We start from the raw sequence: 56,459 nt of genomic DNA on the forward strand, positions 1-56,459 counted from the left end.
GCTGTAGAGGACGTCGTCGGCGGTCACGGGCCTGCCGTCGTGGAACTCGGCCTTGCGCAGGGAGACCTTCCAGCGGTCCAGGCCCGCGTTCGGCTCCCACGCCGAGGCCAGCCGCGGCTGGGCGGACAGGTCGGGTCCGTAGTCGGCGAGCTTGTCGAACAGGGCCTTGGCACGTGCGGCATCGGCGAAGAGGTTGCTCAGGTGCGGGTCGAGCGTCTCGCTCGCACCGCCCCCGGCGAAGGCGGCGCGCAGCCGTCCGCCACGCTTGGGCTTGGCATCGGCCTGGGCGGTGTCTGCGCTGGTTCCGGAGGAGTCGGCGCAGCCGGTGAGGGCGAGCGCACCGGTTCCGGCGGCGCCTCCGGCTGCGGCGAGGAAGCCACGGCGGCGCAGGCCGGGGAAACGGGAGTCGTGGGATCGGGAGCCGTCGACGGGTGCGTCGTGCATGGCGGTGTCCTTGAGTGGTGTGCGGGCGGTTGTCGGCGTGGGGGGGTGGCGATGTGTGGGGTCCAGCGGGTGCCCGCGAGGCGGGCGTGGGGAGGTGTCGGCCTACGGGTCAGGCGCACGTCCGACGGCCGAGTGTGATGCGCGAGTTCACGAGCGTGAGGCGGGTGCTCGCGAGGCGCGCGACGAGATGCAGCCGGTCGCCGTCCGCCGTGGCGCGTGGCAGGTCGCCCTCGCGCCACGGGGCTTCCGTACGAGGACCGGGCCCGTCGTACAGCGCGAGCACCTCGAAGCCGTGAACCGCGAGGAAGTGGCGCAGTTCCTGCGGGGGGAGCAGCCGCCACGCGGAGCGCTGCTCGACCGGCGGCGATCCGTCGGCGGCGGTCCACACCCGGGTGCGGCGCAGCAGTTGCGCGGCCCGGTCGACGTACAGGGCGGTGGTGGAGGTGTAAGCGGTCTCCTGCCACGTGAAACCGTCGACCGACGGCTTGTCGAGCAGTTCCGTACGGCCCAGGAAGAAGGCCCCGTTGCGCATCTCCGCGACGAGCAGGCCGCCGGGTGGCAGGGAGCGTCGGCAGGAGCTCAGGAAGCCGTCGAATTCCTCGTTGGTGTGGCAGTACAGCAGGGCGCTGTCCAGGCAGACCACGGCGTCGAAGGACTGCTCCCCGAGGTCGAAACCGCGCAGATCGGCCCGGGTGTATTCGGGGCCCGGGTGGTGGGCGCGCGCGTACTCCAGCATCGTGCCGGAGAGATCGGCAGCAATCACCGTACGGCCGGCTGCGTGCAGATGGGCAGCGTCCCTGCCGGTGCCGCAACCGATGTCCAGGACGCGCGGACCGGCTCCGTACCGGCGCAGGCAGTCCTCCGCCCAGCGTCCGGCGAGGCGTTCGGGATCGGGGAAGCGGGTCTCGTACAGCGCCGGGTTGTCGGTGAGCAGTTTTCCGCTGGTCACGGCCGCTGGCCTGCATGTTCTCTCAGGTGTTCCCATACGTGCCTCCTCACGCCCTCGCCGGTACGGCCGCCGTGGGGGCGGGCAGGACGCGGAGCCGGTGCAGCCAGGCCACACCGGCGGCGGAGGCGAGCCCGAAGGTCAGGCAGCACGCCCAGGGCAGCCAGTGCGCGCCCGTCTGTTCCCCGGTGTCCATGGCCCAGCCGACGACCGTGTTGCCCACGGCCGCGGCGATGCCCGAGACCACGTAGAACAGCCCGAAGTACGTGCCGGTGAGCTCCGGCCGGCCGAAGCCCGGGATCAGTTCCATCACGAACGGCTGGGCGATCATGACGCCCAGGTAGAGCAGCAGCGCCCCGGCCAGGACGGGAAGCGCCCCCAGCAGCGCGTCGCCGACGCCGCCGTCCGCGGCCCCGGCCCCCGCCACCGTCATCGGCGGTACGAAGGCCAGCCCCATCAGCGCGAGCCCGGAGCTGATCCATCGCGCCCGGCTGCCCCGCTTCTTCAGCTCGCGCGTGATGCGCAGTTGCAGCCAGAGGTTGCTGAGCGTGCCGACCAGGAAGACCATGCCGGCCGCACCGTCCCAGCCGGTGGCCCGGCGCGCGCCCTCCGGCAGCAGCAGATACAGCTGGCTCTCCATGGCGACCATGCCGACCATGGCGACCGCGGACGCCAGGAAGCCGCGGTTGCCAATCACCTCGCGCCAGTCCCCGAGCACGCTGTTCGCGGCCGGCGGTACCTCGCGTGCCGGAAGCACCATGGCCTGGGCGACCGTGAGCAGCGCGAAGATCCCGGCCGCGGTGAGCGCGGAGGCGCGGAAGTCGACCAGCAGCAAGGCGCTGCCGAGCAGCGGCCCGATCAACGCCCCGGTGGTCGCGAAGACGTTGAACAGGGCAAAGGCCTCGGCCTTTCGCTCCCCCGCCTCCTGGGCGAGATACGCGCGCACGGCCGGGTTGAAGAGCGCCCCCGCCAGCCCGCTGAGCACGGACGCCGCGAGCAGCACCGCCAGCCCGTCTCCGAGTGCGAAGAGCCCGAAGCCGACGGTGCGCAGCGCGCAGCCGGCGATGATGACACCGCGTGCCCCCAGCCGGTCCGACGCGGATCCACCGATGAGGAACAGGCCCTGCTGGCTGAGGTTCCGTACGCCGAGCACGATGCCGACGACCGCGGCGGAGAGCCCCAGGTCCTCGCTCAGGTGCAGGGCGAGATAGGGGATCAGCAGGTAGAAGCCGGTGTTGACGCCGAGTTGGTTGACCATGAGCAACCGGATGGCGAACGGGAAGCCACGCATGTCACGCAACGTCTTCACGAGCGGTCACTGTCCACTGAGAGGCTCGAGTGCCCGCCCGCTTCTGCGCGCGCATACGCGACGTCCGCCTCGGTGCGCGGCCGCAACCTCGTCGCCACCCTCGATCCGAGCAACGGTCGGCAGGTAGTAGCCGCAGGAGGTGATCACCCGTCGAAGCCAAGGGGCCCGTGGCAGCAGCCTGCTCATCGATCCGACCGAGCTCTCCACCATCAGCAGGTGAGCCACTGCTTCTCCTCTTCACGGCGCGGGGATTGAGGACTCCGGCACGTCGGCGTCGGCGCCCTCCGGGCACGCGTCGCCGTGACGCAGGCACACTATCGACAATCGTTTTCATTGTCATCTGATATGTGGCGTCGCCTCTCGGCCACGACCCCGCAGCTCGTGCCGATCATGGTCGACGGCGTCGCCTATCTGGTACCGCAGCGGCTGACCAAGGCGTACGAGCGGGGTCTGCTGCGCCCCGAAGACTGTGGGGCATGATCGGACGAAGATCCCCGCGGCCGATTCGCGGCCGCTGCCGGCATGGTGTTCGGACAACCCGCAGCGGCACCGGAACAACGTCGGAAGGCGGCTGATGCTCCGCCGCCATCCGATGATGCGGAATTGCAGGCTCCAAGTAGGTTTGGCACGGTCGCGTCAGGCAAGAAGCGGGCCGTGAACAACACCCAAGAACCCATGCCTGTGAACGACCCCTACGACAGAGGTCGCACCTATCGCCCTGACAGGGACGGCACCGGAGCAAACCGAGCAGCCCTGATCATCCATACCATCGCGGACATTGCCGCGGCCTTCCTGGCCCTGTGGATTGTGCTGTACCTGCTCGACGCCAACCGTGCGAACGTGTTCGTCGGCTTCGTTCACGATGTGGCGGATTTCCTGGCCGGATGGTCCCAGGACATCTTCACGATGGAGACCGAAGGCCTGCGTGTACTGCTCAACTACGGTCTGCCCGCTGTCATTTACCTGCTGATCGGGCACGGCCTGGCTGCGCGCCTGCGTCGCGTGTGAGCCATGAGGGGCCGCTCAAGTCGGCCTATGGTTCCTCCGCCGCGTTCGGTACGGAGAGGCCCTTCTTACAGAGCCTCCAGCGCCCCGATGACGGCATCCACTGCGTGCGTCATGCATGTCCATGAGGTCCCCGATGAGATCGCCCAGTACATGCATGGCGCAGCAGCGGTCGCACCGTCAACGTTCATGAGGCGACGGGTCTCACGTAGGGTGCCTTCGTCTCAGACCTCGAGTTCAGCCTCGATCTTCTTGAGCTGGTGCCGGGCCATCGCCAGATTGGCTCGGCCGGCGTCCAGCACCAGGTAGAGGAAGAGGCCGTTGCCGCCGCGCCCCTTGAGCAGCCGGATCAGGTGGTACTGGCTGCCCAGGGTGATCAGGATGTCCTCGATCTCGTCCTGCAGGCCGAGGTGCTCCATGGTGCGCAGCTTGGCCCGTACGACGTCGGTGTTGCCGGCTGCCGCGACGTTGAGGTCGAAGGTCTTGCTGCCTCCGATCGTGCCCAGCGCCATCCCGCTCGTGTAGTCGACGAGTGCGGCTCCGGTCGCGCCCTCGATCGACGTCAGGGCGTCCTTCAGGGCGGTTTCGGTGTTGGCCATGAGACGGATTCCTTTCAGCGGTTCTTACTGGTTGGCTCGGTGGTGCGGCCGGAGGTGGACCGGTAGGCGGTCGTCCGGCTGGAGGTCCTTCGGTCGCCGGTCCCTTGGTCGTTGATCCTTTGGTCGTCGGTCTTTCGGTCGTCGGCGTCCTGTGGTGTGGTGGCCTGCTCCGTGGTGGCCTGCTCCGTGGTGGCCTGCTCCGTGGTGGCTGGTGCGGGCCTGGTGCGCGGGGATCCGGTGCGCTGTCTGGTGACCCGGGCGGAGGTGGCCCGCCCTGAGGCGGCCCGGGCGGAGGCCGTCGGTTCCGCGTCGGCAGCGGCCGCAGTGGTGCGTTGGGGTTCGGCCCGGTCCATCGCCGCGTCGATCAGCTCCCCGATCCGGGTGCCGGCCCTGCGTCCCTCCAGATGCAGTCGGCCGACGTTCACGCGGTCGTCGGCCAGCAGCGTCAGTACGGCGGAGGAGCCCGCCGCGTAGGTCGCCACGTAGCCGTTCATGCCGCGGATGAGGAGTTCTCGGAAGTCGCCCTGTCCGGTGGTGTCCGTCATCCGCACGGCCACACCCAGTGCGGCCGCGGTGAGTGCGGCCACGCCCCCGGGCTCGGCTCCCGGGGTGTCCTGTGCGAGTACGAGGCCGTCGACGCTGGCCGCGAGCGCGCCGGTCAGCTGGGGCACGCGGGACCTCAACCGGTGCAGTTCGTCGAGGACTTCGGCCTCGGCCGCCATGAGCTGTCTCCTCTCGGCACGCTGTCTGAGCGCGCGGATCACAGGGCCTCCAGTGCGTCTCTGAGCCGGCGCAGCAGGGCGATGTCGGGGTCCCCCGGTGCCTCCCGGGGCCAGGCGGCCGCGGTGGCGGCTCCCGGCTCCGGCTCCGGCTCCGGCTCCGGCTCCGGCTCCTGGCGAGCGCTCGTCGTCACGATTCCCGCAGCGGCGAGACGGCGGAGGTCGACAAGGGTGTGGAACGCGGGCCGGCCGATGACGGCGGAGATGTCCGACGCCGTGCGTGCCCCGTCCACGTGGTCCAGGACGGTGCGCCGGCGCCGTGGGACGTCCACGTCGACGGGACGGCCGGTCCGTATGAGCGGCTGGGTGTCCGTCGCCGGTTCCGGCCAGATGCGGTGCAGCAGCTCCCGGCGCCGGAGGGTCTCGCGCTCCACCGCGTCGACGGGCACCGGGTGGATGGGGCCGAGCCAGTGCGCGACTCCGTACCGGAAGCGGCCCGGAGCGCTGGTGGGCCCGAGCGTGAAGAACGCCGCGTCGTACAGCGCGCCGAGGTGGCAGAGTTCCAGCGCGCCCCGGGGCACGCGGCCACTGTCGATCAGAAACCGTCCCACGCGCTGCCCAGGCCCTGCCTGGGTGACGGCCTCCCACCAGCCCTCGGGGCGCAGGGCGCCGCCGGCGGTGAGCAGGACGTCGAGCCCGGGTGAGGCGGGGCTCTCGGCGTGCACCACCTGTCCGTCGGAGAGGAAGAGTGTGCCGCGTTCGCGCATCAGGACGCCGGTCGCGCGCTCGGCGGCAAGGCGGCTGAGCATGGGTGAGACCGCGGCCTGCGCGCCGCTGCGGCCCGTCGCACCGGCTGCTGGTTTCCGTGCGGGCAAGCGGTTCGGAGGAGGAGTCCGCACCGCCGTCATCCCAGCACCAGTCGTTCCGCGATCTCGCCCAGCCGTATGCGGGCGAGCGCGAGGTTGCCGTCCGTACGGCCCAGCCACAGGTGCAGGAAGACGCTGCTGTCGAAGGTCGTACGGACGAAACGCAGGACGTGGTAGCTGTCGCGGTTGCTGACGATCAGGTCCTCGACCGGTGTTTCGCCGCCGGACCAGTCGGAGCCCTCGGCCGGGGCGAAGGCAAGGTTCTCCGCCGCTGTCCTGGCGAGCTCCGCCGCCTCCGCGGCGGTGGCTTCGTGATCGCCGTTCGGCGAGTCCCCGACCGTGCCCAGAGCCAGCCCACTGGTCCAGTCGACCACCGTGGCACCTCGCGCGCCGGGCAGTCTCATGGCCTCCAGCAGGCACTCGTCAATTCCGGGCACCCCCGCCCCCTCCCGGCACATTGGTTCGGATGAGTGATGTAGAAACTACGTAACGTGTGTGCCCTGCGGGGGGATTCTGGCAAATTCCCCTGGAACATGCGGCAGTTGGCTAAGGTTGGCCGATTGCCCTGAGGACTCCCGGCGCACTCCGGCGCGCTCCGGCGAGCTCCAGCCGTCCGCCGGCGGCAGAGGCGATGCGATCGCGGTCGAGCGCCCGCGCCGCGAGCGAGCGGGACCAGCGCATCGGCCGACGCGCCGACGGCGCGCCGACATGCGCATGCCACTCCATTGGATACGTCACTGGCATTGCCCTGTAACACTCCTGACGGAGGCTCGTGGGGCACCTCCGGTCCCACAAGCAACTCACCCCCCACGTGGCCGGGTTGACAGGACGAATCGCCCCGGCCGCCCTGATCCGCGGGCACCGGGTGAGGAGGAACTGATGGCTCAACACACATCTCGCCGCGACCTTCTGAGATCCATCGGGGTCGCGGGCGGCGCGGGAATGCTCTACTCGGCGATGGGAGCACTGGGTGTGGCGCCGGTCCCCGACGTACGGGCGGAGGAGTACCGGGCACCCCAGAACAGCGACTTCACGCTGACCGGGCGAAGTGGCAAGAAGGTCCTCATACTGGGCGGCGGCATAGCCGGCCTGGCGACGGCGTACGAGCTGGGCAAGGCGGGCTACGACTGCCGGATCCTGGAGGCGAAGGGCCGCCCCGGCGGCCGCAACTGGACGGTCCGCGGCGGCACCAAGCTGACCGACCTGGACGGGCGCACCCAGACGGCGTCGTTCTCCAAGGGCCAGTACATGAACGCGGGCCCGGCCCGGCTGCCGCAGTCCCATGTCACGCTCGAGTACTGCCGTGAACTCGGCGTAGCTCTCGAGGTGTTCACCAATCAGAACGCCAACGCGTACATCTACCACGAGAACAGCGCCGCGCTCGCGGGCGAGGCCATGCGGTGGCGCACCGCGAAGGCCGACGTCTACGGCTATGTGTCCGAGCTGCTCGCCAAGGCCACCGACCGGGGAGCCCTGGACAAGGAGCTCACCGCGGACGACAAGGACCGGCTGATCGCGTTCCTGCGGAACTTCGGCGCCATCAAGGGCAAGGCCGACGATTACGCCTACGCCGGCACCGACCGGCGCGGCTACTCGGTCGAGCCGGGTGCGGCCTTCGAGGAGGGCACGGTGCTCGGCCCGGTGCCGTCGCTGTCGGACGTCATCGCGAGCGGCGTCGGGCAGCGCTTCTCGTTCGAGTTCGGCTACGACCAGGCCATGCTGATGTTCCAGCCGGTGGGCGGGATGGACGCGATCCCCTACGCGCTGGCGAAGGCCATCGGCCAGGACCGGATCACGTACGGCGCGAAGGCGCTGGAGGTGAGCGACCTCCAGGACGGCGCCGAGGTCACGTACGAGGACGCGCAGGGCCGCACGCGCACGCAGCGCGCCGACTTCGTCGTGGCGGCAGTCCCGCCCATGATCATGGCCCGGATCAAGCACAACCTGGGCTCTGACATCACCGCGGCACTGAAGTACGCCGTCCCAATACCCGTCGGCAAGGTCGGGCTCGAGTACCGCAGCCGCTGGTGGGAGACGGACGAGCACATCTACGGCGGCATCACGCCGACCGACACGGACCTGGCCACCATCTGGTACCCCTCGTACGGCTACCAGGGTCAGCGCGGCACGCTCATCGGCTACTACAACTTCGGCGCCAACGCCGTCGCGTACAGCGATCTGCCGCACGCCGAGCGGGTGGCGCGGGCGGTGAGCCGGGGCGTGAAGATCCACGGCGAGAAGTACCGCACCGAGCTCGACCAGTCCTTCAGCGTGGCTTGGCACCGCACGCCCCACATCGAGGCCGGCTGGGTGGGCTGGCCCTCGCAGAGCGGCCCGGAGTACGCGCTTCTCAACAAGCCCGCGGGCCATGTCTACTTCGCCGGCGACTGGCTCAGCCATGTCATCGCCTGGCAGCACGGCGCGTTCACCTCGGCCCGCAAGGTCGTGACGGACATCCACGAGAGGGTGATGGCTGCATGAAGCGGTCTGCGAAGGTGTTGATCGGTGCGGCCCTGACCGGTTCGCTCCTCACGGGCGGCACCGCGCTGGCGGGAGCCCAGGGCTGGTGGCCCGGCCCGAAGGAGGTGCGCGTCATGCTGCCCGACGGCCAGTCCAACCCGGCGATCGCCAATGGCGTGGCAACGGGCGGGGAGGTGGCCGTCTATCAGAGCAGCGGACTGGGGCCGTCCGCGCTCAACCCGTCCGCGCCGGAGGGTACGCCCGAGCGCTTCACCGACCCCTCCCTCACGGAGGGCGCCGAGGGCGTCACGGTCACCGAGGCGCAGGCGCTCGTCGTGCTCCGCAACATCAAGACGAACCTCGAGGCCGCGGGCCTGACCCCGGCCGACGTCATCACGATGAAGTGCTACCTGATGAAGCCGCCGGGCGCCGAGCTCGCCGACTACGCGGGCTGGAACCGCGCGTACCGGCAGTTCTTCGCCAACATCGACCTGAAGTCGGACGAGGTGGTCCCGGTGCCCATGGGCACCTCGCCCGCGAAGCCGCCCCTGCTCGCCAACAAGGCCCGCCCGGCGCGGGCCACGATGGAGGTCGCCTCGCTGGCGGTGAAGGGCTGGCTGGTCGAGGTCGAGGTGACGGCGACGTACAAAAAGCGCTGATCAGCGCGGAAAACTGCCCTGCGGGGCGGAGCCCGTGATCGGGTTCCGCCCCGCAGGGGCGCGTTTGCGCCTGTGCGGGGTTCCAATAGGGTGCTGGTGGGAACTCGTGTCGACGTCACCGCGAGGGCGAAGGTGGTGGGCACGATGGAGTTGCCGCTGGTCGTGGGTGTCGACGGATCGGACTCCAGCCTCCGCGCCACGGACTGGGCCGTCGAACACGCACTGCGCCATGGACTGCCGCTGCACCTGGTCAACGCCTCCCTCTGGGAGCGCTACGAGATCGTGGCCGCGCAGGACCGCGGAAAACGTCCGTCCGGGCAGGTGCTCGCCGAGAACATCGTCGCAGCCGCTGCCGAACGCGCCCGGTACCGCAATCGTGACCTGAAGATCACGACCGAAGTGGTGCGTGAGGACCCCGCGCGGGCCCTGCTGCAGGAAGGTGAGGAAGCCTCCGCACTGGTCCTGGGCTCGCACGGCCGCGGCGAGGTCGCCGATCTGCTGCTCGGCTCGGTCGGCCTGGCGGTGGCGGCGCGCGCCCACTGCCCGGTGATCATCGTGCGCGGCGACGACTTCAGCGTACGGTCCGGACACGGGCACATCCTGCTCGGTGTCGGAGACCGCTCCGCACCGGCGGCGGTGCAGTTCGCCTTTCGCGAGGCCGAGGCGCGCCGCTGCACCCTCGACGCCGTACGCGCCTGGCGCACCCCGGCCCTCGAGGCGCTGGAACACCCTCTCGAGGCAGCCGCCGGGCGCCCCCGCTCCCCCGCAGAGCACGCGCGCCAGCACGAGAGCGAGGCGTCGGCCCGGCTCGACCAGGCGCTGCGGGAGGCCGCCCGGGAGCACCCGGGGGTGCGCGTGCGCCGCGCCACCGTCGAAGGCCCGGCCCGCAAGGTACTGGTGCGCCGCTCGGCCGCGGCGGACCTCCTCATCGTCGGAGCCCAGCGCCGCCCCGGGCATCTCGGTCTTCAGCTGGGTGTGGTCGGCCATGCCGTGCTGCACCACGCCGAATGCCCGGTCGCCGTCGTACCCCAGCCGGCGTGACGCCTCCGAGAAAGGATTGCGGTCATGCGACAGAGCGGGACGGTCGGATTCTGGCGGTGGCGGCACAATCTGCTCAAACGCCGCTCCGACGTCGTCGAGGCATGGGTCGTGCTCGTCGTCGCCGTGCTGCTGGTGATCGGCCTGCCCCTGGCAGGCGTACTGGCCGGGCTGCGCGTCGACAACGAGCTGCAGCGCCAGCGTGAGGAGCGGCAGCGCACCACCGCGGTGCTGGCCGAGGACGCGAGCGCGTGGCAGGCGGGCAGGTACGTGCGCTTCCAGGCGACCGTGCGGTGGACGGGGCCCGACGGCAAGGAGCACACGGCGAAGGCGGACGTCGGGCCGGACAGCCGGGCCGGTTCCACCACCCGGATATGGACCGACGGGAAGGGTGAACTCACCGGAGAGCCGGCCACCGAGACCGAGGCCGCGAGCGCTTCCGCCCTGGCCGGACTGCTGACCATGGGCGGCACCGGGGCGGCGGTGCTGGGTGCGCGCTGGGTCGTGCAGCTGGGCATCGACCGGCACCGCGCCGTGGCGTGGGAGCAGGAGTGGGCCCGTGTCGGGCCCCAGTGGGGCAAGCGGCTCACCTGAGGCGGGACGTACCGATACGAGAGTCGACTCACACGAGACACGAGACACGAGACACGCAACGCGAGACCAGCTGAGACGAGACCGGTCGAGTGACGACCGGTCTCGCGCTCAGAAGCGGCCGCTTTCGCGCTCAGAAGCGGCCGCCCCCGCGGTAGAGATCGAGTTCGCCGTCGAGTTCCACGGCGAGCACCGTCGCGTAGTCGTCCAGGTCGGCGGCTGCCGGCGCATCGATCCACAGCACACCGGGCGCCTCATGCAGGCCGCCGATGACCTTGTGTCCGAGCTCCGTGCCGGTGCCGAGCACGCTCACGCGGCGTACTGGCGTACGCAGGCCGCGTACGCCGATGGAGCCCCGCGGGATGTCGAAGACCGTCAGGTAGAGGGTGCGGCGGTCGGCCGACAGGGTGCTGGGGCCGTAGTGGTGCCCGGCGGGCAGGCCGCGGACCGTGCCGTACACCGCGTCCGCGTGCCTGGCGATCCAGGCCCCGAGGCCTTCGAGGCGCTCGACCTGCTCGGAGGGGATGGTGCCGTCCTCCTTGGGGCCCACGTCGAGGAGCAGATTGCCGCCCGCCCCGATGGTCTCGGTGAAGTAGCGGATCAGCTGGCCGGTGGACTTGTGGTTGTGGTCGTGGTGCCGGTAGCCCCAGGAGTCGTTGATCGTCAGGCACAGCTCCCAGGGCCCTTCCGGGGGAACGATCGGCACACCCTGCTCCGGTGTGGCGTAGTCGCCCTCGCTGAGCATCCGTGCGTTCAGCACGCAGTCGGGTACCTCGGAGCGGATGAGCTCGGCCAGCTCACCTATGCGCCACTGCTCCTCGGTGCGCTCCCACTCACCGTCGAACCAGAGGAGGTCGGGGCGGTAGCGGGTGCAGAGCTCTCGGACCTGTGCGTCGCGGTAGTCGAGGTAGCGCGCCCAGGCTTCGAGGTCCTCCCGTTCCTTGGGGACCTCGGCATACGGGTTGTCCTCCTGCTCGGGCGGCCGGCCCTCGTAGCGAGTGGAGGCGTAGTCGGGGTGGTTCCAGTCGTTGTGGGCGTAGTAGAAGCCGACCTTCAGGCCCTGCTCGCGCAGGGCCTCGACATAGGGGCCGAGCAGGTCGCGGCCCGCCGGTGTGTGGCGGACGACGTTCAGGTCTCCCTGAGCGGTGTCCCACAGGGCGACGCCGTCGTGGTGACGGCTCGTCAGCACCCCGTAGCGGGCGCCCGCACGGGCGAACAGCTCGGCCCACTCCCGGGGGTCGTACTTGGCGGCCGTGAAGCGGTCCAGCTGCGCCATGTACTGGTCGTGCGGGACGTCGCCCTCGAAGAACGACCACGACTCCTGTACGCCGTCGACGGCGTAGATGCCCCAGTGGATGAAGATCCCCAGCTTCGCGTCGGGAAACCATGGCTGCATCGCCATGCCTCAGGCCCTCCTGAAGCGCAGGGTGAGCACCTGGAAGGGACGGAGGTCCACCGTGACCGTGCCGTCCTCGGCGATGGTCAGCGGCTGGGCGTCGGCGAGCGGGCGTTCCAGCAGGTCGGTGACCGTGGCGCCGGTGTGCGGGAAACCGGGGCGCACCGTGGTGCGGGTGCGGCCGCCGAGCGACTCGTAGAGGCGGACGATCACGTCGCCCGAGCGGTCGTCGGCAAGCTTGACCGCTTCCACCACGGCGGCCGGGCCGTCGGTGGTGACAAGCGGGTCCACGGCCGTACCGCTCTCCGCTACGCGCAGCGGCAGGTTGAGGGCGTAGCCCTCGGCGATCGCGTCCTCGACGGTCGCGCCGGGCAGCAGGGCGTACGTGAAGCGGTGCTTGCCCTGGTCGGCCTCGGGGTCGGGCACGCGTGGGGCACGGACCAGGCTGAGGCGGACCGTGGTGGTCGTGCCTCCGTCCTCGCGGGTGGTGCGGCTGACGTCGTGCCCGTACGTGGAGTCGTTGATGACCGCGACGCCGTAGCCGGGCTCTTCGACGTGCACCCAGCGGTGGCCGTAGACCTCGAACCGGGCCGACTCCCAGCTCGTGTTGGTGTGGGTCGGGCGGTGGACGTGGCCGAACTGGATCTCGGCCGTGGAGCGGTCGGCGTGGATGTCGATCGGGAAGGCCGCCTTGAGGATCTTCTCGGCCTCGTGCCAGTCGATCTCGGTCTCGACGTCGATACGGCGGCTGCCCGCCCGGACCGTCACCGTCTGCACGATGCGGGAGCCCTTGCCGAAGGCGCGCTCGACGCGTACGGCGCCGAGCAGGGGGCCCTTCTCGGTGACGGTGACCGACTCGGCGTCGAGGAGGTCGGTGAAGCGGTGTTTGTAGTGCTTGTCGATGTCCCAGGCGTCCCAGTAATTGGGGAGGTCGGTGTGGAGGCGGAGGAGGTTGCCGGCGGAGTCGGGGGCGAGGACCTCGCGGTCGGCTACGAGGTCTCGTACGGATGCGAGGGTGCCGTCCTCTGCGAACTCCACGCGTACCAGGCCGTTGTCGAGCACGCGGTCCGTGACGGTGACGGGCGTCGGCCTCGGAACCGACGCCGTGATCGGCGCACTGCCGGAAGCCGGGACCTGGACGAAGATCGCCGACGAGCCGTCCGTCAGGCGCGGCAGGCCTGGGTCGAGGGCCTCGGCCACCTCGGCCGGGACGGTGACGACCTCGGCGCGGGCGCGCGGGCTCGCGTTGAAGGCGTACGGAGCACCGGTGCCGAGCGCTGCTCGCGCCTCGCTCGTGATCACTTCCAACTCGCGGGCCACGCGCGCGTACTCCGCCTCCGCCTCCCGATGCACCCACGCGATCGACGACCCCGGCAGGATGTCGTGGAACTGGTGGAGGAGGACCGTCTTCCAGAGGTGGTCCAGCTTTTCGTACGGATAGGCGTAGCCCGGCGCGTGCAGGGCCGCCGCCGTCGCCCACAGCTCGGCCTCCCGCAGGAGGTGTTCGCTGCGGCGGTTGCCCTGCTTGGTGCGGGCCTGCGAGGTGTACGTGGCGCGGTGGAGCTCCAGGTAGAGCTCGCCCGACCAGACCGGTGCGTCCGGGTACTCGGCGCGGGCGGCGGCGAAGAAGTCGTCGGGGTGCTCGACGACGACCTTCGCGGAGCCCTCCAGGTCGGCGAGGCGGCGGGCGCGCTCCATCATCTCGCGGGTGGGACCGCCACCGCCGTCGCCGTGGCCGAACGGCGCCAGGGAGCGCGTGCCGCGGCCCTTGTCCTGGTAGTTGCGGACGGCGTGGGCCATCTCCTTGCCGGAGAACTCGGCGTTGTAGGTGTCCACGGGCGGGAAGTGGGTGAAGATCCGCGTGCCGTCGATGCCCTCCCACCAGAAGGTGTGGTGGGGCAGCTTGTTGGTCTGGTTCCAGGAGAGCTTCTGGGTCAGGAACCACTCGTTTCCGGCGAGCTTGGCGAGCTGCGGGTAGCAGGCGTTGTAGCCGAAGGAGTCCGGCAGCCACACGCCCTTGGTCTCGATGCCGAACTCGTCCATGAAGAACCGCTTGCCGTGGACGAGTTGGCGGGCGAGGGCCTCACCGCCGGGCAGGTTGCCGTCCGCCTCCACCCACATGCCGCCGACGGGCGCCCACTGGCCGTTCTTCACGGCCTCCTGGATGCGCTCCCAGACCTTGGGGTAGTTGTCGCGGACCCACTCGTACTGCTGCGCCTGCGAGCAGGCGAAGATGAACTCCGGGTACTCCTCGGCCAGCGCGGTCACGTTGGAGAAGGTCCGGGACGTCTTGCGCTTGGTCTCGCGGATGGGCCAGAGCCAGGCGCTGTCGATGTGCGCGTGGCCGACGGCCGACAGGGTGTGGGCGCTGGCGTGCGCGGGGCGCTCCAGGACGCCCTTCAGCAACTCCCGTACGTCCGTGGCGGTGCCCGAGACGTCGTCCAGGTCCAGCGCGTCGAGGGCGCGGTCGATGGCGTGCATGATCTCGTGGCGCCGCGGGTCGTGCTCCCCGAGCTCCAGCATCAGTTCGCGCAGCACCTGGAGGTCCAGGGAGAGGTGCCAGACGTTCTCGTCAAGGACCGCCAGGTCGGCGCGGGCGAAGGTGTAGAGCGGCGCCCGGCCGGCGGTGGTCTTGTCGCCGAGCGGGGTGGGGCGGAACCCGTTGGCGAGGATGTCCGGGTTGGAGGCGGCCTCGATGAGGAAGTCGACCTGCTCGCCGCCGGCCGCAGGGTGCGCGATCGGTACGTACTGGTTCTGCGGGTTGACCGCCTTGAGCGGGGCCCCGTCCGGGGTGTGGACGAGTGCCTCGGCCTGGTTGCCCGGCCAGTCGCCCACGAAGCCGAGGTCGAAGACCGCCTCGACCCGCTTGCCCGCCCACTCGGCGGGCACCTCGCCACGGACCTTGAACCAGGTGGTGCCCCACGGCGGGCCCCACGGAGTCCCCATCGCGAAGGGCTCGTACGTCGCGGACTGGGCCTCGGCGAAGGGCACCGGCTCGTCCGGGACCTCCCAGGCCTCGACCTCGAAGGGGACGGAAGCGGCGTGGACGGCGGGCTGGATGCGCTGGTCGAGGATGCGCTCCACGCGCTCCTCGATGCGTCGGCGTTCGTCGTGCATGAAGGGGCTCCTACTTCCGGTTCAGGTAGGCGAGGCCGGGGTGCTCGCGCGTGTAGCGGTCGACGAGGCGGCGGGCGACGGTGACGGAGTCGACGAGCGGGTGCAGGGCGAAGGCCTTGACCGCGGTGGCGCGGGAAGCGCTCTCGGCCGCGGCCATGACCTCGCGCTCGACGGCCTTGACGCTGCACACGAGGCCGGTGGCGTGGTCGGGCAGGGGCGCCACGGAGACAGGGTGGGCACCGCCCGCGTCGACGAGGCACGGCACCTCGATGACAGCGTCCGAGTCGAGAGCGGACAGAGTGGTGCGATTACGGACGTTGAGGATGAGCGTGGTGCGTTCGTTCCTGGCGATGGCGCGCATCAGGGAGAGGGCGACCTGCTCGTAGCCGCCGGACTCCAGGTCGCAGGCGTCCCGCTCGCCGACGCCCGCGACCTCGCGGTTCTCCGCCATGTACGTGGCTTCGCGCTCGGCGCGGGTCCGGTCCCAGGTGGCGAGGGCAGGCGCCGCGGGGTCCTTCATCTCCTCATAGAAGCGCGACTGCTGGTCGTGGAGGAAGGCGCCGCGGGTCTGAACAACGCCCTGATATGCGCTGACGGCTTCCCGGTTGAAGTAATAGTAGTGCAGATACTCGTTCGGGATCATGCCCAGGGACTGCAGCCACTCGGCGCCGAAGAGCTTGCCCTCCTCGAAGGACTCGAGCAGCGCCGCGTCGCCGAGGAGGCGGGGCAGCTCGTCGCGGCCGTCGATGGACAGGCCGCGCACCCAGCCGAGGTGGTTGAGGCCGACGTAGTCGATCCACGCCTTGTCCGGGTCGCCGCCCAGCACGCGCGCGATGCGGCGCCCGAGGCCCACCGGCGAGTCGCAGATGCCGATGACACGGTCGCCGAGGTGCCGGGACATGGCCTCGGTGACCAGTCCGGCCGGGTTGGTGAAGTTGATGACCCAGGCGTCGGGCGCGAGCCGGGCCACGCGCTGGGCGATGTCGACGGCGACTGGTACCGTGCGCAGGCCGTACGCGATGCCGCCGGCGCCGACCGTCTCCTGGCCGAGGACGCCCTCGGCCAGGGCCTCGCGCTCGTCGGCCGCCCGGCCCGCCAGGCCGCCGACGCGGATCGCCGAGAAGACGAAGTCGGCGCCGGTGAGCGCCTCATCCAGGTCGGTGGTGACGGTGACCTGGGGGGCGTCCGGGATGCCTTCGGCTTGTTCGGCCAGCACGCGGGCGACGGCCGCGAGGCGTCCCGCGTCCAGGTCGTGGAGGGTGACACGGGTGACGCGGCCCTCGGCGTGATCGCCGAGCAGCGCCCCGTAGACCAGCGGAACCCGGAATCCTCCGCCGCCCAGAATCGTCAGCCTCATACCTGAACCACCTTTGCACCGGCCTCCTCGAACGCGGCACAGGTCGCCGCATCCGAGGAGGCGTTGGTCACTACTACATCCAGGTCCTCCGGGCCGCAGACCTTGGCCATGCCCGTGCCGGGGAACTTGCCCGCGTCGGCGAGGAGCACCACCTTCTCGCCCGCCTTGATCATGGCCCGTTTGACAGGGACCTCGACCACCGTGGTGTCCATGACGTGGCCTCCGGGGCGAACCCCGCTGGTGCCCATGAAGAGCCAGTCCGCGTGGAGCTGGCGGAGGTTGTCCTCGGTGAGGAAGCCGACGAGCGAGCGGTACTCGCGGCGCACCATGCCGCCGAGGAGCACCAGCTCGATGCCGGCGTCGTCGGCCAGTTCCTCGTACACGACGAGGTTGGACGTGATCACGGTCAGCCTGCGGCCGTGCAGCCGGCGGGCGAGACGGTAGGCGGTGGTGCCGATGTCCAGGAGCACCGACTGGCCGTCCTCGATCATGTCCGCCGCGCACGCGGCTATCGCGTCCTTCTCGGACACGCGGATCTCGGCGACCTCGGCGAAGGGCTGGTCGCCCTCCTCGACGACCGCACCGCCGTGGACACGGGTGAGGAGCCCCATCTCCTCCAGCTTCACCAGGTCGCGCCGCACGGTGGCGGGGCTTACCCCCAGTCGCTCGGATAGATCCGCGACGGCCGCGGGGCCGCCGGATCGCAGGGCACGCAGGATCAGTTGGTGACGTCGCTCAGCCAGCACGCGATGAACACTACTCGTCAATCCCAATCATTTCTATGCTCATGTTCGCTCAACTCTTGCCAAGCGCGCGAGCAGGGCGCACGATCCTGTGCACGTACTTGCAGATAGTTGACGAGAGGATGCGGTCGTGCATGAGCCGCCCCTGGTTTCGGACCGGGCCGAGGATGCCCGGCCGGACGTGCTTCTCACCGGGCTGCTCTTCTACGACGTCGTCATGACGGGGTTGCCCAAGCCGCCGACCCCGGGCGAGGAGATCTGGACGGACGGCATGGGCTCCGGCCCCGGCGGCATCGCCAACCTCGCGGTGGCCGCCGCCCGTTACGGACTGGCCACCTCACTGGCCACGGTCTTCGGCGACGACTTCTACGGAACGTACTGCCGGAAGATCCTCGCCGACCAGGAGGGCGTCGACCTGTCGCTGTCCCGTACGGCACCGGGCTGGAACACACCCGTCACCTTCTCCCTGGCACAGGGCCACGACCGGTCCCTGGTCACCCACGGCCAGGAACCGCCGTACAGCCAGGACGACTTGATGCAGGGCATGCCCCCCGCCAGGTCCGCGATCGTGCACATCGGCTCCGAACCGCAGGAGTGGATCGCGAAGGCCGCGGCCGCCGGGACCCGGATCTTCGCGGACGTCGGCTGGGACCCCACGCAGCAGTGGTCCACCGACCTCCTGGGCCAGCTCTCGCTCTGCCACGCCTTCATGCCCAACGACGGGGAGGCGATGGCCTACACGCGTACGGACACGCCGGGCGCGGCACTCCGGCGGCTCGCCGAGCTCGTACCGGTGGCCGTCGTCACCTGCGGCCGCGACGGCGCCCTCGCCATCGACCAGACCACGGGTGAGTTCGCGCAGGTCCGGGCCCTCGACGTCGAGGCCCTGGACGCCACGGGCGCCGGCGACGTCTTCGGGGCGAGTTTCGTCTCCGCGACCCTCGGCGGCTGGCCGCTCGCCGACCGGCTGCGCTTCGCGGGCCTCGCGGCGGGCCTGTCCGTACGGCACCACGGTGGAGCGCTCGCCGCGCCCGGCTGGTACGGCATCGACCAGTGGTGGCGGACCACCGGCAGCAACGACCCCGAACTGAGCCGCGCGTACGGATTCCTGTCCGACCGCATCCCGGCGGATCCCGGCGCACCCGTGCAGCGCGCACCCGTCACCCCGCACTCCCACCGCTCTCCCCACTCCCCCAGCGATTCCATCTCATAGAGATGCATCGCACGCACCCGAAAGGCGGTGGAAGGAGTGCACCTCTCGCGTAGAGGGCTGCTTCGAACGGGCCTGGCCACCACGGCTGCCGCGGCGCTCGGCGGTACCACGGCGAGCTGCTCGGTACCCAGCGGCTCCACCGGCCGCAACACGACTCTCTGGTGCTGGACCGGCGTATGAACGGACAGCCGCTTATGGGCCCTTGGGCAGCACGTCCCTGGGAATCACCGGAGACCACCGGGTGGCGGCGGCTGCCCATGCACGCGGTGGACCGCCGGCCCGGCAGCCTCTCACTGGACGGCAGGTGGCGCTTCCAACTGCTGCCCACACCGGACGCACCGCTCACCGAGGAGTGGTCCGAGCTGGTGGTGCCGGGCTGCTGGACCATGCAGGACCCGCGCGATCTGCCGCAGTACACCAATGTGCAGATGCCCTGGCGCGAGTACCCGCCACTGTCGCCGGCCACCAACCCGACGGGCGTGCATGAGAGGGATTTCGACGTCCCGGCCGACTGGGCCGGCCGCCGTATCGTCCTCCAGGCCGGTGCCGCTGAGAGCGTTCTCATCGCCGAGGTGAACGGTCATGCCGTGGGCATCGGTAAGGACTCGCATCTGGCGAGCGAGTTCGACGTCACCGACGCGGTACGTTCGGGCGAGCGCAACACCGTGCGGCTGACCGTGGTCAAGTGGTCCGACGCCTCGCACATCGAGGACCAGGACCACTGGTGGCACGGCGGCATCACACGCTCCGTCCTGCTGTACGCCACGGATCCGCTCCACCTCGCGGATGTGAAGGTCCAAGCGGACCAGGGCGGTTCGCTGCGGGTGGACTGCCAGGTGCGCGACGCGCGGGGGCCGCTCCCCCGGGGCTGGTACCTCTCCGGTGATCTGGACGGCATCGCGCTGGCCCAGAACGCGGAGTTCGACCGCGTCAACGAAGAGACCGAGCGGGTCTCGGAGTTCCTCGGCGAGGCCCAGCTGTGCACGCGCGTGAGGGACGTCAGGCCCTGGTCGGCCGAGACACCCGCCCTGTACGGCCTCACGGTGCGGCTGCACCGCGCCGACGGCGGCATCGCCGACACCGCGTACCACCGCATCGGCTTCCGCACGGTCGAGATCCGCGGGCGTGATCTGCTCGTCAACGGCGAGCGGGTGTTCATCCGGGGCGTCAACCGGCACGACTTCCACCCGCTCACCGGCCGTACGGTCACCCCCGCCGAGATGCGGGCGGACCTGGAGACGATGAAGCGCTTCGGCTTCAACGCCGTACGCACCTCGCACTATCCCAACGATCCCACTCTCCTCGACCTCGCCGGCGAGCTCGGCCTGTACGTCGTGGACGAGGCGGACATCGAGAGCCACGACCACGCCCATGAGATCGCCGACGACCCGCGCTACCTGCCCGCGTTCGTCGACCGCGTCTCGCGCATGGTGCTGCGCGACAAGAACCATCCGAGCGTCGTGATCTGGTCGCTGGGCAATGAGAGCGATTACGGCGCCAACCACGACGCGGCCGCGGGCTGGGCGCGCCGCCACGATCCGACGCGCCCGCTCCAGTACGAAGGAGCCGCGAAGACCGACTGGTCGTCGCGCGAGGTCGCGAGCGACATCGTCTGCCCGATGTACGCCTCGATCGACGAGATCGTCTCCCATGCCGTCTCCGGCGAGCAGACCAAGCCGCTGATCCTGTGCGAGTACTCGCATGCCATGGGCAACAGCAACGGCAGCCTCGCCGACTACTGGGCGGCCATCGAGTCCACCCCGGGTCTGCAGGGCGGTTTCGTCTGGGAGTTCTGGGACCACGGCATCCTGCAGGACCTGTCCGACGGACGCCCCGCCGGCCCTGGCGCCCCGAACACCTTCGCGGACGGCGTCACCGCCCCCGGCTACCGCTGGGCGTACGGCGGCGACTTCGGCGACACGCCCAACGACGGCGCCTTCTGCGCGGACGGACTGGTCTTCCCCGACCGCACCCCGAAGCCCGCCATGTACGAGCACCGCGAACTCGCAGCTCCCGTGAGGCTGTCGTACGAGGGCGGGCAGCTGAGGATCCACAACCGCCAGCACTTCCGCGATCTGTCGTGGCTGGCCGGCGAGTGGGTGCTAGCCGCCGAGGAGGCGGGCACACGGACCGCGCCGGCCGAGCTGCCGCGTGTACCGCCGGGTGGGTCGGCCGTCGTCGAGCCGCCCGCGGAGCTGAGCGCGAACCACGGAGTCGGCGAGGCCTGGCTGACGCTGCGCTTGACGACGGCTGGCGATGAGCCGTGGGCGGAGTGCGGTACGGAGGTGTGCACTCCGCAGGTCCGGTTGCGGGAGCGGCCTTCGGTGTGGCTTCCGGCATGGGCTCCGGCTGCGGTTCCGCCCGCCCCGGGCGCGGTTCCGTCGGCTTCGGGTGTGGCTGGGTCTCCGGCAGTCACCGGTCCTGCGGTCCAGGTCGAGGTCGAGGTCGAGGTCGAGGTCGAGGTCGAGGTCGATGCGAACGGTCTCCTCGTCCATCCGTTGCTGACCTCCTCGCCCGTACTGAGCCTGTGGCGCGCGCCCACCGACAACGACCTGCTGGGCGGCGCCGCGCAGCGCTGGCAGGAGCTGGATCTCGACAGCCTCGTACGCAAGCCGGTCTCCGTCGAGCGCCGGGCCGAGCGCGTGACGGTGCGCAGCGCGTACCCGACCGGCGCCGGCATGGTCGAGCACGAGCAGGTCTTCAGTCCGCTCCCCGACGGCGGACTCCTCATCGAGGAGACCGCCGTCCTCCCCGAGGGACTGACCAATGTCGCGCGGGTCGGCACGGTCCTCGAGACGGTGGAGGGGCTCGACCGGATGGAGTGGTACGGGCAGGGCCCCTGGGAGACGTACCCGGACCGCAGCGCGGGCGGGCCCGTCGGCCACCACAGTGCCCGTGTGGACGCTCTGTTCACGCCCTACCTGCGGCCGCAGGAGAGCGGAGGACGGTGCGTACGCAGGTTCTCCCTGCTGTCGGCCACGGGTGGCGGGCTTTCCGTACGGCTGGACGCCCCCAGGCAGATCTCGGTCACGCGCTACCGTGCCGCCGACCTCGCAGCCGCCGCGCACCACGACGAGCTCGTGCCGCTGCCGCACTGCGTAGTTCACCTCGACGCGGCACACCGCGGCCTCGGCACCGCGTCGTGCGGACCGGACACCCTGCCCAGCTACCGGGTGGGGCCCGGCGTCCACCGCTGGGCCTGGGTGCTTCGCTCCCTGTGAAGATCGGCGCCTCGAACAGGCGGCCCCGGACAGGAATGAAATGCGCATACTGGGCCATAGGGAAATATCCCGCGTTCGTCTTCGACAAGAGTGAGGCGGCGATCATGAACAACGGCCAGGTGGCTCTGGCCTTCACCAGCGGCTATCTCTTCGGGCGCAACCACAGGACACGATGGGCACTCGCCCTTGCCGGCGCAGCGGCAGGCAGGCGTCTCATGTCGGGCCATAGCCCGTTGGGCACCGAGAAGCTGATGTCCTCCGAGGTCGGCAAGCTGACCGAGGACTTCCGCAGCCAACTGGTGTCCGCGGGCAGGTCGGCGGCCATGGCTGCGGTCAGCCAGCGCATGGACGCGCTGAGCGACCGGCTGGAAGAGCGGACCGCGGCGCTGCGCTCCCCCGAAGCCGGAGAGAAGACCAAGAAATCAAAGGCCCGGGACACCGAGCAGGCGAAGGCAGCGGAGAAGGCCGCGCAAGCGGAGCCGGCGAAGAAGACCAGGGCGGAGGAAGTGGCCAGGCCGGAAGAAGCGGCCAAGAGGGTGAAGCGCGTCGTCGGCAGCAGGCCGAAGACACCAGCCGACCGTCCCTCCAAGCCCAGGAAGAGCGCCGACACTGGAGGAGCGGCGCAGCGGCGAAGCCACGGGTGACATGCCAGGGGTGAGGAACCATGGCTGAGCAATTGGACGAGCGGCGCACAGTCGGCGGTGTCGGCACCCTTGCGAAGGAACTGCCCACCGAGCGCCTGATTCAGGAGACACAGAATCTGCTTGCAGCGCTGGGCTCGCGAGCGCTGAGCAAAGTGACCGAGGCTGCCGGGGGCCGTGTATCCCTTGGCAAGGCGGTACTGAAGCCCATTCTCAAAGCCGGCCTGCACCAGGCCACGGAGAAGGTCAAGCACGCCATACCGGGTGGCAAACCGGATGGCGGCGAGAAGTCGAAGCTCAAGGCCGTCAACATCGTCGAGGAGGTCGATGTCGGCGTACCGGTCTCTGTCGCCTACAACCAATGGACCCAGTTCGAGGAATTCCCCTCTTTCATGAAGAAGGTCGAGGTGGTCGAGCAGACCTCCGACACGGAACTCGACTGGAAAGCCAAGATCTTCCTCTCCACCCGTGAATGGCATTCCGAGATCCTCGAGCAGGTGCCCGACAAGCGGATCGTGTGGCGCTCGGACGCGGTGAAGGGATATGTGGACGGTGCGGTCACCTTCCACGAGCTGGCCCCCGATCTCACCAAGGTCCTGCTGGTTCTCCAGTACCACCCCAAGGGGCTGTTCGAGCTGAGCGGAAACCTCTGGCGAGCCCAGGGACGCCGGGCGCGTCTCGAGCTGAAGCACTACCGCCGTCACCTCATGACCGAGGCCCTGCTGCACCCCGAGAAGGTAGAGGGCTGGCGGGGCGAGGTGCACGGGGGGAAGGTCGTGCGCCGGGGCGAGGAGCAACCGGAAGAGGAAGCGGAGCTGGAGGAAAAGGGACCGGAAGAAGAAGAGCTCGAAGAAGAAGAACCTGAGGAAGAGGCCGAGGAAGAAGAAGCCGAGGAAGAAGAGGCTGAGGAAGAAGAACCTGAGGACGAATACGAGGAAGAGCCGGAGGACGAGGACGAGGAAGTGTACGAACGAGAACGGAGGACCGAGCCCGAGGACGAGTACGAGGACGAATTCGAAGACGAAGACGAAGACGAAGAGGACTACGTCGAGAAGGAGCGTCGGTAACCGGGCAGGCGGCGCGGCGCCGCCTGCCCAGGACTGTGCCGGTCGGCAGGGTCAACGTCGTGGTCCCGCGTCCGTCGTGGTCCCGCATCCGCCGTATCAGTCGGACGACGCGAACGCGTCCACTCCGGTGAGTTCGGCCGAGAGCGCCCACAACCGCGCGGCCTGCTCGGGGTCGGTCGCGGAGTCCCGTACGCCGATTCGCTCGCCGTCGCTCGGGGCGGGCTCGGCGATGTCGCAGTCCTCGCAGTAGACGCCGCCCAGGCCCTGCAACTGCGGTGACGTCGCCGCCCATACCTGTGTCGCGGCACCCTGCTGGGGCGTCTTGAACGCCGTCGGGTCCACCAGTTCGCCGGCCTCGTCGATCCAGCCCCGGTCGATCATTTCCTGCTTGTCCAGGTGGCGCTGCAGTGGTGTGAGGATGCCACCGGGATGCAGCGAGGACGCGCGCACTCCGGCATCCCGGCCGAGTGTGTCGAGATGCACGGCGAACAGCACGTTGGCCGTCTTCGCCTGTCCGTAGGCCTGCCACTTGTCGTAGCCGTGCTCGAAGTGGATGTCGTCCCAGCGGATGCCCGCGAAGTGGTGGCCCGCCGAGGAGACGGCGACGACGCGGGCCCCGCCTGGCGTGATGGCGGGCCAGAGCCGGTTGACGAGCGCGTAGTGGCCGAGATGGTTGGTCGCGAACTGTGCCTCCCAGCCGGGGCCGACCCGAGTCTCGGGACAGGCCATGATCCCGGCGTTGTTGATGACGATGTCGATCGTGCGGCCGGAGGCGAGGAAGCGGTCCGCGAAGGCACGCACGCTGTCCAGGTCGGCGAGGTCCAGTTCGTCCACCTCTGCCCCCTCGATGTCGGCGACCGCCTCATGGGCGGTCGCCGGCCGGCGGGCGGGTACGACGACATGGGCACCGGCGCGGGTGAGCGCACGTGTGGTCTCCAGCCCCAGGCCCGAGTAACCGCCGGTGACGACCGCGAGCTTCCCGCAGAGGTCGATTCCCTGCAGGACGTCGTCGGCGGTGCTCCGGGCGCCGAATCCCGATCCGATCTTGTGCTGAGGAGTTGCCATGCCCCGGATGCTACGAATGTGAGTGCACTCCAGGGCAAGCCGATACCTCGGCACCGGCGCACTACGCGGCGCCGAGCCCGGAATCAGCCGGGCGTGATACGCAGGGGGCGCCGCGCCTCACGTGCCAGGGCGCCTCAGTCGCCAGCGGCAACTGCTCAGGACACCTCACGCATCAGGCACCGCATACACCCGGCAGCCGTCGACGAAGGTCTGCAGGACCCGGGCCGCGGCGATCTCCTCGGGCGGCCCGGCGAAGGGGTCGCGATCCAGGACGACGAGGTCGGCGAGCTTGCCGACGGCGATGCTGCCGGTCGTGTCGTCGAGGTGGTTCGCATAGGCGCTGCCCGCCGTGTACGCGGCGATGGCGGCCCCCAGGTCGATGCGCTGCTCGGGCAGGAACACCCCGGTGCCGTCCGGCGCGGCGGGCGCGATCCGGTTGACGGCGACGTGGATGGCTGCCAGCGGATCGGGGCTGCTGACCGGCCAGTCGCTGCCCGCCGCGAGGGTGGCGCCGGCGCGCAGCAGATCGCCGAACGGATACTGCCACCTACCGCGTTCGGCACCGAGGAAGGGCAGCGTGAGCTCGTCCATCTGCGGTTCGTGCGCGGCCCAGAGCGCCTGGATGTTGGCGGTGGCGCCCAGGGCGCGGAAGCGCGGGACGTCGTCGGGGTGGACGACCTGGAGATGCGCCAGGTGGTGCCGCGTGTCGCGCCATCCGTTGACGGCGCGGGCGGCTTCGACGGCGTCGAGTGCCTCGCGCACCGCGCGGTCGCCGAGAGCGTGGAAGTGCACCTGGAAGCCGAGGGCGTCGAGTTCGGTGACGTACTTCTTCAGGTCACCCGGTTCGACGAAGCTGATGCCGCTGTTGTCGGAGGCGCAGCCGCAGCCGGTGAGATACGGGTCCAGCATGGCGGCGGTGTGGTTCTCGGCGATGCCGTCCTGCATGATCTTGACGGTCGTGGCCCGGAACCGACCATGGCTCAACTCTTCCCGACGGGTGACGAGTTCGGGGATCTGTTCGGCGCCCCGGGCGCGGTCCCACCACAGGGCGCCGACCACCCGGGCGGTGAGCAGCCCGTCCGTCAGGGCCGCGTGATAGGCGGGGGCCGGGTCGGTCATGTTGGTGTAGGTACCGATGATGGCGTCCTGCCACGCGGTGACCCCGTACGAGTGGAGGACGGCCTGGGCGCGCAGCAGGGCGGCGGTCTGTTCCTCGAGGGTGGGGTCGGGCACCAGCCGGGCCACGAGGTGGGTCGCGCCCTCCTGGAGCATGCCGGTGGGATTGCCTTCGGTGTCGCGTTCGATACGGCCGTCGGCGGGGTCGGGGGTGCGGGCGTCGATGCCGGCCCGTTCGAGGGCTCGGCTGTTGACCCAGGCGCCGTGGTGGTCGCGGTTCGGCAGGAAGACGGGCCGGTCGGGAACGATCGCGTCGAGCAGGGCGGCGGTGGGGGTGCCGCCCGGGAACGCCTCCATGGACCAGCCGCCACCGGTGATCCACTCGACGTCCGGGTGCTCGTCGGCGTACGCCTTGATGCGCCGCAGATACTCCGCCGGGTCGACGGTGTCGCCCAGGTGGCACAGTCCCAGTTCGAGGCCCGCGCCCTGGGGGTGCACGTGGGCGTCCTGGAAGCCGGGCAGCAGCAGACGTCCGGCGAGGTCGACGACTTCGGTGCGGGCGCCGATCAGCTCGTGCACCTCGTCGTGGCCGACGGCCGCGATCCGCCCGTCGCGCACGGCCACGGCGGTGGCGCGGCTACGGGCGGGATCGACGGTGTGGACGGGTCCGCCGGTGAAGACGAGATCTGCGGCCTGGGGGTGGGACATGAAGGTGAACTCCAAGGTGGGTGCGGGTCGGACGGCCGACGGCCGTACGGTCCCTGGGCAGGGGCGGCGTCGGACGGCCGTACGGCATGGGCAGGGTCAGGGTCGGACGCCCGCATGGTGCCATGCGCAGGGTGGGCGCCGGACGGCCGTACGGTCCAAGGGCGGGACGGGAGTTGGACAGCCGTACGGTCCAAGGGCAGGACGGGAGTTGGCCGGCCGTACGGTCCCTGGGCAGGACGGGAGTTGGCCGGCCGTACGGTCCCTGGGCAGGGGCGGGAGTTGGCCGGCCGTACGGTCCCTGGGCAGGGGCGGCGTCAGACGGCCGTACGGTCCATGGGCAGCGCGAGGGCGTCGGCGTCGGTGCCGCGTCCGGTGGTGAAGTACGGCGAGCTGCGGGCGTACTTGGCGACGGCGGCCATGACGAGCCCGCTGACGACGATGGTGGCGGGCAGCGAGAACATGAACCAGCCGTTGTCGGGGCTGAGTTCGAAGTGGTCGCTCATGGTGAGGTACGAGTATCCGAGGTAGGCGCCGAGGCCGAGCAGGACCATGCCGGATGCTGCGGGAACGCCGACCGCGAGCAGCGCCTCGCGGAGTCCGTCGCGGCGGGCGTCGCGGAAGCGGACGGCGCAGGCGAGGGCGGTGAGGCCGTAGTAGAGGGCGACGACCAGTCCGATGGCGTTGACGGCGGCCAGCAGCATGTCGCTGAGCTTGGGGATGGCCACGGCCAGCAGGGCGATGCCGACAGCGATCGACATGACGAGCACGGTTCCGGCGGCGGGAGTGCCGTACTTGGGGTGAACACGGGTCCACACGGGCCCCAGGGTGCGATCGCGGCCCATCGCCAGCAGCCCGCGGGCGGTGGGGATGACGGCGGCCTGAACGGAGGCGACGGCCGAGAACATCAGCGCGAGCAGAGGCAGGCTCGCCCACGGTTCGGCGGCCAGCTTGGCGCCCAGGTACGGGAGTGCCTGGGGGCCGTTCTTGACGAGTTCGGGCAGGCTCATCTCCCGCTGGAAGGCGACGGAGGCGAAGATGAACAGGCCGAGCATGGCGAACAGGGCGATGAAACCGCCGCGGGCGGAGTCGCCCGGACTCTTGGTCTCCTCGGTGACGCTGAACGCCGCGTCCCAGCCCCAGAAGAAGAACACCGCCAGGACCAGCCCCTGGGCGAACGCCGTGCCGCTGGACATCTCGAAGGGGTTGAACCACGACAGTGAGAACTCCTGCGAGCCCGTGACGAGCGCCCACGTACAGAACACCAGCAGCACGGCGTACTCGAAGACCAGAAGGCCGAACTGCAGCCGGGTGGCACTGCGGACCCCGGTGACGGCCAGGACCGTGACGGCCGTCAGAGTCATCAGTCCGACGACGGTGCTGACTCCGGTGGACGCCGGGTCGAGGGCGATCCCGGCGAGGCTGTCCAGGCCTGCCTTGTTGGCGAAGATCAGCACGACCGAGCCGGTGACCGCGCTGGTGTAGGCGAGGAAGATGATCGAACCGACCAGGGTGACCCAGCCGGTCAGGAAGCCGGGCCAGGGGCCGAGGGACTTGCCGACCCACACGTAGCCGTTGCCGCAGTTGGGTTCCGAGCGGTTGAGTCGCGCGTAGGCGGTGGCGATGCCCAGCACGGGGAGGAACGCCAGCAGCAGGAGGGCCGGGGCCTGGAGGCCCACGGTCGCGGCGATGGTGCCCATGCCGATGGCGATGCTGGTGGTGGCCGCCGTGCTGGAGGCGGCGATGGCTACACCGTCTACGACGCCGAGGGAGCGGCGCAGTGGGGCGGGAGAAGCCGACTGTTCTGACCTGGCTGGTCTGGGTGCGGTGTGGGACATCGGGGGGCTCCTCGCGGGGACGGGGACGGGCGGGGGAAGAGCCGTGCGGAGATGCGATGGAACAACGACAGTGCACTTTGCGTCAACGGTGTTGACATAAGCGGTGCCGGGCCGTTCACTGCGACTGCCGTCACAGTGAGAGGAGCCGCAATGCCCACCCGTGTCCCCCAGGAGAACAGGCGCCGTCGCCCCACCCGCTCAGGGGTGCTCCTGTCCCAGGGCCTGATCGTGGAGACCGCGCTGCGGCTCATCGGCGAGCACGGTCCCGAGGCCCTGAGCGTACGTCGTCTCGGCAGCGCCCTGGGATGCGACCCGAGCGCGCTCTACCGCTACTTCCGCAACACCGACGACCTGGTGCTGGCCGTCGCGGACCGGATCATCGGGGACGCCATGGAGGGATTCAACCCCGGCCCCGACTGGGTGGCCTCGCTCCGCGAGATGGCTCTGCGGGTGCGCGCCGGTTACCTCGCCCATCCGCGTGCGGCCGCCATGGCCTCGTACCGTGTGACCCGCCGCGAGAACGAGTTCCGTGCCGTGGAGACCGGGGTGGGCCTGCTGCTGTCGGCGGGCTTCGCCCCTGATCGCGCAGTCCGCCTCTACCTGGCGTTCATCGACACCGTCCTCAGCCACGCGGCCATGGAGGCCGCCTGCCTGGCACTCCCCCGGCAACAACGAGAGGCGGACCAGCAGGCGTGGACTGAGGTCTACCAGACCGCGGACTCCGAGGCCTACCCGGCCCTGAGCACGGTTCGTGGCGAGCTGCACGCCATGGCGGAGAGTTCCTTCGAGGAAGCGGTGGACCTGCTGCTGGCCGCCCTCGCCGCGCATGCGCCGGCCGGGCAGCGCTGAGAGGGTTGAGAGGTCGCTGGCGGCTTCGTACGCACGGCCCCACAGCGGTCGGTTGCGCGGCCTGGCACCGTAGTCGTTGCACGCCTTGCCGCCCTCCGCTTGGATGCCGCCCATGACACCTGCGGAGCCTGCCGGACCCCAGCCCGAGCCCACCCACCGCTTCGCCGACCAGCAGGCCTGGACGGCGTGGCTGGAGGAGCACCACGACCGGAGCACCGGCGCCTGGCTGCGTATAGCCAAGAAGGGCAAGGGCGAGACGACAATCACCGCGCCCGAGGCTCTCGATGTGGCCCTTTGCTTCGGCTGGATCGACGGGCAGCGCAAACGGGAGGATGACACGTACTTTCTGCAGCGATACTGCCCGCGCCGTCCGCGCAGCATGTGGTCGCAGATCAACCGGGAGAAGGTGAGGGTCCTCACCGAGCAGGGCCTGATGCGGCCGACGGGGCTGCGTGAGGTGGAGCGGGCGAAGGCGGACGGCCGGTGGGATGCCGCCTACGCCGGGCAGGCCGCGGCGACCGTCCCCGAGGACCTGCAGGCCGCCCTGGACGCCGACCCCGTGGCGGCCGCGTTCTACGCCGGTCTCGACAGCCGCAACCGTTACGCCCTGTACCACCGCCTCCAGACCGCGAAGCGTCCCGAGACTCGGGCCCGGCGTCTGGCGCAGTTCGTGGAGATGCTGCGGGAGGGGCGGAAGTTCTACGCGTAGTGACTCCCGTTCGGGAGCACGGCCGTCAGCCACTCGGAACGTGAGTCGCTACGCCATTCAGGGCGCGAACCGAAACGCCGTTCAGAGAGCGAGCCGTTACGCCGTTCAGAGCGCCGCGCGGACCCTGCCGACCGCATCCGGGAGCCTGCTCACCACCGCCGGAAACCTGCTGACCACCGCCGGAAGGACCAACGAGCTCGCGGTCGCGCCCGCCGCGGCGGTCAGGGCGATGGCCCAGCCGACGGGCCCGAGCGGGGTGCAGCCGAAGAAGTGGCTGAGGCCGGGGGTCTGGACGACGGCTCCCAGTGCGGCCATGGAGCCGAGGGACGCGCCGACGATCGTCCGGCTACGGCCCCCGGCCAGGAGCGTCTGCCCGAGCTGCGTACCCACGAGGGCGACGAGGGCGACGGTGCGAGCGCGCGCCGCGCGCCCCGTGAGGCGGGCGGCCAGCCAGCCGGCGGTGGCGCCCAGAGTGGTGGCAGCAGCGCGTACGACGGTCTCCTCGGTGAGGGCCGAGCCGAGGGAGGCCTCTGGCCCTTCGTGGAGCATGCGTTCGGCGGCCTCGGGATGCGGCGGGCGGAGGGCGACGGCCATGGCGGGGGCGAGGTCGGTGAAGAGGTTGACCAGCAGAAGCTGACGAGCCGTCAGCGGCGAGGTACCGGTGGCGGCTGCTCCGAGCAGGGTGAAGGCGATCTCGCCGAGATTGCCGCCGACGAGGATGGCCAGGGCCTGGCGTACGGAGGCCCACATGGCGCGGCCCTCCACGAGTGCGGCGAGGACCGTCTCCAGTTGGTTGTCGGTCACGACGAGGTCGGCTGCCGCGCGTGCGGCCGGGGTGGCCCGGGTTCCGAACGCGATGCCGACGTCGGCGAGCCGGATGGCGGGTGCGTCGTTGGCGCCGTCGCCGGTCATGGCGACGGTCCGGCCGAGGCGCTGGAACGCCTGGACCACCCGGACCTTGTGGACGGGTGTGCCGCGGGCGACGACGCCGACCTCGGGCAGCAGCTCGTCCAGGTCGCGGTCGTCCAGCTCGTCGAGTTCGGCGCCCGTCACCATCCGGCGGCCATCCAGGACGCCGAGGTCGACGGCCATGGCCTCGGCGGTGCCCGGATGGTCGCCGGTGATCATCACGATGTGCACGCCCGCGTCCACGAGTTGGCGTACCGCGTCTGCGGCGGTGCCGCGCACGCGGTCGGCCAAGGCGAGGAAGCCGAGGAAGTCCAGTCCGGTGACCGCTTCGTCGGTGAGTTCGCCGTCGGTCGTGTCCCTCAACTCCGCGACGGCGAGGATCCGATGGCCCTCGGCGGCCAGTTTCTCGCCGGCCGCCAGGATGCCGTCCCTGCCGGACTCGTCGAGCTTCCGGCCGCCGCGCGTGGCACATCGCTCCACGACCTCTTCCGGAGCTCCCTTCACCGACAGCACCCAACTCCCGCCGTAGCGGCCCCGGGTGGCGTGGAAGCCACGGCTCGGCTCGAACGGCAGGCTGGAGGACCGCCGCCAGCCCGGCGCGGCGGTCGTGCGGCTCACGCCCGCGTCCTCGGCTCCCGCGACGACCGCGCCGTCGGTGGCGTGTTCGAGGCCGCGGTCGCCGTGCGGGCGTGGCGTGGCCCGCAACGCGGCGGCGAGTACGGCGCGTTGCGCTTCGGGCAGATCCTCGAGCGGGCGGCTGTCGCCGTCCGAGGAGACGGCGACCAGGGAGATCCGGCCGTGGGTGAGGGTGCCTGTCTTGTCGAAGCACAGCACGTCGGTGCGGCCCGCCGCCTCGATGGTCCGGGGATCCCGCACCAGGGCGCCTCGTGCCGACAGCCTGCGGGCGGAGGCGAGTTGGGCCGCCGAGACGAGGAAGGGCAGCCCTTCCGGGACGCTCGCCACGGCGAGCCCGACACCCGCGCCGATGGTGTCGCGCGGCGGCCGGCCGCGCAGCAGACCGGCGGCCATCACGGCCGCGGCCGAACCGAGGGCCACAGGCATCGTGGTGCGGGTGATGCCGGCCAGACGGCGTTCGACGCCGACGGTGGGTGCGGTGCGCCGCTCGCCCACCGCGGCACGGCCCGCCTCGGTGGCGGTACCGGTCGCGACGGCCACGGCGCGGCCCCGTCCGGCGGCCACGGTGGTGCCCTCGTAGACCATGGACGTACGGTCGGCCAGGTCGGAGGCCAGAACGGGCGCGGGCTCCTTGGCCACCGGCAGGGATTCGCCGGTGAGCGCCGACTCGTCCGCCTCGAAGTGATGGGCCTCGAGCAGGCGGCAGTCGGCGGGTACGACATCGCCGGCGTTCAGGTTCACCACGTCTCCCACGGCCAGTTCGTCGGCCGGGACGATGATCTCGTGCCCGTCGCGTACCACCTTGGCGGTGATCGCCGACTCGCGGCGCAGCCGGGCGACCGCCCGGTCGGTCGAGTGGCGCTGGATCCCTCCGATCAGACCGGACACGGCGGTGACGGCGATGATCAGGCCGGCGTCGAGGACCGCGCCGACGGCCGCCGAGAGTGCCGCTCCGGCGCCGAGGACCGGGCTGAGCGGGTTGGCCATCTCCGTGAGGTAGGCCCTGAACAGTGAGGAGGCGGGGGCCTGTTCGCCCGCCGGGGCGGCGCGCGCCCGGGCTTCCTCGGCCGTCAGTCCGCTGTCGCTGCTGCCGGTTCTGGCGAGCACGGTGGACGAATCCATCGCGTGCCAGGGGTGCCGGCTGGTGACCGGGAGGGCGGGGCGCCTCAGCAACCGCACCGCCGACCAGGCCCCGGTCGCGGTTCCGAGGGCGGCGGCTCCGTTGAAGGCCGTCATGCTGCGGGCGGCCGTACGCCGTGACCGTCCGGCCATGGCCGTGGCCGCGCCGACGGCGGCCGCCGCCTGCGCGAGCCGGACCCCGCGGTGTGCCGCCTCGCGTGCGGCACGGCATGCTTCCACAACCAATACGGCAGCCGCGGGCTGGGTATCGGCATACAGGTCCGCGCCCCATGGTGGCGCTCCGTCGGGGCCGGTCATTCCCACGCCGACGTCGGCGGTCTGGAGCGCGGCCCGGTTCTGTGAGATGACGAGCACTCCGGTGCCGTCCCGCTGCAGGGCCCGTACGGAGTCGGGCAGCCGGTCCCCGCCGTCCATCACACCGTCGGCCTCCCGTACGGCCGCATCGGCGGTGTGCTCGCCCGCGGCCAGGACAGTGAGCCCGGCTGCGTGGGCGGCCGGGATGAGAGCGCTCGCGGTGTCGTGGGTCTGCGGTGTCACGCTGATGACGGCCACCAGGCGCCGGTCGTGCGCCAGGCCCAGTACGAGGTGGGCGCCACCGCGCCGGAGCTTGTCCCGGGCTTGGGCGCCTGTGCGGCCCTGCAGCGACAGGTGTTCGACGGGACCGAGCGCCCAGGCGCCGTCACGGCGGACCTCGTCGGGGGCGGAGCGGTCGAAGAGCCGGTGGGCCGTGGCGGCGAGTTCTCCGGGCGGTGCGTCCTCGTCGAGGGGCACCAGATCGGCGAGGAGATACGCGCCCGTGCCCAGGATGTCCGTGTCGAGAAGGACGATGCCGATCCGGTCCAGTTTCCGGAGCGCGTCCGGGCGCGCGACGACGGTGCCCCGGCGGGCCAGTGCCCGGCCCAGGACGCAGGCGAAGCCTTCGCGGGCCAGCACGGGCGCCTTGGGGATCGCTGCGAGCGCTCCCGCCGCCGCTCGCCCTGGACGCCGGGTCACGAGCAGCGAACCGGCGAAGGAGGCCGCACCGACGGCCGCCGCCTGGTCCGCGTACCGCTCGACCGGCCCGTCGTTCAGGGGCACTTCGCGTGGCGGTGGCGTTCCCGTCGCACCGGTGGCTCCGGCCCCGTGGGGGGCGCTCGCGAGGCGGGACTCTGCCGCGCTCCAGGCCTCGCGCTCCGCGTCCGCTTCGAGTACCCGCAGCGCATGCCGCACGGTGTCCACGCCGATCCCGAAGAAACCGCCGGTGCCGGCCTGGAAGAGCGCGGCCGCTCCCGTCATGAGCGCGCCGGCGTTCCGGGGGCCCACGGCGCTCTCCACGAGGCGCCGCAGCCGGGGCTGGTAGTCGACCAGCGGGACGACCGCCGCGATCCCGGCCGGTATGGGGGTGAGACGGGTGAGCCGTGCCGCGGTGGCCAATGGTGCGGCGGCGAGATGCACGGCCATGGCGCCCGCCGCGCGCCGGACCGGTCCTCCGGAGAGCGGATGCTCGGGCAGCGGCCCCTCGGCGCCGTGCTTCTCCTCGATCGCTTCGACCGTCTCGACCAGCGCTTCCACGATCGCCTCGGCCTCGGGCCCGCCTTCGGCGGTGACGACGACATGCTCCAGGACGGTGTTGACCACGGCCCAGCGCACGGAGGGCAGGGCGGAGAGCGCTTCCTCGACGTCTTGCGCGAGCCGCGCCGCGTCGGCCTCACTGCGGTCACGAAGTCCCCGTACGGCGATATGGACCCGCTCCTCGAAAGACCGCACCCGCGGCTCGGCGGAGCCGCCCAGCACACCGGCAGCGGACGACGCGACAGCGCGCACCAGTCCGCTTCCCGGAATTCCCACTCTGCGTCACCCGCTTTCTGGGCCTGGGCGTGTCTCATTCGCCGTCACACGGGTAGCCGGGAATCACAGCTTCATTCGGCGCACTTTCGGCAGCACCGTGCGCCCGGGAGCGCGCCAGAATTGGATGTGATGAGGCACCGTTCTCGGACGAAAGGAGGAGACGGATGCCCAGGACAGCTACGCGGAAGACCACGGCGTCGCAGACCACGACGTCGCGCGCCGCGCCGCGCAAGAAGGCCGAAGCGACGCAGGCCGAGGAGCAGGCGACGAAGGTCCAGGACAGGAGGACAGAAACGAGCGAGGACACACAGGTCCATCAGGGGCCGGGGGGTATGACTCTCCACACGCACACCTACCACCCTTCGATGCCGGTTCCGTACCTCACCCGGAAGGACCTGGCCGCCACCGCCCGAGCGGCTACGTCGCTGCTGCCTCGCATGCCGGCGCGGCCCTCGCGGCCGTCGGGCAAGGACCTCGCCTTCTACGGCGGCCTGGGAGCGCTCACCGCGGCCGGGGCCCTCGAATGGCCGGTCGCCGTGGCCGTCGGCGGAGCCACCTGGCTGGTGCGCAGCAAGGGAAAGGAAGAGCGTAAGGAAGGCGTGGAGTCGCGGGAGGAAAGCGGCTCCCGAGCCGGCAGGCCCGCCGGCAGGGCTGCCTGACTGACCACGTATCGGCGCACGGCGGCGTGAGGCTCGTCGTGCGCCGGAGCATTGAGACGGCGGCCGCGAAGTATCAGGCGGCGGCCGTGTTGTATCCGGTGGCGGCTGTGTTGTAACCCGGTCGGCTGTGCTGTATCGGGTGCCGGCTGTGTTGTATCGGGTGCCGGCCTTAATGAATCAGCCGGCCATTACCGGAGCGGTGCGCAATGACTGCGAGTACGCCGTCCACAGCTGCCACAAGACGCGAAGGATGATCGCCTCGAGGACGGCTGCGCCGGCCTTCGCGAGTACTGCTACAAGAAACTCGCCCATGGTGCTGTCTTTCTGTATTCGGAATACGGGTGTCCGCTTCCGAATGTGGCTGGTTTGGTGACCCCAGGGCTATCGCTCAGACGTATTGCCGATGTCGCTTAGGTGAACGGAAGGTGTTGCGGCCCAGCGGCCCGCCGCAGGGGTGCCGCGGCAGGCATCGGGATCACCGCCGCCGTCACTCCGTGAGCGAGATACGGATGCCGACCGTACCGGTCACCCCTCGCCGCAGTCGGCTTCCGAGCAGCGTCAACCGGCCGATGAGGCGGTACTTCCGCGCGATCAGCGCCCGATAGCGGGCCGTCACCGTCTGGTCGCAGATCTCGGCGGTGGCCGGGACCTGCTCACCGGTCGGGTTGCCGCGCAGGTCGCACGGCCCCACCAGCACATCGGCGCGGTGGCGGATCCGCTTCACCTTCCAGGAGTCCGCGGTCGTCCACACGCCGAGCGCGGTCCCGTCCTGGACCACCCACACGGGCGTGGACACGGGACTGCCGTTTCTCCGGTAGCTGGTGACCAGGAGGTACTTACCACTTGCGAGCCGTGCCGTCAGTGTGTGGTCCATGGTCGCCTGGCTTATCACATACCGGCGAGTACGGGATCGATACCGGCGAGCAGGCCCGGCCAACCCCGGCCCATGCCGTCGAACGCCGCCTTGCCCATCGGGGAGTCGAGATCGAACCCGGCGTGCTCGAGGAACAGACGGGTGCCGTTGCCTTCGGGCTCCAGGCGCCAGGTGATCGTGGTGTCGAGCGAGCCCTCGGCGAAGGTGTAGGTGATCACGCGTTCCGGTTCGACGGCTGTCACTTCACACGGCTGCGAGCCCCAGGGGCCCATGTCCAGGGTGAAGCGGTGCCCGACGATGGGCCGCACATCACCCTCCGCCCACCACCGCGCATGCAGCTGCGGATCGGTCAGTACCTGCCACACCTTCGCCTGAGGGTGGGCCAGGAACTGGTCGCATCGGATAACGGCAGGGTCGGTCATGGGTTTTCCTCGTCGAGCAGGTCACGGAGCGAGCGCATCCGTGCACGCCAGTAGTGTTCGAAGGGGTGGAGCCACTCGCGGACTTCGTCGAGCGGCTGCGGCTCGAGGTGGTAATAGCGCTGACGGCCTCTGGGCTCCTCCTTCACCAGGTTGGCCTGGCGAAGGACCTGAAGATGCTCGGAGACGGCAGGCCGGCTCAGCTCGAACTCGCTGACGAGGTCGTTGACCGCGCGCGGACCGTCGCGTAGCGCATCGAGCAGCCGACGGCGCACCGGGTTGGCCAGCGCGCTGAAGACATCGTGTGGCGGCACACCCCGAAAATACGTCGGGATTCTCCGACACGTCAAGCGTCGGATATCCCCGACGCGTTCAGTGTCGGATATATCTCCTATATCTCCGACGCGTATATCTCCGACGCGTCAGGAGCGAGCATCACACGGCCCTGCCGCCCGGGCCTCGCGTAGCGATCAGCGACCGGGCACATGACCATGGGGGGTGGGCCTCGGCACGGCCGGCCCACACGGAGACCGGCCCAGCCGGGGCCCGGTGCAGCCCGGGCCCCGGCACATCCGGTGCCGCGGACGATCCGACCGGGTCGCGGACCATCCGAACGGTGGGGGGATGGCGTGGACAGGAGAAATCAATGGACGGCTACACGTACGTCGCCTACGACTACCCGGTGCTCGGTGCGTTCTGGACCATGATGTGGATCTTCCTCTGGGTCATGTGGCTCTTCCTGCTCTTCCGGATCGTCTTCGACATATTCCGCGACGACAGCATGAGCGGGTGGGCGAAGGCGGGATGGCTCCTGTTCGTGCTGGTCCTTCCGTTCCTCGGATGCTTGGTGTACCTCCTCGCCCGCGGCAAGGACATGGGCAAGCGCGAGATAGAGCAGGCACGGGCCCAGCAGAAGGCGTTCGAGAGCTACATCCGCCAGACCGCCGCCGGCGCGGGCAGGCCGAGCGAGGCCGAGGAACTGGCGAAGCTGTCGGAGATCAAGGCCAGGGGCGACCTCTCGGAGGAGGAGTTCCAGCGCGCCAAGGAGAAGATCCTGCACTGATCCGTCTGCCGGGGCACCTTTGGGCCGGCGGCCGCTGGTTCTACGCTCCGTCCGCCTGGGCCGTACGGCACTCCGGGTGGCCCCACCCTTGCGCGTTCTTGGCGATGGGCTCGCCTGCCGCGTACGAGCGGCCGCAGACGCACCGGCCGGAGAACTTCGCCTTGATCGTCCGCCGCGACCCTGCCGAGCTGCGCTGCCTCGGCGCAGCGGTCGCCTGCGCCGACGTGCCGGACGAGCGGCGCAGCGCACCACCGGAGCGCCCGCCGCCGGGCGGGGTGGCGTCGGGTGCGGGCGGCGGCTCCGGCGAGTCGTACTCGCTGCCCGCGGCCTGCTGGACGAGCGCCGCCTGACTCGCGGCCCGGTCGGCGAAGTCGTTGAGCCGGTCGCCGTCGACCTGGTGCGCGGGGACGTAGCGGAACTCCACCGAACGGCCGTCGAGCAGCGCGTCGATGCGCTCGACGAGCTCCTGGTTGGCGACCGGCTTGCCCGCAGCCGTCTTCCAGCCCTTGCGCTTCCAGCCGGGCAGCCATGTCGTGACGGCCTTCATCGCGTACTGGGAGTCCATGCGGATCTCCATCGGTACGGACGGGTCGACAGCCGTCAGCAGGCGCTCCAGCGCGGTGAGTTCCGCGACGTTGTTCGTCGCCGTACCCAGCGGGCCGGCCTCCCACCGGGCAGGGATCTCCTCGGCCCCGGCGATGACCCAGGCCCAGCCTGCGGGCCCTGGGTTCCCCTTCGAGGCTCCGTCGCACGCGGCGACAACGCGTTCCACCATGCCTCCGATCATGCCAGTACTGTGACGGGGTCAGGCCACACGGGACAGACGCCGACCGCCTCGTCGACTCCCCTGAAGACCGAGACTTCCATGAGGACCGCGAACTTCCCTGAGGACCGCGATGCGAAAGATCGTCCTGATGACGTCGGTGTCCCTCGACGGATTCATCGAGGGACCGGACCGCGAGATCGACTGGCACATGGTCGACGACGAGTTGCACAGCCACTTCAACGAGCAGCTCAGACCGATGGGCGCCTTCCTGAGCGGACGTGTCAGCTATGAGCTCATGGCGGAGTTCTGGCCGACCGCGGACTCGGACCCCTCGAGTACCGGGCCCATGGTGGAGTTCGCCAGTATCTGGCGCGACATGCCCAAGATCGTGTACTCCCGGACCCTGGAGCGGGCCGACTGGAACACCACGATCGTGCGGGACGTCGTCGACGACGAGGTCATGGCGCTCAAGGCGCAGCCAGGCGGAGATCTCGCGCTCGGCGGTGCCGACCTGGCCGCGGCCTTCATGGAACGCGATCTGATTGACGAGTACCGCATCTTTGTCCATCCGGTCCTGATCGGGCGCGGCAAGCCCTTGTTCCAGGGGACGGACACCATGACCCGCCTCCGCCTCCTCGAGACCCGGACGTTCGGCAACGGAGTCGTGCTCCTCCGTCACCAGCGGGCTGACACCTCCCCTCGCTGATTGCCTTACGCCCCGCGCTGGCTATCGTGTCGCCACGAATCGAATGCGCGTGGGTAGGCGGAGGGGTGCGCTGTGTCGGACGAAGGGCGGCTGGTCGCCGGGCGTTACCGGCTGGCCGAGCGTGTCGGTCGCGGCGGCATGGGCACGGTGTGGCGTGCCGAGGACGAGCTGCTCGGCCGTCAGGTCGCGGTCAAGCGGCTGCATGTGCAGCCGCATCTCGCCGACGACGAGCTCACCACGCTGTACGAGCGCACCCGCCGTGAGGCGCGCAGCGCGGCCCGCATCGCTCACCCCAACGTGGTCGTGGTCCACGACGTCGTCGAGGACGACGGACTGCCGTGCATCGTCATGGAGTACGTGCCCTCGACCACCCTCGGGGCGCTCCTCAAGGGCGGCAGGACCATCCCGCCCGCGGAGGCGGCCCGCACAGGGCGCGGCATGATCGCCGCGCTCAGGGCCGCTCATGCGGCCGGGGTCCTGCACCGCGACGTCAAGCCCGGCAACGTGCTGCTCGGTTCCGACGGCCGGATCGTGCTCACCGACTTCGGTATCGCCATGGCGACCGGAACCTCGACGCTCACCAAGCCCGGAGAGGTCATCGGGTCCATCGACTACATCGCGCCGGAGCGGATCAGGGGCAGGACGCCCGGTCCCGCCTCGGACCTGTGGGCGCTGGGCGCCACGCTCTACCAGGCGGTGGAGGGGAGGGCCCCGTTCCGCAGGGACACGGCGGTGGAGACGGCGTACGCGATCGCCGTCGACCCCGTGCAGCCGATGAAGCATGCCGGCCCGCTCGAGCCCCTGATCGAGGCACTCCTGGCCAAGGATCCCGAGGAGCGCCCGTCGGCGGAGGAGGTCGAGCGGGTGCTGCGCGCGCCGGAGTCGCAAGCGGTGACGGTGCCCATACCGGCGAGGACCCCGGCCGCACATCAAGGTGCCTCGGACCCGGAAGCCGCGCATCTGACGTGGGACGGCGTGACCGTGAACGAGACGGCGTCGGTCCGGGACGCCCGGCTCGAGCATGCGGCACCTGACTCGGCGCCGGACACGGCGTCGGACGAGAATCCGGCGCTGCCCGAGCCCGCGGGGAGCACCGGCGTCCGTAAGAGCCCCCGCGATCGCAGAAGCCGGGCGCCGCTGTGGAGCGCCGTGGCAGTGGTGGTCGTGGCCGCGGCTGTGGCGGGTGGGCTCTACGGATCATCGCTCAACTCATCCGCCGACACGCACGATTCCTCCGGCAACAGCGGAGCAACGACCGCCGTGACCACAACTCCCGCCGGCACACCGACGTCGTACGCGCCCTCACCCGTCCCGCCGGGCTACCACCTGGTCGAGGAAACGGAGCTCGGCGTCGCCTTCCCCATCCCGGACGGCTGGACGGCCGGCAAGAGGACGGGCGAACAGGTCACCTACATCGACAGCTCCGGGCTGGTCGGCATCACGATCGGCGTCGTGGACCCCGCGGGCTCGGACCCCCTGGCGCACTTCGAGGACATCGAGGCGAACACGAAGGTCAACTACTCGGTGTACAAGAGGCTGTACCTGCAGCACGCCACGTTCCGGGGGCAGCCGGCGGCGGTCTGGGCGTTCACGTTCCAGGGCCAGGTGCGCGGGTTCCGCGCCATCGACTTCGGATTCGTGCAGGACGGCAGGGAGTACGACATCTACCTCTCGGCGCCCGAGAAGACGTGGGACACCCACCAGCCGGTCTTCGACAAGGTCAAGGACGGCTTCCGCCTGACCTGAGCCCGTGCCGCCGGGCGGTGCGTCCAGGGGCCGACGATGAGCTGGCTACAAGCCGACGATGAGCTGGATGCAGACGATCTTCACCAGGATGGCGAGGGCGAAGAGCGTCGAGTAGCCGGTGTTGACACGGCTGTCGGAGACCCGGCTGTTGGCGTACGCGCAGATCGCCGGATTGCCGACGTACCCCGCGAGCAGGCCCATCGTCCGCTCACGGCTCTGCCCGAGCAGCCGGCACACCGCGACCAGCAGGGCATAGCTGATGACTGCCCCGATCAGCAGTACGACCAGCAGCTTCAGGCCGAACAGCGAGAAGGCGTCCCGCCGGAACGAGTAGCCGGAGGTCAGACCGACGCAGGCGAGGAAGACCAGCAGACCGATCTGGCGCAGGGTCACGTTTGCCCGGGTGGGCAGCGTCCACACCAGCGGACCGGTGCGGCGCCGCCACCCCAGGATCATGGCGACCAGCAGTGGGCCGGCGGCGGTGCCCAGGGACAGCGTGGTCCCGCCGATGGTCAGGCTCGGGATGCCGACAAGGAAGCCCAAGGTCAGCCCCAGCCCCAGGCTCACGGCGCTGACCTCGCTGACCTTCGCCTCGGTGTCGCCGAGAAGTTCCGTCACCTCCCCGGCCTTGTCCCGCGGCATCACCACGCGTACCCGGTCGTCCAGTTGCAGCAGCAGATCGTCGTGCGCCAGCAGATCCACATCACCGCGTCGTACCCGTGACGCCAGCGCGCCGAAGCGGCCCTCGAGGTCCAGTTCCCCGACCGTGCGCCCGGCGAGGTCGGGGTTGGTGAGCAGCACACGCCGGTAGTCGACGGTGTCGCGCTGGTCGAGCAGGTGCACGGGCGCGTACTCGCCGAGAGCCCTGGCCCCTGCTTCGACCTCGGCCGGCCCGCCCACCAGCACGAGTTGGTCGCCGGCGGCCAGGTGGTTCAGATCGTGGGCAACCCTCGAAACGCCCTCCCGCGGGCGGATGACGCTGGCCCGCAGTCGGCCCTCGGTCACTCCGGGCACGTGGGCCCAGTCGGTGGGCCGCTTCACCAGGACCGTTCGGGTGACGAGCCGGTCCGGCAGGCCCTCACCGGGATCACGGCGGGCGGGCCAGTTCTGGCGCCCCGCGATCGCGGCGACGAACAGGATGGTGACGACCACGGCCAGGGGGTAGCCGATCGCGTAGCCGGTGGCGGGCTCGGTCGGGTCCGCGGATGCGGCCTGCGCCGCGGCCAGGCCGGGTGTGGTGGTGCCGATCCCCGCGTAGCCGCCTGCGAGGAAGGGGCCGCTGATCCCGAACACCGCGTTGCCCAGCAGTCCTACCGCCAGGGCGGTGAGGACAAGGGCTGCCACCGACCCCAGCATCACGACCAGTTGGGGCCTCAGTTCGCGGAAGAACGCAGGTCCGGACTCCAGGCCGACGGTGTAGACGTACAGCGCCAGCCCGAACACCGACAGCCCGGCCGGCACCGCCGGGCCGATGTCCGGATCCAGCGCGCCGAACAGCAGGCCGACGAACAGGACCCCCGCCGCCCCCAACTTCACCGGCCCGAAACGCACCATGCCGAAAAGAGACCCCAAGGTGATCACTACGAAGAGCGTCTCCCAGGGGTTGTCCGCGAAGAACTGCCACATACGCACACTCAGCCACACCGCCGGACGCTTCGCACGTCCACCCGGCCAGCCGAACGAGGCACGGCGGCGGCCGCAGCAGCGGCGCACCGCACGCGGGCCGTGGGTGGGCACTGCCGCATGCGGCCCACCAGGACCGCCCGCCGGTGCGACCGGACGTACGGCCCGTCGGTGCGCCCCATCGGTACGGCCAGCCCGTACGGCCAGCCCGTACGGCCCGTCGGTACGGCCACTCAGTTGCGGCCGCTCAGTCCGACCTGGCGGTACGACCCGTCCGTACGGCCTGTCGGCACGGCCCGTCGGTGCGGCGCCTCCGTACAGCCCGTCCGTACGGCCCGAATGGCGCCCTCCGTCAGCCGGGCTGCTCCCCTGCCGTCGCCGCCTCCTCCGGTACGTATGCCGCCGCCCAGTCCACGATCTGCACGGCCGCACCGGCGGACTCCAGGCCCTGGCAGTGTGCGTCGTGCCTGCGGTCGATGCCGTCCAGGTCGAGGTGGGAGCCGAAGGCGGGGAGCGATGTCAGGCGGCGGGCGTATGCCCACAGCCGGGGATGGCCGGCGATGCGGTCCACCGCGGTGGCGTCGAGGTGGCGGCGGTGCACGGTGTCCAGCTGCAGCACGGTGACCCACACCTGCACGTCGGCTGTGGTGAGCTCGCTGCCCAGTACGTGGTCCTGGAACGCGAGCCGCTGCTCCAGCGCGTCCAGCGCGCCGAAGAGGGCCATGAGGGCACTGTCGCGCGCCGTGTCGTCGATGCCGGGCTGCCCGGCGCGCTGGGCAGCCTCGTTGATGCCCTCCTCGCAGAGGCGGCCGATGGCGTCGCTCTCTGCCTCGGTGCCGCACGGCTGCAGTTCCGGGCCGCAGCCCCCGAACTGGTGGGCGAGGTCGCGCACGATGTCAGGGGTGTGCGTACTGACGATGCGTCCCGTCCAGCCGTCGCTGAGCACCGGTGCCGCAGCAGGTCCGGGGTGCTGGTGTGCACTGGCCTCGTACAGCGGGCGCAGGGCGGCGTGGCTCCCGTCGGGTCCGTCGGGCACGGACGGCAGCAGCGTGACGGGGAGCACATCGCCGAGGCCGAGCAGGCTGTGGGTCACGGCGATCTGGAGACAGTACGGGCAGGTGAGTGAGAGGTGGAGGCGGTAGCGGTGCGGTGCGGCGTAGTAGCCGCTGCGTGTGTCGCAGCCGATCCTCCCGCGGAAGGGCGGGGTGGCTGTCGAAGGTGGGGCGAGCATGGGTCTCCCTCGGTCCGGTCCGGGTCCCGGTTGGGGTACGCGGGTCGTGGTGGGCGGTCTGCTGCGTCGGGTTCGGGCCGCAGACATGCGGCGGCGTGGGGCGCGGCGGCGTCGGCGCGCGACCATGCACCTGGGAATCAGGAGATGGGATTGCGAAAGGGGAGGAGGCGCGGTGGCGCGGACACGGTCGGACAGGCTGCTGCCGTGCCGAAGCGGCCGCTACCGCTACTGCCTCACGCGAGAGGACTTGCCGCGCTGCAGACGCGCAGCAGATCGACGTGGCGACGGGAGGTCAGCAACGGCAGCTGGAACGCGCGAACCGCGCGGATCGTGTCCAGCTCAGAACGCCCCATGATCTCCTGCCCGTTCGCTCACACTCTGCCCTGGAGTGTCGAACCGCTTGCGAGCCCCGTCAAGAGTGCCTTCCGGCCTCCTCTGTACGGCGGGAAGCATCCAGCCCGGAATCTCGGGACCTTCCAGAGCGGAACCGCGGGCCCGTTCAGGGCCGAACGACGGGCCCGTCCAGGGCGGAACCCGGGAACGGAACCGGAGTGCGGAACCTAGGGGTTCGTCCAAGCCTCCGGGTCCTCGGCCAGGCCCAGCACCTCGTCGGGCAGCTTGGCCGCAGCCACCTCGGCGAGAGTGACCTCGCCCAGGATCTTGCGGACATTGGCGCGCACCGCGATCCACAGCGGCAGCAGTGCCTCCGCCGGCCCGCTGTACGACAGCTCCGGCGGCCGCACGCCCCGCACCGACACCAGCGGGCCGTCCACGACCCGGATCACGTCGGCGATGGCGATCGAGTCCGCCGGACGGGCCAGCCGGTAGCCGCCCTTCCCGCCGCGCTGGCTGGCCACGAGTCCGCCCCGGCGCATGTCGCCCAGGATGCCTTCGAGGAACTTGTGCGGGATGCCCTGCGCCGTGGCGATGACCTCGGCCTTGACCGAGGTGTCATCCCCCGCAGCGGCCAGCTCCAACGCAGCCCGCACCGCATAGTCCGCCCTCGCAGAGATCCGCATGCCGCGATTATCCGACACCGGTGCGTGGGCTGGTCGCGGGGCACGCGCGCGTGGCCGTGGCGATGATCGGGCGGCCCCGTACGCGTGCGCGCATGCAGTCAGGAAGGCAGGAGGAAGGGAGGGTGTGCACCATTGAGGAAATAGTCCCCGACCTCGCGGAGTCTGTGCGAGACGGGCTCGTACAGAGTGTGTGTGCGGGCGTTGCGCCAGAACCGGTCGAGTCCGTGGCGCGAGGAGGAGGATTCGGCGCCGATGACGTCCAGGGCCCGTGCCGTGATCTGCTGGGCCGCCCGGGATGCGGCGGCCTCGGCCGCGGCGGCGAGTACGGCGATCTCGGCGCACTCGTCGTCATTGAGGTCCTCTCCGCGTGCGAGCCCCTGGTCCAGGGCGTCAAGGGCCTGGTCGGCGAGGGCGGAGGCAGCGCGCGCGGCCACCGTGAGCTCCCCGTAGGCGGTGAGCACGTAGGGGTCCTGAGGCGGGCTGTACGGCTGGGCGGATGAGTTGACCGGCCTGCTGTACTCCCGGGCTTCGGCGAGAATGCCCTCGGCGATGCCGAGACACAGCTGGACGGAGATCAGACGTGCGACCGGTGCGGCAAGGCCTGCGAACGGCGACAGCACGCCCTCGTCCGGAGAGAGGGAACCGAACACGTCGTCGTCCGTGACCGGCACGGAGTCGAACTCGACCCTGCCGCCGGCCGCCAGCCGCTGCCCGAACGTCTCCCCGTCGTCGCCGCACACGACACCCGGGTGGGCGGGATCGACGAGGACGGCCAAGGGCTCGCCGGTGTCGGACCGGACGGCGCGGACCGCGAGCCGGTCGGCGACCCTGGCTCCGGTGGGACAGCTCTGGTGGCCGTCCAGCAGATAGCCGCCCGGGGTCGCCGTGAGGAACAGATACGGATCGTGCGAGGCGAAGCCGCCTCCCCAGCACCATTGGCCTGCCGCGGACTCCCGCTCGACACGTGCGGAGAGAGCGGGGCCGGCGAAGAAACGCGCGCTGAACGACAGGAAGTAGTGACAGCCGAGCAGTTGGCCGATCGCCCCGTCGGCCGTGGCGATGCTGCGGACGACGGCGTAGGCCGTGGGCCAGTCCGCGCCTCCTCCGCCGTGCTCGGCCGGTATCAGCAGCGTCAGCAGTCCTGCCTCGCGCAGCCTGGCCACCTCGTCGAACGGTGTTTTTCCGGCCTGCTCGCGGGTGACCGCGTCCATGGCCAGATCGTCCGCCGCCTCGCGGGCGATGTGCAGCCACCGTGCGCGGTCGGACCCCTCGTCCGCTGCCCGATCCTCCACTGCCGGGTCCTGCATAGTCACGCCCGCTCTCCCGTGGCCGGGCGGAGTCGGCTCGTACAGCTGTCGCCGGATCGGAGTTCGCAACCCCGGCGCGAGCGCGCGGTCCTGGTGCCGGAAGGCGGCGCGGCTACGCCGGACGGAGCGGGGACAGTGACCACGGAGGTCCTCCAAGACTGTCGACAGGGGGTTGAACACGGCGGCGGTCGGAAGCTCGAAGTCACCTGCTTCCGGGGCGATCTGGCATCGACTGGGCCTTGCGTTCGGTCTCCGTTCGCCACCGCGAACGCCACGCCGGCGATACGGGCGACGACCGCGACGCGGGCGAGTCGTCTTCTCTAGGCGGAGTCGAACGGCCCCGCCCGCCTCGGGCAAACGCCCGACGGAGGCAGGTGGGAGTCGAGCGGCACGCGGCGACGCTTCAGCCGCGACGCCGCACGCGACAGCAGACGGCGCTGGCGACGCGACAGAGGTCGACATGCCGGCGGCGAACGAGCGGCTGCTGCGTGTGGGGCATGCATCCATCCTGCTCAGCGCGCCGACCGGCGTCAACGTTTCCCTAGTAATTCGATAGGAAAACTGGGGAACCGGAGTGATCGCAGCGCACCTCGGAGGCTTTTGCACCAAATAGCGGCACTTGAACTGACCTCCCCGTATAGCGGCACTTGAACTGACCTCCCCGTGCGGGCCGACTCCCCGGCCGCCCGCGCCCCCGGCTCGGCGCCGCGGCGAATCTCCGACGAAGGTCGGTCATGAGGACGACGGGGCGAACGACTCCGCAAACTCGGCCACGGGATTTCGTGTCGGTGGCCGCCGCCGAACCAGCGTGTACGACAGGGGGCCGACTTCCGTCGTAGGCTGCATCGCGGACGTGATGGACAGGAGGCTGAGGTGGCCGAGACGGCGCTGACCGAGACGACGGTCGCCGAGGTGATGGCCGAGCTGGCCGAACTCGAGGACCCGAAGACACGCGCGGTGAACGAGAAACACGGTGACGATCACGGTGTGAACCTCAGCAAACTGCGCGCGCTCGCGAAGCGGCTCAAGACGCAGCAGGAACTCACGTGCCGGCTCTGGGAGACGGATGACACCGCGGCGAGACTGCTGGCGATCCTGATCTGCCGCCCGAAGGCGTTCGAGCGTGACGAGTTGGACGTCATGGTGCGCGAGGCGCGCACACCCAAGGTGCACGACTGGCTCGTGAACTACGTGGTGAAGAAGAACCCTCACTCCGAAGAGCTGCGCCGGGCCTGGTCCGCCGATCCGGATCCAGTGGTCGCAAGTGCCGGCTGGGCGCTGACCACCGAACGCGTGACGAAGAAGCCCGAGGGCCTCGACCTCGCAGGACTGCTCGACGTCATCGAAGCGGAGATGAAAGACGCCCCGGATCGCCTGCAGTGGGCGATGAACCACTGCCTGGCTCAGATCGGGATCGAGCACGCCGAGCACCGCACCCGTGCAATCGACATCGGTGAGCGCCTGGAGGTGCTCAAGGACTACCCGACTTCCCCGGGCTGCACGTCTCCGTTCGCGCCCATCTGGATCAGCGAGATGGTGCGCCGACAGCACGACAAGTAGGAAGGTTCGCGCTCACGCTCGCGCCGCTACTCCCTCAGGGCGGCACCCGATACCGACCGGCCGTGAGGGGCCTCACGTCGCCTACGGCTGGAGAGCAAGCCGGGCCTGCCCGGGTATCTGTCGCGCCGACCTGCCGCACGGGCACCGGGCCGTCCGCCGTTGCGTGGTCGCCCGTTGCACCACGGGCTACGTCGCAGCCTCAGGCCGGATAGGCATGCGTCTGGGTCGCTTTGACGGTGGCCCAGACGACGGCGCCGGGATGAAGGTCGAGTTCGGCGGCGGCGATAGTCGTGAGGTCGGCGGCAAGGGGAAGGTCGCCGGTGAGGTCGGCGCGGATCTGGTCGCCGTGGGACTCGAGGCCCGCGACGCTGCACTGCCAGAGGTTGCGGGCGCTGGAGCCGGTGGGGCGGTCGCGGTGGAGGGTGACGGCGCTGGGCGGGAAGGCGACGAAGGCCGGTCCGGTGAGGTCTTCGGTCGTGGTGATGACCGGACCTCCGTCGAGCTGGACGGTGTGGCCGTCGGCCCGGCCCCTGTAGAGGTTGAGGCCGACCAGATGGGCGATGTAGTCGGTGCGCGGGTGGCGGGCGATGTTCGCCGGGGTTCCGTCCTGCACGGCGCGTCCGTGTTCTATCACGACGAGACGGTCGGCGAGCACCATGGCGTCGAGCGGGTCGTGGGTGACCAGCACGGCGACTGCCTCGAAGTCCGCCAGATGACGGCGGAGTTGGGCTCGTACGTCGAGGCGGGTGCGGGCGTCGAGGGCGGCGAGCGGTTCGTCGAGCAAGAGCAGGCGCGGACGGGTCGCCAGGGCGCGGGCGAGGGCGACGCGCTGGGCCTGGCCGCCCGACAGCCGCCGCGGCTTGGCCGTGGCCTGACCGGCCAGGCCCATACGGTCCAGCCACGCGGCGGCCTGGGCCCGGGCCTCGGCCTTGGGCACGCCGTGGCAGCGGGGGCCGAAGGCGACGTTGTCGAGGGCGGTGAGATGCGGGAAGAGCAGGTAGTCCTGGAACACGACGCCGACGGGGCGGGTTTCGGGAGGCGTACGGTCCAGATCCGTGCCGTCCAGCCGCAGATGGCCCCCGTTCAGCGGGGTGAGCCCCGCCAGCGCGCGCAGGGCGGTGGTCTTGCCTGCGCCGTTGGGTCCGAGTAGGGCGACGACCTCGCCGGGTGCGGCGGCCAGCGTGACGTCCAGGTGGAACGTGCCGCGGTCGACGACGAGGCGGGCGTCCAGGCCTCCTTCGCCCAGGCTCTCTTCCGGGCCTTCGCCCAGGCTTTCGTCACGGCCTTCGCCCAGACTGTCGGCACGGCCTTCGCCCAGACTGTCGGCACGGCCTTCGCCCAGGCTTTTGTCCAAGCCTTCGGCGAGGCCTCCATCGAGGCCTCCTTTCAGGCCTCCATTCAGGCCTCCATTCAGGCCTTCATCAGGGCGCATGGTCATGATGCGGTCATCCATCGGTCGCGCAGTCCGGCGAGGACCGCGATGGACACGGCGAGCAGGACCAGGCTCAGTGTGATCGCGGCGGCCGGGTCGTTCTGCAGGGCGAGGTAGACGGCGAGCGGCATGGTCTGCGTACGGCCGGGGAAGTTGCCCGCGAAGGTGATGGTGGCGCCGAACTCGCCCAGTGCGCGGGCCCAGGCGAGTACGGCGCCGGCCGCGATCCCCGGCGCGATCAGGGGCAGGGTGACCCGGCGGAACGCGGTGAACCGGGAGGCGCCGAGCGTCGCCGCGGCCTCCTCGTAGCGTGGGTCGGCGCCGCGTAGCGTGCCCTCCACGCTGATCACGAGGAACGGCATCGCCACGAACGCCTCCGCCACCACGACTCCCGCCGTCGTGAACGGCAGGGTCACGCCGAACCATGCCTCCAGCCACCGGCCGACGACGCCGTTGCGGCCCAGTGCGAGCAGCAGCGCCACGCCGCCCACCACTGGGGGCAGTACGAGCGGGAGAGTCACCAGGGCCCGTATGAGGCCGCGGCCCGGGAACTCGGTGCGGGCCAGCAGCCAAGCCAGCGGTACACCCAGCACGATGCTCACGGCGGTGGCGGCCGTGGCTGTGATCAGTGAGAGCCGCAGGGCCTGCCAGACGCCCGGACCGGCGAGTTGCTCGGGCAGGCTGCTCCAAGGGGTGCGCAGGAGCAGGGCGATCAGGGGCAGGAGGAGGAAGGCGAGGCCGAACAGTGCGGGCAGGAGGAGCGGCAACGGGGTACGGCCGCCGGCGCCGGACGCGACCCGGCGCCTCGGCCGGCCGTACGAGCGCCGCGGGCCACCCGTGAGAGTGTCGGCCACGGCTACGGCCCCACCGGCATCGGCCGCAGTGCCGCGGCCGGGACCCATGCTTCGCTGGTCGCGGCCTGGCACAGTGCCGGGCCCGTCTGGGCTGGGCATGGTGCCGGGCTTTTCCGTGCCGGGCATGGTGCCGGGCTCGTCCGGGCCGGTCATGGCTTGAGGAATCCCGCGGCGTTGAGGACCCGCTGCCCTTGCTCGGACCTCACCAGTGCGATGAACTCCTTGGCGGCGGCGGCATTGGGGGCATCCTTGAGAAGGACGATCGGGTAGCTGTTGACGGCGTCGGCGGACTCCGGGAAGTCCACGCCCTCGACCTTGTCGCCCGCCGCCTGCACATCCGTCCTGTACACGACGGCCGCGTCGACCTCCTTCAGCTCGAGCTTCGTCAGGGCGCTCTTGACGTCCTGCTCGTAGCTGACGGGTGTGAGCTTCAGGCCGGCGGCGTCGAGGGCCTTCTGCGCGGCGGCACCGCACGGCACCTGCTTGTCGCACAGCGCGACCTTCAGGCGCGAGTCGGTGAGGTCCTTCAGCGAGGTGATCTTCTGCGGGTTGCCGGGGAGGGTGGCGATCTCCAGCTGGTTGCGTACGAAGGTCGCGGGCGTGCCCGAGGCGTCGCCGGCGTCGGTCACGGTCGTCATCGTCTTGTCGCTCGCGGCGGCGAAGACGTCGGCCGGGGCGCCCGAGGTGATCGAGGCCGCCAGGGTGTCGCTGCCGCCGAAGTTGAACGTGACCGTGGTGCCCGGATGGGCCTTCTCGAAGGTCTTGCCGAGGGTTGTGAAGCTCTCCTTCAGCGAGGCGGCCGCGAAAACGGTCACCGTGCCGGACAGCTTCGCCGGCGCGGACGACGAGCCGGAAGAGCCAGTGGAGGAAGTGGAGGCGGAGGAGCAGGCGCTGAGTGCCAGCAGCACGGCGGCGCCTCCTGCTCCCAGTTGCAGCGTGCGCCGATTCCGAAGGGCCTGGCGGATACGGCGAGTACGGCAGGTGCGGCGTACGGAAGGGTTCTTCACAGGTCTGCTCCCCCAGGCTCTCTACGGCCGCTCTACGACCACGTTGGTCGACTTGATCACAGCCACCGCCGGGACACCGGGCTCCAGCCGGAGCTCCTCAGCCGACTCGCGGCTGATCATGGACACCACCCGGAACGGCCCGGCCTGGATCTCCACCTGCGCCGACACGTCCCCGAGGATCACCTCGGTGACGATGCCCGAGAAGCGGTTGCGCGCCGAGGAGCCGGTGTTCTCCCGCTCCATGCGGTGCAGCTCCCGGGCGAAGGCGGCCAGGTCCGCTCCGCGGATGATGCGGCGATCCTGCTCGTCGCGCTCGGCCGGCAGCCTGCCGCTGTCGACCCAGCGCCTGAGGGTGTCGGCGCTGACGCCCATCAGGGCAGCCGCATCTCCGATCCGGTAGCTGTGCATGCGAGGATCATACTGCCGCAGATGCAAGCGGGAGGCCCTGAGTGGCGTGGCAGGAGCTAAGCCCTCTCTGCGCCTGGGCTGGCATCTGCGGGGGTCAGTACACGTCCCGGACGTAGCGCTTGTCTGCGGCGAGCTGCTTGAGGTACGCCGCGGCACCGTCCTCGTCCAGGCCACCATGAGCGACGGCGATGTCCCGCAGCGCCCGGTCGACGTCCTTGGCCATGCGGGAGGCGTCGCCGCAGACGTAGAAGTGGGCGCCGTCCTGGAGCCAGGACCACAGCTGGGGGCCGTGTTCGCGCATCCGGTCCTGTACGTAGACCTTGGCGCGCTGATCGCGCGAGAAGGCCGTGTCGAGGCGGGTGAGGGTGCCGTCGTCGACCAGGGCGGTGAGTTCGTCCTCGTAGTAGAAGTCGGTGGCGCGGTGCTGCTCGCCGAAGAAGAGCCAGTTGGGGGCGCGGTGGCCGAGGGCGCGGCGCTCGTCGAGGAACCCGATGAAGGGGGCGACACCCGTGCCGGGGCCGACCATCACCATCGGTGTCGCGGGGTCGACGGGCGGCCGGAAGTGCGCAGAGCGCTGGACGAAGACGGGCACGGGCGTACCGGGCTCCGCATCCGCGAGGAACGGTGAGCAGACGCCCTGCCGGGGGCGGCCGTTCAGATTCTCGTAGCGGACGACGGAGACCGTCAGCGAGACGAGGTGGGGGTCGACGAGCGGGCTGGACGATATGGAGTACAGGCGCGGCTGTAGCCGTTTGAAGACCCCGGCCCACTCCTCGGCGGAGGCGCGGACGGCGTACTCGGCGACGACGTCGACGGCCTGGCGGCCCCAGCACCACTGTGCCAGACCGTCCTTGTTGTCCGGGCGGAGCAGCCGCTTCAGGTCGCGCGGGTCATGGGTGCGTTCGCTGACGAAGCGCAGCAGGTCGGGGGTGATCCTGGTGATGTCCAGGTGCTGGTGCAGGGCCTCGCCGAGCGGGACCTCCCCGACGCCGCTCACCTGCACGGCGGCGGTGGAGTCGAGGCCGGTGACGGCGAGCCACTCGGTCACCAGGTCGGGGTGGTTGACCGGTCGTACGCCGAGTGCGTCGCCGGCCGCGTAGATCAGCGGGGCCTCGCTGTCGCGGGTGTCGAAGGTGAAGCGCCGGACCTCCTTGCCCGCGCCGGGAAGGCTGAGCAGGCGGTTGCCGGTGAGATGGGCGGTGACGGGGGCGGGCTTCCTGGAGCTGGGTGCGGAGGGCGGAGGGAGGGCGGGCGCCGAGCCGGGGCCCGTGGCGGAGGGGCCAGGGGTCGAGGAGGGGTCGGGAGTGGCCGGTGCTCCGGTGAGGGCGGTCAGGACCTGGTCGAGCCAGGCCTCGGCAGAGGGCTCGTAGTCGGGTTCGCAGTCGGTGCGTGGGGCGAGCCGCACCGCGCCCAGCTCGTCCAGGCGCTGGTCGAGGCGGCGGCCGTGGCCGCAGAAGTCGTCGTACGAGGAGTCGCCGAACGCGAGCACCGCGTACCGCAGCCCGTCCAGGCGCGGGGTGTCGGGCTCGGCCAGGGCGTCCCAGAAGCCGGTGCCGTTGTCGGGGGCGTCGCCGTCGCCGAAGGTGCTGGTGATCAGCAGGACGTCGGCGCCGGGCGGGAGGGCGCGCAGGTCGGTGTCGTCCATGCCGGCCAGGGTCGCCTTGTGGCCGGTCGCGGCGAGCCGCTCGGCGGTGGCCGCCGCGAAGTCCTCGGCGTTGCCGGTCTGCGAGGCCCACAGGACGACGACTTCCCGTACGGGAGTGTGCGGCTCGGCGGTGGTCGACGGGGTGGTGGTCCGGGAGTACATCCCGGCCAGTACGCCGTTCACCCACAGCGCGTGCTCGGGGCTGAAGGGCGCCCCGGGCGGGAGCACGGGCACACCGGGGCTGCCGGAATCGATCCCGGCGAGGAAGCCGACCAGGTACTGGCGCTCCTGCGCGGTCAGCACGGGCGGTGGACCGGGCTCCAGGCCGAAGGCTGCGGCCGTCGAACCGGGGGTGACGGCGGTGGGTATGACGACCGCCGGGGTGACCGCAGTGGGTGCGACGGTGCCGCCGGCCGTGACCGGCTCCGCAGCGGCAGGCGCCGGCGCCGAGGCCACCTTCGTGAGCGACACCGCGCACACCTTCAGCTCTGGCTGGAAGGAGAGCGGGTCGACGGCGTCGCTGGTCACTGCGTTGACGCTCAGATACTCCCCGAAGAGATCGTTCCAGTGGAAGGGAGCGAAACAGCACCCCGGCGTCACCCGGTCGGTCACCACCGCGGGCAGCACGGCCCGGCCGCGCCGCGAGGCGACCTCCACCGAGTCGCCCTCCGCGATGCCGAGCGTCTCGGCATCCCCCGGGTGCAGCTCCACGAACGGCCCTGGGTTGAGCTTGTTGAGCTTCGCCACCTTCCCGGTCTTGGTGAGGGTGTGCCACTGGTGCTGGAGCCGTCCGGTGTTCAGGACGTACGGATAGTCGTCGTCCGGCATTTCGGCGGCGGGGATGTGCGGCCTGGCGTGGAACACGGCCCGCCCGCTCGCCGTGGGAAAGGTCGGCCCGTCGTCACCGTTCACGTACCGGATGGGGTTGCGGTCCGGCCCGTCCTCGTCGGGGGCCGGCCACTGCACGGACGTCTCCCGAAGCCGCTCGTACGTCACACCGCGCAGGTCGTAGCCGGTCTTGGGGTTCCACGCGCGCTTGATCTCCTCGAATATCTGCTCAGCGCTGTCGTACGAGAACCCCTTCTCGTATCCCATCTCGCGGGCGACGGCGGCGATGATCCGCCAGTCCGCGAGCGCATCGCCGGGCGCGTCCGCCGCGGGCTGGGCGAGGGTGAGGTTGCGCTCGCTGTTGATCAGGACGCCCTCGGACTCGGTCCACAGGGCGCCGGGCAGGACGACGTCGGCGTACGCGTTCGTCTCGGTGTCGGCGAAGACGTCCTGGGTGACGACGAACTCGGCGGCCTCCAGGCCCTCGATGACGGTCCTGCGGTTGGCGACGGAGGCGACGGGGTTGGTGCAGATGATCCAGCACGCCTTGATGCGGCCGTCCGCCATCTGCTGGAACATCTCGACGGTGCCCTTGCCGACGCCGTCGTTCCTGATCGTGCCCGCGGGCAGCTCCCACAGGTCCTCGACGAAGGCGCGCTCGTCGTCCACCAGCACCGACCGCTGGCCGGGGAGGCCGGGGCCCATGTAGCCCATCTCGCGGCCGCCCATGGCGTTGGGCTGGCCGGTCAGCGAGAACGGCCCGCTGCCGGAACGGCAGATCGCACCCGTGGCGAGGTGCAGGTTGACCAGGGCGTTGGTGTTCCATGTGCCGTGCGTCGACTGGTTGAGGCCCATGGTCCAGCAGCTCATCCACTCACCGGCCTCGCCGATGAGCTGGGCCGCCCGGCGGATGTCCTGCTCGGGGATTCCGGTGATCTCGGCGACGGCGGCGGGAGGGTAGTCGGCGAGGAGCTCCGGCATCGCCTCCCAGCCCTCGGTGTGCTCGGCGATGAACGCCTCGTCCATGTGCCCGTTCTCGTACAGCAGGTGCAGCAGGCCATTGAGCAGCGCCAGGTCGGTCCCCGGCTTGATCTGCAGAAACAGGTCGGCTTTCTCAGCGGTCGCGGTGCGTCGCGGGTCGACGACGATCAGCTTGGCGCCCGCCTTGACCCGGTCCATCATCCGGAGGAACAGGATGGGGTGGCAGTCGGCCATGTTGGAACCGATGACGAAGAAGACGTCGGCTCGTTCGAAGTCCTGGTACGAGCCGGGCGGGCCGTCCGCGCCCAGCGAGAGCTTGTAGCCGGTGCCTGCGCTGGCCATGCACAGGCGCGAGTTCGACTCGATCTGGTTGGTGCGGACGAAGCCCTTGGCCAGCTTGTTCGCCAGGTACTGGGCCTCCAGGCTCATCTGCCCGGAGACGTAGAAGGCGACCGCGTCCGGCCCGTTCTGGTCGATGATCGCCCTCAGCCGCCGTGCCGTCTCGCTGATCGCCGTGCCCACGGGGGTGGGCACGGGCTCCTCGTCGCGCCGGGCCCGCACGAGCGCGTTGCCAAGGCGCCCGGGGGCGGTGAGCATGTCGGCCGTGGTGGCGCCCTTGGTGCAGAGCCGCCCGAAGTTCGCGGGGTGGGCCTTGTCGCCGTACGCCTTGAGGACCTTCCGCCGCCCGTCCGGGCCCATGCCGATGTCGAGGACCATGCCGCAGCCCACACCGCAGTACGAGCAGACCGTTCGCACCTGGTCGGTGGTCTCGGTCACGGGCGGCCCCTCTCGTGCGGTTTGTACGCGTCGACCGTACGAAATGCCCGTTACGCTGATGTGACACGAGTGGATCATGAGCGGTTACGCGCTCTGCACAGCGGGTGGCGTGGGCGTGTGAGAGGAGCCGCCAGGCCCGTCCTGGCGGCATGCGGCCGCACGCCGACCTGCGGTGACCAGCGCACCGCAGGCCTGATCGCCGAATCAGGCATATGGTGCATATTGGCCAGTCGTTCTGAATCCGGAAGGAGCGTCATGCAGCCCGCTCTCAGCCCCTCCGCCCTTGCGCGACTGCGCCAGCCGCGACCGTATCCGGCGGTGTCCCTGCTGATGCCGACACACCGCCGGGAGCCGGACAACGCCCAGGATCCGGTCCGTCTGCGCAACCTGCTGGCCGAGACGAAGAGGCAGCTGGAGGCCGATCCCGCCGTCACCCGGGAGCGGCGGAACGACGTCGTACAGCAGCTCGAGAGGGCCACGGCCGACATCGATCTGGTGCACGCCGAGGACGGCCTCGTCATCTTCGCCGCGCCCGGAGAGCACGAGGTCTGGTACCTGAGCCGCTCCGTGCCCGAGCGTGTCGTGCTCTCCGACACGTTTCTGACCCGCAACCTCGTCGCCGCGCAGGCCTCCGAGCGCACGTTCTGGCTGCTGGCCGTCTCGGCCGACCGCGTCACCCTGTGGAACGGCGGCCCGGACCACGTCGTCGAGGAGCGCAGGGCCGGCTTCCCGCTGACCCGGAGCCTCCAGGATCCGGACGCCGAGCCGCGGGGCCAGCAGCAGATCGGCGATGTGCCCAGCACGTTCCGTGACGAGGCGTCGCGCCTGTTCCTGCGGGACGCCGACAACGCACTCGGCCGCGTCCTCGAGGCCGATCCGCGACCGCTGTACATCACGGGCGAGACAGCGGCCCTTTCCCTGCTCCGCGAGGCCGGCACGGCAGCCAAGAACGGCACGCCCGTCCCGCACGGAGGGCTCGCCCACGCCAGCCCCGAAGCCGTGTGGCAGGCGATCCAGCCTGTCATCGCCGCCGAGGAGGAGAAGAACGTCGCTGCCGTACTGCGGGACCTGGAGAAGGCCCGCGGCCGGAAGGAGTTCGCCGCCGGCGTCGACGAGGTGTGGCAGGGGGCGAACGCCGGCCGGCTCCGTCTGCTCGCCGTCGAGGAGAACTACCGCCTCACGGTCCGGGACGACGGCGACCACCTGGTCCCGGCCGAGAGCACCGACCTGGACGCCCGCGACGACATCATCGACGAGATCGTCGAACAGGCCCTGGAAACCGGCGCTGAGGTCCGCTTCGTCCCGGACGGCACTCTCGACGAAACCGCTCACATCGCGGGCGCCCTGCGGTACTGACCCCTCTTCGACG

48 protein-coding genes (1 of these 48 only partly in view) are annotated in these 56,459 nt (G+C 70.6%); 18 read left to right on the forward strand and 30 right to left on the reverse strand.

Features of this window, described 5'->3' with window-relative positions; all coding sequences use genetic code 11:
* From H1D24_RS16690 to H1D24_RS16700, 3 genes are all read right to left on the reverse strand, one after another.
* Nucleotides 1–444, reverse strand: partial view of an ABC transporter substrate-binding protein gene (locus tag H1D24_RS16690; RefSeq protein ID WP_181658366.1) — the start only. It extends 1,167 nt beyond the left edge of the window; 444 of the gene's 1,611 nt are visible here — the first part of the coding sequence; it begins with the start codon at nt 442–444; the stop codon falls past the left edge of the window.
* A gap of 109 nt (nt 445–553) precedes the next feature.
* Nucleotides 554–1,393: a class I SAM-dependent DNA methyltransferase gene (locus tag H1D24_RS16695; RefSeq protein WP_309484346.1), complete on the reverse strand. Its 840-nt coding sequence runs from the start codon at nt 1,391–1,393 to the stop codon at nt 554–556.
* Nucleotides 1,394–1,439: 46 nt separating this feature from the next.
* Nucleotides 1,440–2,681, reverse strand: a complete 1,242-nt coding sequence (locus tag H1D24_RS16700; protein WP_220136840.1) for an MFS transporter — start codon at nt 2,679–2,681, stop codon at nt 1,440–1,442.
* Between the two features lie 363 nt (nt 2,682–3,044).
* Here H1D24_RS16700 and H1D24_RS16705 point away from each other — a divergent pair, with 363 nt between their 5' ends.
* Together H1D24_RS16705 and H1D24_RS16710 are read left to right on the forward strand one after the other, a co-directional pair.
* Entirely contained in the window at nt 3,045–3,179 is a 135-nt protein-coding gene (locus H1D24_RS16705) for a hypothetical protein (protein WP_374064248.1), read from the forward strand.
* A gap of 195 nt (nt 3,180–3,374) precedes the next feature.
* Nucleotides 3,375–3,707: a hypothetical protein gene (locus tag H1D24_RS16710; protein ID WP_246459778.1), complete on the forward strand. Its 333-nt coding sequence runs from the start codon at nt 3,375–3,377 to the stop codon at nt 3,705–3,707.
* A gap of 221 nt (nt 3,708–3,928) precedes the next feature.
* On the opposite strand, the gene H1D24_RS16715 is transcribed toward H1D24_RS16710, so the two are convergent.
* The 4 genes from H1D24_RS16715 to H1D24_RS16730 form a co-directional block, all read right to left on the reverse strand.
* Nucleotides 3,929–4,303 (reverse strand): roadblock/LC7 domain-containing protein, encoded by a 375-nt coding sequence (locus H1D24_RS16715; RefSeq protein WP_181658369.1) that lies wholly within the window; start codon nt 4,301–4,303, stop codon nt 3,929–3,931.
* 14 nt (nt 4,304–4,317) lie between these two features.
* Nucleotides 4,318–5,025: a roadblock/LC7 domain-containing protein gene (locus H1D24_RS44050; protein ID WP_181658370.1), complete on the reverse strand. Its 708-nt coding sequence runs from the start codon at nt 5,023–5,025 to the stop codon at nt 4,318–4,320.
* Nucleotides 5,026–5,063: 38 nt separating this feature from the next.
* The gene (locus tag H1D24_RS16725; protein ID WP_258564120.1) at nt 5,064–5,831 is read right to left on the reverse strand and encodes a transcriptional regulator; all 768 of its coding nucleotides are present in this window, start codon (nt 5,829–5,831) and stop codon (nt 5,064–5,066) included.
* A 95-nt stretch (nt 5,832–5,926) separates the two neighbouring features.
* Entirely contained in the window at nt 5,927–6,325 is a 399-nt protein-coding gene (locus H1D24_RS16730; protein ID WP_181658372.1) for a hypothetical protein, read from the reverse strand.
* Between the two features lie 442 nt (nt 6,326–6,767).
* On the opposite strand from H1D24_RS16730, the gene H1D24_RS16735 reads away from it, so the two are divergent.
* From H1D24_RS16735 to H1D24_RS16750, 4 genes are all read left to right on the forward strand, one after another.
* Nucleotides 6,768–8,369 carry a flavin monoamine oxidase family protein gene (locus tag H1D24_RS16735; protein WP_181658373.1) on the forward strand — a complete coding sequence of 534 codons (1,602 nt, stop codon included), beginning with the start codon at nt 6,768–6,770 and terminating at the stop codon, nt 8,367–8,369.
* On the forward strand, nt 8,366–9,007 hold the full coding sequence (locus tag H1D24_RS16740) for a Rid family hydrolase (protein WP_181658374.1): 642 nt from the start codon (nt 8,366–8,368) through the stop codon (nt 9,005–9,007). The genes H1D24_RS16735 and H1D24_RS16740 overlap by 4 nt, the downstream gene beginning before the upstream one ends.
* A 144-nt stretch (nt 9,008–9,151) precedes the next feature.
* On the forward strand, nt 9,152–10,048 hold the full coding sequence (locus H1D24_RS16745; protein WP_181658538.1) for a universal stress protein: 897 nt from the start codon (nt 9,152–9,154) through the stop codon (nt 10,046–10,048).
* A 24-nt stretch (nt 10,049–10,072) separates the two neighbouring features.
* On the forward strand, nt 10,073–10,639 hold the full coding sequence (locus tag H1D24_RS16750) for an Rv1733c family protein (protein ID WP_181658375.1): 567 nt from the start codon (nt 10,073–10,075) through the stop codon (nt 10,637–10,639).
* Nucleotides 10,640–10,769: 130 nt separating this feature from the next.
* Here the strand turns inward: H1D24_RS16750 and H1D24_RS16755 are convergent, their stop codons facing one another.
* From H1D24_RS16755 to H1D24_RS16770, 4 genes are read right to left on the reverse strand one after another with little or no spacing between them, the layout of a single operon-like run.
* Nucleotides 10,770–12,038 (reverse strand): alpha-L-fucosidase, encoded by a 1,269-nt coding sequence (locus tag H1D24_RS16755; protein WP_181658376.1) that lies wholly within the window; start codon nt 12,036–12,038, stop codon nt 10,770–10,772.
* 3 nt (nt 12,039–12,041) lie between these two features.
* Nucleotides 12,042–15,149 carry an alpha-mannosidase gene (locus tag H1D24_RS16760; protein WP_181658377.1) on the reverse strand — a complete coding sequence of 1,036 codons (3,108 nt, stop codon included), beginning with the start codon at nt 15,147–15,149 and terminating at the stop codon, nt 12,042–12,044.
* Nucleotides 15,150–15,159: 10 nt separating this feature from the next.
* A complete protein-coding gene (locus H1D24_RS16765) occupies nt 15,160–16,506 on the reverse strand; it encodes a 6-phospho-beta-glucosidase (protein WP_181658378.1) in 1,347 nt (448 codons plus the stop codon).
* Nucleotides 16,503–17,252: a DeoR/GlpR family DNA-binding transcription regulator gene (locus tag H1D24_RS16770; RefSeq protein ID WP_181658379.1), complete on the reverse strand. Its 750-nt coding sequence runs from the start codon at nt 17,250–17,252 to the stop codon at nt 16,503–16,505. Before H1D24_RS16770 ends, H1D24_RS16765 begins: the two co-directional genes overlap by 4 nt.
* 214 nt (nt 17,253–17,466) lie before the next feature.
* On the opposite strand from H1D24_RS16770, the gene H1D24_RS16775 reads away from it, so the two are divergent.
* The 4 genes from H1D24_RS16775 to H1D24_RS16795 all read left to right on the forward strand — a co-directional run bounded on the left by H1D24_RS16775 (nt 17,467) and on the right by H1D24_RS16795 (nt 23,391).
* A complete protein-coding gene (locus H1D24_RS16775) occupies nt 17,467–18,462 on the forward strand; it encodes a PfkB family carbohydrate kinase (protein ID WP_181658539.1) in 996 nt (331 codons plus the stop codon).
* Between the two features lie 176 nt (nt 18,463–18,638).
* Nucleotides 18,639–21,683 carry a glycoside hydrolase family 2 TIM barrel-domain containing protein gene (locus H1D24_RS16785; protein ID WP_181658380.1) on the forward strand — a complete coding sequence of 1,015 codons (3,045 nt, stop codon included), beginning with the start codon at nt 18,639–18,641 and terminating at the stop codon, nt 21,681–21,683.
* Nucleotides 21,684–21,787: 104 nt separating this feature from the next.
* On the forward strand, nt 21,788–22,327 hold the full coding sequence (locus tag H1D24_RS16790) for a hypothetical protein (protein ID WP_220136823.1): 540 nt from the start codon (nt 21,788–21,790) through the stop codon (nt 22,325–22,327).
* Nucleotides 22,328–22,347: 20 nt separating this feature from the next.
* Nucleotides 22,348–23,391, forward strand: a complete 1,044-nt coding sequence (locus H1D24_RS16795; RefSeq protein ID WP_181658382.1) for an SRPBCC family protein — start codon at nt 22,348–22,350, stop codon at nt 23,389–23,391.
* Nucleotides 23,392–23,487: 96 nt separating this feature from the next.
* On the opposite strand, the gene H1D24_RS16800 is transcribed toward H1D24_RS16795, so the two are convergent.
* The 3 genes from H1D24_RS16800 to H1D24_RS16810 form a co-directional block, all read right to left on the reverse strand.
* A complete protein-coding gene (locus H1D24_RS16800) occupies nt 23,488–24,456 on the reverse strand; it encodes an SDR family NAD(P)-dependent oxidoreductase (RefSeq protein ID WP_181658383.1) in 969 nt (322 codons plus the stop codon).
* A gap of 165 nt (nt 24,457–24,621) precedes the next feature.
* Complete coding sequence (locus tag H1D24_RS16805; RefSeq protein WP_181658384.1) at nt 24,622–26,280, reverse strand: amidohydrolase; 1,659 nt, start codon at nt 26,278–26,280, stop codon at nt 24,622–24,624.
* 314 nt (nt 26,281–26,594) lie between these two features.
* The gene (locus H1D24_RS16810; RefSeq protein ID WP_181658385.1) at nt 26,595–28,115 is read right to left on the reverse strand and encodes an APC family permease; all 1,521 of its coding nucleotides are present in this window, start codon (nt 28,113–28,115) and stop codon (nt 26,595–26,597) included.
* 150 nt (nt 28,116–28,265) lie between these two features.
* Between H1D24_RS16810 and H1D24_RS16815 the strand changes: the two genes are divergently transcribed.
* Both H1D24_RS16815 and H1D24_RS16820 read left to right on the forward strand, forming a co-directional pair.
* Nucleotides 28,266–28,964 (forward strand): TetR/AcrR family transcriptional regulator, encoded by a 699-nt coding sequence (locus H1D24_RS16815; protein ID WP_181658386.1) that lies wholly within the window; start codon nt 28,266–28,268, stop codon nt 28,962–28,964.
* Nucleotides 28,965–29,076: 112 nt separating this feature from the next.
* Nucleotides 29,077–29,673, forward strand: a complete 597-nt coding sequence (locus H1D24_RS16820; protein WP_181658387.1) for a YdeI/OmpD-associated family protein — start codon at nt 29,077–29,079, stop codon at nt 29,671–29,673.
* 105 nt (nt 29,674–29,778) lie between these two features.
* On the opposite strand, the gene H1D24_RS43580 is transcribed toward H1D24_RS16820, so the two are convergent.
* Complete coding sequence (locus H1D24_RS43580; RefSeq protein WP_181658388.1) at nt 29,779–34,161, reverse strand: cation-translocating P-type ATPase; 4,383 nt, start codon at nt 34,159–34,161, stop codon at nt 29,779–29,781.
* A gap of 188 nt (nt 34,162–34,349) precedes the next feature.
* Between H1D24_RS43580 and H1D24_RS16830 the strand changes: the two genes are divergently transcribed.
* The gene (locus H1D24_RS16830) at nt 34,350–34,844 is read left to right on the forward strand and encodes a hypothetical protein (RefSeq protein WP_181658389.1); all 495 of its coding nucleotides are present in this window, start codon (nt 34,350–34,352) and stop codon (nt 34,842–34,844) included.
* A gap of 487 nt (nt 34,845–35,331) precedes the next feature.
* Here H1D24_RS16830 and H1D24_RS16835 read toward each other — a convergent pair whose 3' ends face one another.
* From H1D24_RS16835 to H1D24_RS16845, 3 genes are read right to left on the reverse strand one after another with little or no spacing between them, the layout of a single operon-like run.
* A complete protein-coding gene (locus H1D24_RS16835; RefSeq protein ID WP_181658390.1) occupies nt 35,332–35,718 on the reverse strand; it encodes a PPOX class F420-dependent oxidoreductase in 387 nt (128 codons plus the stop codon).
* Between the two features lie 14 nt (nt 35,719–35,732).
* The gene (locus H1D24_RS16840; RefSeq protein WP_181658391.1) at nt 35,733–36,140 is read right to left on the reverse strand and encodes an SRPBCC family protein; all 408 of its coding nucleotides are present in this window, start codon (nt 36,138–36,140) and stop codon (nt 35,733–35,735) included.
* Complete coding sequence (locus H1D24_RS16845) at nt 36,137–36,451, reverse strand: ArsR/SmtB family transcription factor (RefSeq protein WP_181658392.1); 315 nt, start codon at nt 36,449–36,451, stop codon at nt 36,137–36,139. Before H1D24_RS16845 ends, H1D24_RS16840 begins: the two co-directional genes overlap by 4 nt.
* A gap of 332 nt (nt 36,452–36,783) precedes the next feature.
* Between H1D24_RS16845 and H1D24_RS16850 the strand changes: the two genes are divergently transcribed.
* Nucleotides 36,784–37,200 (forward strand): SHOCT domain-containing protein, encoded by a 417-nt coding sequence (locus H1D24_RS16850; protein ID WP_181658393.1) that lies wholly within the window; start codon nt 36,784–36,786, stop codon nt 37,198–37,200.
* Nucleotides 37,201–37,240: 40 nt separating this feature from the next.
* On the opposite strand, the gene H1D24_RS16855 is transcribed toward H1D24_RS16850, so the two are convergent.
* Entirely contained in the window at nt 37,241–37,987 is a 747-nt protein-coding gene (locus tag H1D24_RS16855; protein ID WP_181658394.1) for a ribonuclease H family protein, read from the reverse strand.
* Between the two features lie 109 nt (nt 37,988–38,096).
* On the opposite strand from H1D24_RS16855, the gene H1D24_RS16860 reads away from it, so the two are divergent.
* On the forward strand, nt 38,097–38,672 hold the full coding sequence (locus H1D24_RS16860; RefSeq protein ID WP_181658395.1) for a dihydrofolate reductase family protein: 576 nt from the start codon (nt 38,097–38,099) through the stop codon (nt 38,670–38,672).
* Between the two features lie 72 nt (nt 38,673–38,744).
* Nucleotides 38,745–40,418 carry a serine/threonine-protein kinase gene (locus tag H1D24_RS16865; protein WP_181658396.1) on the forward strand — a complete coding sequence of 558 codons (1,674 nt, stop codon included), beginning with the start codon at nt 38,745–38,747 and terminating at the stop codon, nt 40,416–40,418.
* A 45-nt stretch (nt 40,419–40,463) separates the two neighbouring features.
* Here H1D24_RS16865 and H1D24_RS16870 read toward each other — a convergent pair whose 3' ends face one another.
* The 6 genes from H1D24_RS16870 to H1D24_RS44055 all read right to left on the reverse strand — a co-directional run bounded on the left by H1D24_RS16870 (nt 40,464) and on the right by H1D24_RS44055 (nt 46,097).
* Nucleotides 40,464–42,062, reverse strand: coding sequence for an aspartate-alanine antiporter-like transporter (locus tag H1D24_RS16870; protein WP_309484347.1), 1,599 nt, complete (start codon nt 42,060–42,062; stop codon nt 40,464–40,466).
* Between the two features lie 331 nt (nt 42,063–42,393).
* Nucleotides 42,394–43,272: a glutathione S-transferase C-terminal domain-containing protein gene (locus tag H1D24_RS16875; protein ID WP_181658397.1), complete on the reverse strand. Its 879-nt coding sequence runs from the start codon at nt 43,270–43,272 to the stop codon at nt 42,394–42,396.
* Between the two features lie 233 nt (nt 43,273–43,505).
* On the reverse strand, nt 43,506–43,625 hold the full coding sequence (locus H1D24_RS43585) for a putative leader peptide (RefSeq protein WP_309484348.1): 120 nt from the start codon (nt 43,623–43,625) through the stop codon (nt 43,506–43,508).
* 207 nt (nt 43,626–43,832) lie between these two features.
* Nucleotides 43,833–44,291 carry an RrF2 family transcriptional regulator gene (locus tag H1D24_RS16880; protein ID WP_181658398.1) on the reverse strand — a complete coding sequence of 153 codons (459 nt, stop codon included), beginning with the start codon at nt 44,289–44,291 and terminating at the stop codon, nt 43,833–43,835.
* 98 nt (nt 44,292–44,389) lie between these two features.
* Nucleotides 44,390–45,598: an acyl-CoA dehydrogenase family protein gene (locus H1D24_RS16885; protein ID WP_181658542.1), complete on the reverse strand. Its 1,209-nt coding sequence runs from the start codon at nt 45,596–45,598 to the stop codon at nt 44,390–44,392.
* A 403-nt stretch (nt 45,599–46,001) separates the two neighbouring features.
* Nucleotides 46,002–46,097, reverse strand: coding sequence for a putative leader peptide (locus H1D24_RS44055; protein ID WP_374064249.1), 96 nt, complete (start codon nt 46,095–46,097; stop codon nt 46,002–46,004).
* A gap of 416 nt (nt 46,098–46,513) precedes the next feature.
* On the opposite strand from H1D24_RS44055, the gene H1D24_RS16890 reads away from it, so the two are divergent.
* On the forward strand, nt 46,514–47,158 hold the full coding sequence (locus H1D24_RS16890) for a DNA alkylation repair protein (protein WP_258564131.1): 645 nt from the start codon (nt 46,514–46,516) through the stop codon (nt 47,156–47,158).
* A 199-nt stretch (nt 47,159–47,357) separates the two neighbouring features.
* Here H1D24_RS16890 and H1D24_RS16895 read toward each other — a convergent pair whose 3' ends face one another.
* From H1D24_RS16895 to H1D24_RS16915, 5 genes are all read right to left on the reverse strand, one after another.
* On the reverse strand, nt 47,358–48,452 hold the full coding sequence (locus H1D24_RS16895; RefSeq protein WP_258564132.1) for an ABC transporter ATP-binding protein: 1,095 nt from the start codon (nt 48,450–48,452) through the stop codon (nt 47,358–47,360).
* Between the two features lie 140 nt (nt 48,453–48,592).
* Nucleotides 48,593–49,492: an ABC transporter permease gene (locus tag H1D24_RS16900; RefSeq protein WP_181658543.1), complete on the reverse strand. Its 900-nt coding sequence runs from the start codon at nt 49,490–49,492 to the stop codon at nt 48,593–48,595.
* A 101-nt stretch (nt 49,493–49,593) separates the two neighbouring features.
* Nucleotides 49,594–50,409: a molybdate ABC transporter substrate-binding protein gene (gene modA, locus H1D24_RS16905; RefSeq protein WP_181658544.1), complete on the reverse strand. Its 816-nt coding sequence runs from the start codon at nt 50,407–50,409 to the stop codon at nt 49,594–49,596.
* Nucleotides 50,410–50,472: 63 nt separating this feature from the next.
* Complete coding sequence (locus H1D24_RS16910) at nt 50,473–50,859, reverse strand: TOBE domain-containing protein (RefSeq protein ID WP_181658401.1); 387 nt, start codon at nt 50,857–50,859, stop codon at nt 50,473–50,475.
* A gap of 94 nt (nt 50,860–50,953) precedes the next feature.
* Nucleotides 50,954–55,030, reverse strand: a complete 4,077-nt coding sequence (locus H1D24_RS16915; RefSeq protein ID WP_374064252.1) for a bifunctional nitrate reductase/sulfite reductase flavoprotein subunit alpha — start codon at nt 55,028–55,030, stop codon at nt 50,954–50,956.
* A 315-nt stretch (nt 55,031–55,345) separates the two neighbouring features.
* On the opposite strand from H1D24_RS16915, the gene H1D24_RS16920 reads away from it, so the two are divergent.
* Nucleotides 55,346–56,446 carry a baeRF3 domain-containing protein gene (locus H1D24_RS16920; protein WP_181658403.1) on the forward strand — a complete coding sequence of 367 codons (1,101 nt, stop codon included), beginning with the start codon at nt 55,346–55,348 and terminating at the stop codon, nt 56,444–56,446.
* Nucleotides 56,447–56,459: the final 13 nt, after the last annotated feature.

It is taken from the genome of Streptomyces himalayensis subsp. himalayensis, from assembly GCF_013778455.1.
Lineage (GTDB): Bacteria > Actinomycetota > Actinomycetes > Streptomycetales > Streptomycetaceae > Streptomyces > Streptomyces himalayensis.

What these genes read in the sequence shown, in the direction of transcription:
- H1D24_RS16900 (WP_181658543.1), bottom strand. Translation starts at nt 49,492, where the DNA reads ATGGGTCCCGGCCGCGGCACTGCGGCCGATGCCGGTGGGGCCGTAGCC.
- H1D24_RS16885 (WP_181658542.1), bottom strand. Translation starts at nt 45,598, where the DNA reads ATGCAGGACCCGGCAGTGGAGGATCGGGCAGCGGACGAGGGGTCCGAC.
- H1D24_RS16850 (WP_181658393.1), top strand. Translation starts at nt 36,784, where the DNA reads ATGGACGGCTACACGTACGTCGCCTACGACTACCCGGTGCTCGGTGCG.
- H1D24_RS16830 (WP_181658389.1), top strand. Translation starts at nt 34,350, where the DNA reads ATGCCCAGGACAGCTACGCGGAAGACCACGGCGTCGCAGACCACGACG.
- H1D24_RS16910 (WP_181658401.1), bottom strand. Translation starts at nt 50,859, where the DNA reads ATGCACAGCTACCGGATCGGAGATGCGGCTGCCCTGATGGGCGTCAGC.
- H1D24_RS16810 (WP_181658385.1), bottom strand. Translation starts at nt 28,115, where the DNA reads ATGTCCCACACCGCACCCAGACCAGCCAGGTCAGAACAGTCGGCTTCT.
- H1D24_RS16920 (WP_181658403.1), top strand. Translation starts at nt 55,346, where the DNA reads ATGCAGCCCGCTCTCAGCCCCTCCGCCCTTGCGCGACTGCGCCAGCCG.
- H1D24_RS16775 (WP_181658539.1), top strand. Translation starts at nt 17,467, where the DNA reads ATGACGGGGTTGCCCAAGCCGCCGACCCCGGGCGAGGAGATCTGGACG.
- H1D24_RS16790 (WP_220136823.1), top strand. Translation starts at nt 21,788, where the DNA reads ATGAACAACGGCCAGGTGGCTCTGGCCTTCACCAGCGGCTATCTCTTC.
- H1D24_RS43585 (WP_309484348.1), bottom strand. Translation starts at nt 43,625, where the DNA reads ATGGGGCGTTCTGAGCTGGACACGATCCGCGCGGTTCGCGCGTTCCAG.
- H1D24_RS16820 (WP_181658387.1), top strand. Translation starts at nt 29,077, where the DNA reads ATGACACCTGCGGAGCCTGCCGGACCCCAGCCCGAGCCCACCCACCGC.
- H1D24_RS16835 (WP_181658390.1), bottom strand. Translation starts at nt 35,718, where the DNA reads ATGGACCACACACTGACGGCACGGCTCGCAAGTGGTAAGTACCTCCTG.
- H1D24_RS16765 (WP_181658378.1), bottom strand. Translation starts at nt 16,506, where the DNA reads ATGAGGCTGACGATTCTGGGCGGCGGAGGATTCCGGGTTCCGCTGGTC.
- H1D24_RS16860 (WP_181658395.1), top strand. Translation starts at nt 38,097, where the DNA reads ATGCGAAAGATCGTCCTGATGACGTCGGTGTCCCTCGACGGATTCATC.
- H1D24_RS16855 (WP_181658394.1), bottom strand. Translation starts at nt 37,987, where the DNA reads ATGATCGGAGGCATGGTGGAACGCGTTGTCGCCGCGTGCGACGGAGCC.
- H1D24_RS16815 (WP_181658386.1), top strand. Translation starts at nt 28,266, where the DNA reads ATGCCCACCCGTGTCCCCCAGGAGAACAGGCGCCGTCGCCCCACCCGC.
- H1D24_RS16705 (WP_374064248.1), top strand. Translation starts at nt 3,045, where the DNA reads ATGTGGCGTCGCCTCTCGGCCACGACCCCGCAGCTCGTGCCGATCATG.
- H1D24_RS44050 (WP_181658370.1), bottom strand. Translation starts at nt 5,025, where the DNA reads ATGGCGGCCGAGGCCGAAGTCCTCGACGAACTGCACCGGTTGAGGTCC.
- H1D24_RS16700 (WP_220136840.1), bottom strand. Translation starts at nt 2,681, where the DNA reads ATGCGTGGCTTCCCGTTCGCCATCCGGTTGCTCATGGTCAACCAACTC.
- H1D24_RS16785 (WP_181658380.1), top strand. Translation starts at nt 18,639, where the DNA reads ATGAACGGACAGCCGCTTATGGGCCCTTGGGCAGCACGTCCCTGGGAA.
- H1D24_RS16750 (WP_181658375.1), top strand. Translation starts at nt 10,073, where the DNA reads ATGCGACAGAGCGGGACGGTCGGATTCTGGCGGTGGCGGCACAATCTG.
- H1D24_RS16755 (WP_181658376.1), bottom strand. Translation starts at nt 12,038, where the DNA reads ATGGCGATGCAGCCATGGTTTCCCGACGCGAAGCTGGGGATCTTCATC.
- H1D24_RS16915 (WP_374064252.1), bottom strand. Translation starts at nt 55,030, where the DNA reads ATGGTCCTCGACATCGGCATGGGCCCGGACGGGCGGCGGAAGGTCCTC.
- H1D24_RS16795 (WP_181658382.1), top strand. Translation starts at nt 22,348, where the DNA reads ATGGCTGAGCAATTGGACGAGCGGCGCACAGTCGGCGGTGTCGGCACC.
- H1D24_RS16800 (WP_181658383.1), bottom strand. Translation starts at nt 24,456, where the DNA reads ATGGCAACTCCTCAGCACAAGATCGGATCGGGATTCGGCGCCCGGAGC.
- H1D24_RS16715 (WP_181658369.1), bottom strand. Translation starts at nt 4,303, where the DNA reads ATGGCCAACACCGAAACCGCCCTGAAGGACGCCCTGACGTCGATCGAG.
- H1D24_RS16890 (WP_258564131.1), top strand. Translation starts at nt 46,514, where the DNA reads ATGGCCGAGCTGGCCGAACTCGAGGACCCGAAGACACGCGCGGTGAAC.
- H1D24_RS16735 (WP_181658373.1), top strand. Translation starts at nt 6,768, where the DNA reads ATGGCTCAACACACATCTCGCCGCGACCTTCTGAGATCCATCGGGGTC.
- H1D24_RS16875 (WP_181658397.1), bottom strand. Translation starts at nt 43,272, where the DNA reads ATGCTCGCCCCACCTTCGACAGCCACCCCGCCCTTCCGCGGGAGGATC.
- H1D24_RS16710 (WP_246459778.1), top strand. Translation starts at nt 3,375, where the DNA reads ATGCCTGTGAACGACCCCTACGACAGAGGTCGCACCTATCGCCCTGAC.
- H1D24_RS44055 (WP_374064249.1), bottom strand. Translation starts at nt 46,097, where the DNA reads ATGCCCCACACGCAGCAGCCGCTCGTTCGCCGCCGGCATGTCGACCTC.
- H1D24_RS16725 (WP_258564120.1), bottom strand. Translation starts at nt 5,831, where the DNA reads ATGCTCAGCCGCCTTGCCGCCGAGCGCGCGACCGGCGTCCTGATGCGC.
- H1D24_RS16840 (WP_181658391.1), bottom strand. Translation starts at nt 36,140, where the DNA reads ATGACCGACCCTGCCGTTATCCGATGCGACCAGTTCCTGGCCCACCCT.
- H1D24_RS16880 (WP_181658398.1), bottom strand. Translation starts at nt 44,291, where the DNA reads ATGCGGATCTCTGCGAGGGCGGACTATGCGGTGCGGGCTGCGTTGGAG.
- H1D24_RS16745 (WP_181658538.1), top strand. Translation starts at nt 9,152, where the DNA reads ATGGAGTTGCCGCTGGTCGTGGGTGTCGACGGATCGGACTCCAGCCTC.
- H1D24_RS16760 (WP_181658377.1), bottom strand. Translation starts at nt 15,149, where the DNA reads ATGCACGACGAACGCCGACGCATCGAGGAGCGCGTGGAGCGCATCCTC.
- H1D24_RS16805 (WP_181658384.1), bottom strand. Translation starts at nt 26,280, where the DNA reads ATGTCCCACCCCCAGGCCGCAGATCTCGTCTTCACCGGCGGACCCGTC.
- H1D24_RS16740 (WP_181658374.1), top strand. Translation starts at nt 8,366, where the DNA reads ATGAAGCGGTCTGCGAAGGTGTTGATCGGTGCGGCCCTGACCGGTTCG.